The following is a 57,180-nucleotide window of genomic DNA, read 5'->3' as shown; positions in this document are numbered from 1 at the left end:
CCGGCATCGTCGGCATGACGCTGGTGGCCGCACGCGACCTGGCGCAACGCGCCATTCGCGTCTGCACGATCGCCCCGGGCCTGTTCGACACGCCGCTGCTGGCCAAGCTGCCGGAGAACGTGCGTGCCTCGCTGGGCGCCATGGTGCCGCACCCTGCGCGTCTCGGCGCACCGGACGAGTACGCCTCGACCGCCCTGCACATCCTCGAGAACATCATGCTCAATGGCGAAACCATCCGCCTGGATGGCGCCATCCGCATGGCCCCGCGCTGAGCCGCAAGTCTTTCCTCAATCGATCGCTAGGAACACAAGGACAAGCATGAGCGAAACGCTGCAAGTCGAAACACGCGGCAATATCCTGCTGATTACCCTGAACCGGCCCGAGGCGCGCAACGCCATGGACTTCGAAACCGCGACGGCGATGGCCGCCGCGCTCGACCAGTTCGAGTCGCGCGGCGACCTGAGCGTGGCCATCCTGACCGGCGCGGGCGGCACCTTCTGTTCCGGCATGGACCTGAAGGGCTTCCTGGCCGGCAAGCGCCCTAGCCTGCCGGGCCGCGGCTTCGGCGGCCTGACCGAGGCGCCGCCGCGCAAGGTGCTGATCGCCGCCGTGGAAGGCTATGCACTCGCCGGCGGTTTTGAAATGGCACTGGCCTGCGACCTGATCGTGGCCTCGAAGGCGGCCAAGTTCGGCCTGCCCGAAGTCAAGCGCGGCCTGGTGGCCGGCGCCGGCGGCCTGATGCGCCTGCCGCGCCGCATGCCGTACCACATCGCCATGGAGTTCGCGCTGACCGGCAATATGCTCGGCGCCGAGCAGGCGCATGCCTACGGCCTGGTCAACCGCCTGACGGAGCCGGGCCAGGCGCTCGAATCCGCGCTGGCGCTGGCCGAAGAAGTCGGCGCCAATGGCCCGATGGCCGTGGCGGTCAGCAAGCAGATCGTCAGCGAGTCGGCCGACTGGCCGGCGGCCGAGATGTTCGAACGCCAGCGCCCGATCGTCGCGCCGGTGTTCTCGTCGGCCGATGCCCGCGAAGGCGCCGCCGCCTTCGCCGAGAAGCGCAAGCCGGTGTGGACCGGCAGATAAGCGCCATGAAGCGGTAATCCCTTGCCTGTGCGGCCGGCCTTCGCGCCGGCCGCATTGCCATCCACGCCTCGCAGCACCCGCAGCACATGCGAGCGGCGCCTGCGCGAGCCTGACCGATATCCGCACAGGACATTTGCCGCGAACCGCCGGACGGGTGCCAGGCACATTGACACCCGTCCGGCCAGCCCCTACGCTGGCTTCACCCGATGAATTCAGCGCCTGCTTAATCCCCATGCGGAACGGCGCGGGTCCATCGGGACAACAATAGCGACCTGAGACGACGCCCCCGTGCCATCCCGCTTCGACGCGCTCCGCCCGGCGCTCCCCATCCTCCTGGGCGCCTCTGTCATGTTGAGCCTGGCCATGGGGCTGCGCCAGAGCCTGGGCATCTTCATGCCGCCGCTGACCAGGGACATCGGCATCTCAGTCTCCGATTTCACTGTGGCCATTGCCGTGCAGAACCTGGCCTGGGGCCTGCTGCAACCGCTCGCGGGCGCGTGGGCCACACGCGTCGGGTTCCGGCCGCTGATGATGGGCGGCTCGCTGCTCTATGTGATCGGCCTGGTGCTGCTGTGCACGTCACACGGCATGGTCGGCGTGACGCTGGGTGCGGGCGTGGCCATTGGTGCGTCGATGGCCTGCACGGGCAGCGCGATCTCCATGGCCGTGGCGGCGCGCCCGGTGCCTGCGGCATTGCGCAGCACGGTGCTAGGGCTGGTATCGGGCGCGGGATCGCTGGGTGCGCTGATCGCCGCGCCGATCGGCCAGGTGGTTGCGCAGTCGTTCGGCTGGCGCACCGGCGTGGCGGCCTTCGTCGTGCTGGCGCTGGTGATGCTCCCCGCCGCGTGGTTCGCCGGCCGCGTGGACCGCCTGCCCATCGCCACGCCGCAAGGCTCGGATCAGCACAACGCGCGCCAGGCGCTGGGCTCGGCGTTGCGCCACGTACCGTTCCTGGTCATGGCAATGGCCTACTTCGTGTGCGGCATGCAACTGGTCTTCCTGACCACTCACCTGCCCTCCTATCTCGATATCTGCGGCATGGACCCGATGCTGAGCGCGAAGGCGCTCGGTGTCATCGGCGGCTTCAATGTGCTGGGCAGCATCTTCTTCGGCTGGGCCGGCGGGCGCGTCAACAAGCTGATGCTGCTGGGCTGCATCTACACCATCCGTTCGCTGGCGCTGACGTGGTATTTCTCCTCGGCACCCACGCCGTCGAGCACGCTGGTGTTTGCAGCGGTGATGGGCTTCCTGTGGCTTGGCGTGGCGCCGCTGGTGGCGGGCTGGATCGGCGAGACCTTCGGCCTGCGCTGGCAGGCCATGCTCGGCGGCATGGCCTTCTTCAGCCACCAGATCGGCAGCTTTGTCGGTGCCTTCGGCGGCGGCCTTGTGTATGACGCGCTGGGGTCGTACACGCTGGCCTGGCAGGTCGGCGTGGGCCTTGGCCTGACCGCGGGCCTGGCCCAGATTGCCTTTGCCGTGGCGACGCAGCGCCGCCCGCCGGCGCTGGCCACGCCATGACACCTGCGCAGTGATTTCCGAGGTGTCCTGAACTAGTCTTCGTTGGGAGGCCCCCGACGGAGATACCCATGTCACGTGCGCGAACCGGCATCCGGCGCGCTGCCCTGCTGCTGGTCGCCTGCATCCTGGCGGCCGCCTGCGGCGGCAGCGTGCAGGTGTCGATCAATAGCGGCACGCCGCCTGCCGGCGCCCTGGCAGTCGTCATCGGCGGGCTGCCGGCTGGCACCAGCGGCGATGTGACCGTGAACGGGCCGTCCGGCTTCCGCCAGCGCCTGGGCAGCAGCGCCACGCTGTCCGGCCTGGCGTCCGGCATCTACACCGTGGTGGCAGCCAGCGTGCTGTCCGGCACGGCCGCGTTCTTTCCCCAGCCTGCCACGCAACAGGTGACTGTGGGCAACGGCACGGCAAGCGCCACCGTGACATACGGATCGTCGCAGCCCTTCGCGCTGGCGCTGCAGGCAGTTGCAAGCGGCCTGGCGGAGCCGGTCTTCCTGACGTCACCCGCCAATGACACGAGGCTGTTCATTGTCGAGCGCGCGGGGCGCATCCGCGTGATGCAGGGCGGCACGCTGCTGGCCACGCCTTTCCTCGATATTGCATCGCTGACGACCACGGACGGCGAGCGCGGCCTGCTGTCGATGGCATTCGATCCCGCGTACGCGGCAAACGGCCGCTTTTATGTCTACTACACCAACTCGGCGGGCAATATCACCATTGCACGCTATCAGGTCTCGGCGTCGAACCCCAATGTCGCGGACCCGGCCGCCACGATCCTGCTCACCATCCCTCACCCGAGCTTCAGCAACCACAACGGCGGGCTGCTGGCCTTCGGGCCCGACGGCATGCTCTACCTGGGCACGGGCGATGGCGGCAGCGAAGGTGACCCGTCAGGCAACGCGCAGAACCTCAATTCGCTGCTGGGCAAACTGCTGCGTATCGATGTCAGCGGTGCCCAGGCGTATGCGATCCCTCCCGGCAATCCGTTTGCGGGCCAGCCCGGGCGCCGCAGTGAGATTTGGGCAAGTGGCCTGCGTAACCCCTGGCGCTTCGCGTTCGACAACACGGACGGCACCCTCTACATTGCCGACGTGGGCCAGGACCAGCACGAGGAGATCGATGTGGTCGCATCTGCCACGGGCGGCCTGAACTATGGCTGGAACCGGACCGAAGGCTCGGCATGCTTCGGGGCGCCGACCTGCGACATGCAGGGCATTGCCCAGCCACAACTTGACTACCGCCATGATGCGAACGGAGGCTGCGCGGTGGTCGGCGGCTATGTCTACCGCGGCAGCGCCATGCCGCCCTTGCGCGGCCGCTACCTGTATTCGGACCTGTGCAGCGGCTGGCTGCGCAGCTTCGATTTTCGCGACGCAGCGGCTGAACAGCTTGACTGGGGCATCACCATCCCCGGCAACGTGCTGTCGTTTGGCACGGATGCGCAGGGCGAGATCTACGTGCTGGCCGACCCGTTCACCTCGTCAGGTAGCGGCAAGGTGTACCGCATCGTCCAACGCAATACGCCGTAAGCCTGGCTGCGCGGCAATTCAATGCCAGGCGCTGCCGACCTGGATGTAGAACGCGTTCTGCCCTTTGCTATGGGCGACGTCGATACCCATGGAGACGCCGAGCTTGCGCGCGATCATGTAGCAGAAGCCGGCACCCACGCTGTAGACGTTGGCGGCATCGGAGAAATCGTTCCAGCGTCCGTAGGCCTTGCCGGTTCCGGTGAAGCCCAGCAGCGACCAGCGCGGCGTGACATCCCAGCGCAACTCCATTTCCGCCATGACGGCATTGCGGTCCTGGTAGCGGCCCTTCTGCACGCCACGCAGGTCCCACGCCACGCAGGTCCACGTAAGGCTGCGCGTAGAACGGCACGTCGCTGGTGGAAAAGTGCGTGTCGGCGCGCAACCCGACAGGCTGCGGGCCGGCTTCGTTTCCGCCGGGGCTGCCGACGCAGCATCCTGTGCCTGCGCCGCCCCCCAGGCCGACAAGCCCGGCACTGCCAGCAGCGTGGCAAGCTGATTCCGTACGGATCGTGGTGGAGTATTCATGCTGGTATGGCGGCCGTCGCATGCACCGTTCTCCAGACGGCAAACATGCGGCCAGTCCGTCGGGTGACCATGCGCTCTCCTTCTGCTTGCCATAGCTGCCGAATGTATCGCGGCAGGCAGGCCCAGGGCCGCAGGCCGTCATGAAACTTTTCGAGGGGGTGAATTCAATCGTGTGCGCCCCGGAACGCGCGCTGGCAGGCGCCGGCGTGCACTACAATGCCGGCTTCCCCAGCTTCGCGAGCCACGACGCCCCATGACCACCATCGGAACCCCTCTCTCCCCTTCGGCCACCAAGGTCATGCTGCTCGGCTCCGGCGAGCTCGGCAAGGAAGTGCTGATTGCGCTGCAGCGGCTCGGTGTCGAGACCATTGCCGTCGACCGCTACGAGAACGCACCCGGCCAGCAGGTCGCCCACCATGCCCGCACCATCGCCATGAGCGATCCGGACCAGCTCAAGGCGCTGATCGAAGCGGAACAGCCGCAGCTCGTGGTGCCCGAGATCGAGGCCATTGCGACGCCCATGCTCGAAACACTGGAGGCTGCCGGCGTGGTGCGCGTGATTCCCACCGCAAGGGCCGCGCGCCTCACCATGGACCGCGAGGGCATCCGCCGTCTCGCGGCCGAAACGCTGGGCCTGCCGACCAGTCCGTACAAGTTCTGCGATTCGCTCGAAGAACTGCAGGCCGCGATCGATGGCGGCATCGGCTACCCGTGCGTGGTCAAGCCGGTCATGAGCAGTTCGGGCAAGGGCCAGAGCAAGATCGACGGGCCTGAAGGCGTCAAGGCGGCGTGGGACTACGCCATGGCCGGCGGCCGTGTAAGCCACGGCCGCGTGATCGTGGAGGGCTTCATCGATTTCGACTACGAGATCACCCTGCTGACCGTGCGCGCGCTTGGCGCCGACGGCCAGGTCGAAACCCAGTTCTGCGCGCCCATCGGCCACGTGCAGGTCAGCGGCGACTATGTCGAAAGCTGGCAGCCGCACCCGATGCACCCGGCGGCGCTGGAAAAAGCCCAGCACATTGCGCGCGCGGTGACCTCGGACCTCGGCGGCCAGGGCCTGTTCGGCGTGGAGCTGTTCGTCAAGGGCGAGCAGGTCTGGTTCAGCGAAGTCAGCCCGCGCCCGCACGACACCGGCATGGTGACGATGGCCACGCAGTGGCAGAACGAGTTCGAGCTGCACGCGCGCGCCATCCTGGGCCTGCCGGTCAGCACGGCACTGAAGAGCCCTGGCGCCAGCGCCGTCATCTACGGCGGCGTGGAGGCCCAGGGCGTGGTGTTCGACGGCGTGGACGAGGCCCTGCGCGTGCCGCAGACCGAGGTGCGCCTGTTCGGCAAGCCCGAGAGCTTCGCCAGGCGCCGCATGGGCGTAGCGCTGGCCTATGCCGACAATGTCGACACCGCACGCGAGCGCGCCAAGGAAGCCGCCGGGCGCGTCAGGCCGCGCGTGGCAGGCTGAGGACTAACGCGTCGGCGATGCCGTCTCGGGTGTCGCCGCTTGCACCGCGGCGACCTGCGCCGCGGCCAGTACCGGGTTGGCGCGCACCCCTGTCAGGTCCGCGCCCGACGGCGCCTGGTAGAGGCGCAGGCTCAGCTCGGGCAGGATCGCCAGCAGGTGGTCGAACAGGTCGCCCTGGATGCGCTCGTAGTCCATCCACCCGGTCAGCCGCGTGAAGCAGTAGACCTCGACCGGAATGCCGTGCGAATCGGGCTCCATCATGCGCACGTTGAGCAGCAGGTTCTGGTGGATATCGGGGTGCGCCTTGAGGTAGGCAATGCCATAGGCGCGGAACGTGCCGATATTGGTCAGGCGCCGGCGGTTGACCGGATCGCCGCCGCCCTCGACCAGCAGCCGGTTGGCCTCGTCGACCTCGGCCTGCTTCTGCTCGAGGTAGTCGTGCAGCAGCCGGAAGCGCATCAGCGCATGCACTTCGTCGTCGCTCAGGAAACGCACGCTGCCGGCGTCCAGGCGCAGCGTGCGCTTGATGCGGCGCGCGCCCGATTCGAACATCTGGCGGTAGTTGCGGTAGCTCTCCGAGAACAGCTTGTAGGTCGGCACCGTGGTCACGGTGTTGTCCCAGTTCTGCACCTTCACCGTATGCAGGGCGATGTCCTTGACGTAGCCGTCGGCATTGCATTGCGGCATCTCGATCCAGTCGCCGATGCGCAGCATGTCGTTCGATGTCAGCTGGGTGCTGGCCACCAGTGACAGCAGCGTGTCCTTGAACACCAGCAGCAGCACCGCTGACAGCGCGCCGATGCCCGACAGCATCCACAGCGGCGAGCGGTCGATCAGGATCGACAGCACCAGCACGCCGCACACCAGCCAGAGGCCCAGGCGCCCCACCTGCACATAGCCCTTGATCGAGCGCGTCTGCGCACGCGTGCTGCCGGCATACACGTCCTGCCAGGCGCCCAGCGCGCCGACCATCATCATGAAGATGCAGACCCAGGTGCCCGCGTGCGTGATCCGCTCGACGGCCAGCGCGTAGCGGCCGATGTTCGGTACCTCGCCGGCGCCCACCGTGATCACGGCGAACCACACGGCATAGCCGAAGCGCCGGTACACCCGGTGACGCATGAGCGCCTTGCTCCAGCGGCCGTTGCCGGCGATGACCAGCAGCCGGTGCGCCATGCGCGAGACCACCTTGGCTACCAGCCACTGGGCCACCGTGGCGCCCAGGATCAGGAGCGCCATGTAGGTGAGGTTCTGCGCCCACGGACGCGTGGGCATGTAATGCTGGATCAGGTCCGGCAGGGCATCGAAGTCCATGAAAGGCGGAAAAAGTCAGCTCGCTCAGCCGCACAGTGTACAAAAAGGCGGCGAGCCCGCCCCCGCCCGTCATGAGGGCAGCAGTTTCAGCCCGCCTATGCCGACGAAAATGAGTGCGATCAGCGCAAGCCGCGCCGGCGCCGCGCTTTCGCCCAGGAAGACAATGCCGGCGAGCGTCACGCCGATGGCGCCGATGCCGGTCCACACCGCGTAGGCGGTCCCCACCGGCAGCTGGCGCAACGCCCCGCTGAGCAGGAAGATGCTGGCCAGCGCGGCGCCGATGCCCAGCGCGGTCGGCCAGGGACGCGTCCATCCGTCGGTATGTTTGAGCGCCAGCGCCATCACGATCTCGATCAGGCCGGCAAGGATCAGCAGGGTCCAGGACATGGTAAGGGTCAGTCAGTACGGGAGCGGGCTGCCCGCGTTTGCAGGCAGCGCCATGCCAATGTAGGCTGTGCGCCTGAGCACGGCAATTCGCCAATCTTGCGCGGGAGTTATGCAAAGATGCACGACGCGGACTGGGACGACCTGAGGTACTTCCTGGCGGTGAGCCGCGCCGGATCGCTGGCTGGGGCGGCTCGGGCGCTGCAGGTCAACCACTCCACGGTGCTGCGCCGGCTGGCCAGCCTGGAGGATGACCTCGGCACCCGCCTGTTCGACCGGCACCAGGGCGGCTACGCGCTGACCTCGGCGGGCGAGACGCTGGCGGCGCAGCTCGCCATGGTGGATGAGCTGATCGATGCCGCGCAGCGCCAGCTGGGCGGGCTCGACGCCCAGCTCAGCGGCCCGCTGCGCGTCACCACCACGGACACCCTGCTTGGCCCCCTGCTGATGCCGATGCTGGCGGAATTCCGCGACCTGCACCCGCGCATCCAGCTGCAGGTCGTGGTCAACAACACGTTCCTGAACCTGAACCGGCGCGAAGCGGATATTGCCGTGCGGCCGGCCACCGCGCCTCCGGAACACCTGGTCGGCCGCCAGGCCGGTCTGCTGCAGACGGCGCCTTACGCCGCCCGCGGCTACCTGCGGCAGTTTGGCCGCGGGCGGGCGCCGCGCGATGGCGAGCCGTGGGACAACTATGACTGGGTGGTACCGGACGATACCTTGTCACACCTGGCCCAGGCGCGCTGGGTCGCCGCCAATGTGCCGCAGGACCGCCGCTCAGTCTGCGCGGACAGCCTGGTGGCGATGGCCGAGGCCGTGCGCCAGGGCATGGGCGCGGGCATGCTGCTCTGCCTGCTTGCCGATCCGGACCGCGAACTGGTCAGGCTGGCGCCGCCCGACCCGGCATTGGACACGCCGCTCTGGATCCTGACGCATCCGGACTTGCGCGGCAGCGCGCGCGTCCGGGCCTTCAGCGACTTCCTGCTGGCTAAGCTCCAGGCATCGCCGTGGCTGTTGCCGCCTCCACCGCGCCAGGCTGCCCCTTCCCGGCGTAGATAGCCAGCAGCTGCTCGTCGGTATAGCCCCAGTCCGCCGGGTCTTCAAAGGCCACCACGGTATCGCTGCTGTGGCGCAAATCGATGACCTGCGGCGTCAGCGGGCTCGAATCCTCTACCGAGTAGAACGCCATCACGCGCGGACGCAGCGGTTCGGACTCATGCTGGGCGCACACCACCGCCAGCCGGTTCGAGCGCAACCGCAGCACCGTACCGAGCGGATAGATGCCCACGGTGCGCGTAAAAGCCTTGAACACGCGGCGGTCGAACAGCGTGTCGACGCGCACCGCCATGTATTCCATGGCCCGCGCCGGCGACCATTCCTGGTGCCCCGGGCGGCTGGAAGTCAGCGAATCGTAGGTATCGCAGATGGCCGCGATCTTGGCGTGGACGCTGAGTTCGCGCCCCATCAGGCCAAACGGATAGCCGCGCCCGTCCACGCGCTCATGGTGGTGCACGCAGACGTCCAGCACGATGTTCGCATTCACGCGCGCCTCGTTGAGGATGCGATAGCCTGTCGACGGATGGCGACGGATCTCCTCGTCCTCGCCGGGCTTGCGCGAAGTGGGCTTGTGCAGCACGGCCTCGGGCAGCGTCAGCTTGCCGATGTCGTGCACCAGGCCGGCCAGGCCCAGATCGCGCACCTCTTCGGGCGGCAGCTCCATCGTGCGCCCGACGGCGACCATCAGCGCGCACATGGCGAACGCGTGCATATAGCTGTAGTCGTCGCGCGCCTTGAGCCGCGCCAGCGCGATCAGCGCCTGCGAATGCCGCGACAGCGACTGCGACGCCGAGTCCACCAGCAGCAAGGCGCCGTCGATCTCCAGCGCGCGTCCCATGCGCACGTCGGCAAACATGGAGCCGATCACCGACTTGCCCGACTGGAGCAATTCGCGCGCGAGGCCGAATTCGGCTTCCAGGCTCGCGGCGGCTACCGGCGCCGGCGCCGGTTCCGGTTCCGGCGTCTCCCATGGGCTCAGCGCCGCCTGCGGGGTCGGCGCGTTGCGGCCCTTGAGGATGTCGATCCAGACTTCCTGCACGCCCGAAGACCGGAGCTGGCTGACCTGGTCCTCGCTGGCCACCAGGAATTTCGACCGCGAGAACGCCCGCGCGTGCCAGGGCCCGCCCAGCTTGGCCACGAACATGCCGACCTGCAGTTGCTCCGTCCTGATTCGTCTCAACATGCAATGCCCCCGTGTGAAGTGATGCCACGTTCTCGGCCGCATATCGGCAGCTGCGGCCAATACTTTAGAAAAAGTGCGTCAGGAACCGACGCGGGCGCGGCTGTCAAGCCATCGAAAAATGTCCAGACAGGCTCCTCGGGCATTCCGGGCCAGCCGCCGGGCCCGGCTACAATGGCCCGCCAAACGCTTACCTGACGCCCGCAGACGCTCGCCGGTCATCCCATGTCCAGAACGTACACGCTAGTCGGCATTGCCCGCGCCAAGACCAATCGCCGCGAAGCCCTGGTGACCCAGCTCGATTCGCTGCGCACGCGCGGGCTGACGGAGCCAGGCTGCCTGAACTACCACGTCGGGCAGGACGCCGAAGACGCCGAAGTCTTCGTGGTCTACATGGTCTGGGATTCCAAGGGCGCGCTGGAGTCCCACCTGAACCGCGAATATATGCGTGACTTTCACGCCACCCGCCAGGAGCTGGTCGAAGGCGACTTCCGCTTCCGCTGGCTGAATGCCGCATAAAGGCACCGCATAGAGGCGTTGCATAAGAGTCCGGCGCGCTGCGCCGCCCGTCTTGTCAATCTCCGATGCCCGGTCTATCACTCTGGGTGACGCCCCATACCTCATGGGGCGTGGCAGGAGTGCGCCATGGACATCAGGGATGGTTTCGTCGGCACTGTCGGACACACGCCGCTGATCCGGCTCGGCGGGCTGAGCGCCGAGACCGGTTGCGACATCTATGGCAAGGCGGAATTCCTGAATCCCGGCGGCTCGGTCAAGGACCGCGCGGCGCTCTACATCATCCGCGACGCCGAACGCCGCGGCACCCTCAGGCCGGGCGGCACGGTCGTCGAGGGCACCGCCGGCAATACCGGCATCGGCCTTGCGCATATCTGCGCCGCGCGCGGCTATCGCTGCATCGTGGTCATCCCCGATACCCAGTCCCCCGAAAAGATGGAGCGCCTGCGCATGCTCGGCGCCGAGGTACGCGCGGTTCCGGCCAAGCCGTACGCCGACCCGGACAACTACCAGAAGATTGCCGGCCGGCTGGCGGACCAGACCGAGAACGCCATCTGGGCCAACCAGTTCGACAACTTGGCCAACCGCCAGGCCCACTATGAAACCACCGGGCCGGAGATCTGGCATGACACGGCAGGACGGGTCGACGCCTTCGTGTGCGCCACTGGTACCGGCGGCTCGCTGGCAGGGATCTCGCGCTGCCTGAAGGAACATACGCCGCACGTGCGCATCGTGCTCGCCGATCCTTGCGGCAGCAGCCTGTATAACTTCGTCAAGCACCGCGAACTGAAGTCCGAAGGCAGTTCGATCACCGAGGGCATCGGTTCCAGCCGCGTCACCGCCAACCTGCAGGACACCGTGATCGACGACGCCGTGCGGGTCGATGACCAGGCCTGCGTCGACATGGTCTATCGCCTGCTGCGCGAAGAAGGACTGTTCCTGGGCGGGTCCACGGGCATCAACGTTGCGGCGGCCGTCGCGCTGGCGCGCGAAATGGGACCGGGGCATAGCATCGTCACCCTGCTCTGCGACCGCGGCGATCTTTACTTCGGACGGCTCTTCAATCAGGATTGGCTGGCCGGAAAAGGGCTGGTGCCGGCGCCGTTCACCCACGCAGCGCCGCGAGCGGGCTAGCCAGGCGCCCGGTTCCGGCGGCGGCCCTGCCCGGGCCGTTGCCCATACCCAGCGCAAACCACCTTCAAGCCAGAACCGATGGATGTCCACCTTACGATCCACGGCCGCCAGGGCCTGGCCGGCCAGATCTATCGCCAGCTGCGCGCCGGCGTCATGGATGGCCGGCTCGCGCCGGGCCAGCGGCTGCCTTCCACGCGGCAACTGGCACTGCAGCTCGGCGTCTCGCGCAAGACCACGCTCGATGTGTTCGAGCGGCTGATCGCCGAGGGCTACCTGCGCTCGCGCACCGGCGACGGCACCTTCGTGGCCGACGCCATGACGCGGCTGGCGCCGCCGCCGCCCGTGCCGGCAACCTCGCCAGCCACAGGCTCGATCTGGTCGCAGATGGAGGACGCGCTGCCGATGACGCCCACGGACACGCCGCCAGCCTACGACTTCGTCGGCGGCGTGACTGACAAGGGCCTGTTTCCGTTCGACCAGTGGCGCCGCTGTGTCGGCCATGCACTGCGGGTGCAGGCGCGCGGGCGCGGCACCTACCACGACCCGGCCGGCGAGCAGGCGTTGCGCCAGGCCGTGGCGAGCTACCTGGCCTTCAGCCGCGCCGTGGTCAGCCACTGGCACGACGTGATCATCACGCAAGGTGCGCAGCAGGCGCTGGACTTGCTGACCAAGGTCTCCGTCCGCCCCGGCGAAGTGGTTGCCATGGAAGATCCTGGCTATCCACCGGCGCGCATCATCTTCGCTGCGCTGGGTGCGCAGGTGGTACCGGTGCCCGTGGATGAGGAAGGGCTGGTGGTCGACGCGCTGCCGGCGAACGCCAGGATGGTCTATGTCACGCCGTCCCACCAGTTCCCGCTGGGCATGCCCATGAGCCTCGAGCGCCGGCTGGCCCTGCTGGAATGGGCGCAACGCCACGGCGCGCTCGTCGTGGAAGATGACTACGACGGCGAGTTCCGCTTCGAAGGCCGCCCCATGGAATCGCTCAAGAGCCTGGACACGGCCGGCGTGGTGGCCTATGTGGGGACCTTTTCCAAAACCATCTTCCCGGAATTGCGCGTCGGCTATGTCATTCCGCCCGCATCGCTCGGCGCGGCACTGCGCCGGGCCAAGCAGGTGGGCGACTGGCATAGCTGCACCATGACGCAGATAGCGCTGGCGAAGTTCATGCTCGACGGCTATTTCGCCAAACACCTGCGACGCATGCACAAGGAATACGCCGCGCGCCGCACCGCCCTGCTGGAACATCTGCGCGGCGACCTGGCGCCGTGGCTCACGCCGCTGCCGTGCGCGGTGGGCATCCACCTGGTGGCAGCCATCCGGGCGCCCCAGGACGAAAGCGAGGTGATCCGCCTCGCGGCGGCCGAATCGGTCGGGATTTACGGCCTGGCCGGCATGTTTGCCAGCCAGGCGCCACGGCCGGGGCTGCTGTTCGGCTATGGCGGCATCGGCGTCGACGCGATCCATGCGGGGCTTGCCCGGCTGGCCAGCGCCCTTGCCAGCCGGCGCCAGGGCACCGCCTGAGCTGGCCCCATTGGTTACCTCGAATTTGTCAGGATCGGCCATTTCGCATAGCCACTCCGCGTCCTACGCTTGTTCTCACGGCGGCGCCCGGCGGCGCCGCGCAACCCACACACCGAACCGGAGCACGCGATGCAACATCGTCTGGATTTCTACAAGGCCAGTCCGGCTGCCATCAAGGCCGTCATGGCACTGGAAGAGCAGATCGGCAAGAGTGGACTGGAACAGTCGCTGGTGGAACTGGTGCGGCTGCGTGCCTCGCAGATCAACGGCTGCGCCTACTGCATCGACATGCACACGCGCGACGCGCGCAAGCACGGCGAGGATGACCGGCGGCTGGCTACGCTGTCGGTATGGCATGAAACGCCGTTCTTCACGGAGCGCGAGCGGGCCGCGCTGGCGTGGACCGAAGCCGTGACGCTGGTGTCGCAGGACCATGTGCCGGACGCCGTCTGGGAAGCCGTGCGCCCGCACTTCGAGGATGCGGAGCTGGTCAACCTGACGCTGTTGGTCAACGCCATCAACACGTGGAACCGCTTCGCGATTGCGTTCCGCAAAATGCCCGCTTGAAGAAGGTGCCCGGCGCCCTCAGTCGGCCCGGAGCCGCCGCCACAGCGTGGTCGGGCTGATCCCAAGGATGTGGCACGCCGCGTTGCGATCGCCGCCGCATTCGGCCAGTACACGCCGGATATACTCGGTCTCGCTGGCCTGCGCGACACCAGCCAGCGAACGGCCGACGCGGCGCTGCCGGTTACCGCGCGCGTGATCCTGCGCCGGCAGGTCGGCAGCCATCCGCTCTTCTTGCGTTTCGCCCCCGTCATTGCCGAACAATTCCGGCACGGCGGCATGCAGTTCGCGCAGCAGTTCCGCGGGCTCCAGCGGACGGCCCGCCACGAGCACGGCAATGCGCTCGGTCACATTCTCCAGTTCCCTGATATTGCCGGGCCAATGGTAGCCGGCCAGCCGGACACGGGCTGCCTCCGGCAGGCCCTCCTGATGCTCCAGCCCCAACCGTTCGAGCGCACGCTGGTAAAGCAGGTTCGCGAGTTCCGGCAGGTCCCCGGCACGCTCGCGCAGCGGCGGCACCTCGATGCGCAGGATGTTCAGGCGGTAGTAAAGGTCCTGGCGGAAGCTGCCCTCGCGCACGCGCTGCGCGAGGTCGCGGTGCGTGGCGGCGATCACGCGCACATTGACCGGCACGGCCTCCAGCCCGCCGATCGGCAACACCTGCTTTTCCTGCAGCACGCGCAGCAGGCGCGTCTGCAGTGCGGGAGGCATGTCGCCAACCTCGTCCAGGAACAGCGTGCCGTTGTGGGCCGACTCGAACAGGCCAGCCTTGCCGCCGCGCCGCGCGCCGGTGAAGGCGCCCTCCTCGTAGCCGAACAGTTCGCTTTCAAGGAGTGTCTCGGGAAATGCCGCGCAGTTGACGGCAACGAACGGGAACGCGCGGCGTGGGCTGGCATCGTGCATGCCTTGCGCCAGCACCTCCTTGCCGGTGCCGCTCTCGCCGCCGATCAGCACGGTCGAATCGACCACCGCATAGCGCCGCGCCAGGTCACGCAGGTGCGTCATGGCGGCCGAGGTACCTGCCAGGTCATCCAGGCTGTAGCGCACGCCCGGCAGCCGCGTGCGGCTGCGCGAACGCAGATTGCGGTCCACGCGCTGGATGGCGGTGGCATCCTGCAGGGTCAGCAGCGCGCCGGTGGTGCCGGACTCACTGACGAGGGGGATGCGGTTGACCACGACCATGCGATCGCCCACCTTCTGGATGGCTTCGAGTTCCTTGGTGCCGCTCTGGATCACGTCGTCCAGCGAGAGGCCCGGCGACAGCGCCTGCAGCTTGCGCCCGACCGCATTCGCCGCCGGCGTGCCAAGGAACCGTTCCATCGCCGGATTGAACGACTGGATGCGGCCTTCGCCGTCGACGGCTGCCACGCCTTCATTGAGGTGCGCGAGGATGGTGTTGACGTAGTCGCGCCGGCCGGATTCGATGCGCCGCAGGCGCGCGGCCTCGATCGCGTCTTCGAGCGCCATGCGCACGGAGTTGCCCGAGTACAGGAACACGCCGATCAGGCCGAGCCGGTCCGCCAGGTCCGTCACCAGGCCTGGGCCGACTACGACCTTCACGCCTTCCTGCTTGAGCGTCTGGACGCGCGCGGTGGCATCGTCCTCGGTCAGGTACGTGTAGGCGGGAATCGACAGCGAAAAGGCGCGGGTGAATTCGTCCACCTCCGCATAGGTGGAAGCGTGCGTCACGAGCGCCACATTGGGTGAAATGCGGCGCGCGGTCGCCAGCGCGCTCATCACATCGAAGCCGGTCACCTTGACCAGCACCACGGGGACGTCGACGTGCTGGCGCAGGTAGGCGCCGTTAGAGCCGCCCGATACCACCACATCGAGCTTGCCTTCGCGCGCCTCGCGCCGGATGGCGTCGGCCGCCGAATCGTAGGCCCGGCCGACGATGCGGAACTCCGCACGGTGGGAATAGGCGGGGATCAGTTCCGCAAAGGCGCGCTGCAGGCGGCTGATGCCGAGCGCCCAGATGCGCGGCAGGCCGGGAGAAGAGACGGGAGGTGCCATGGTGCTTCATGCGTAGAGTGACGCCATTGTGCCCGCGATGAATTTGAATTTCAATCGTGAAATCCGAATTCCACTCATGCAATGCAATAGTGACGTGAATTGATGCTCGGCGCGTCCAACTGCGTACCGCCCGCAGGGAAATATCCCGACAAATCAAGGCATTACACCTATTTCACCGCCCTGCTCCAGCGCCTGGCACACCCCTTGCAGTATTGGGCCCGTTCTTCATTGCCTGAAACGAGACACTGCAACCATGACCTATTCCGCTTCCGACCTGGCCCGTTCGGCCGGCGCCCGCTTCCGCCAGGCCCTGGCTGAAGAGCATCCGCTGCAGGTGGTGGGCACCATCAACGCCAACCACGCCCTGCTGGCCAAGCGCGCCGGCTATCGCGCCATCTACCTGTCGGGCGGCGGCGTGGCCGCCGGCTCGCTTGGCCTGCCCGACCTGGGCATCTCCGGTCTGGAAGACGTTCTGATCGACGTGCGCCGCATCAGCGACGTGTGCGATGTGCCGCTGCTGGTCGACGTCGACACCGGCTTCGGCTCGTCGGCCTTCAACGTGGCCCGCACCACGCGCTCGCTGATCAAGGCCGGCGCCGGTGCCATGCACATCGAAGACCAGGTTGGCGCCAAGCGCTGCGGCCATCGCCCGAACAAGGAAATCGTCACGCAGACCGAGATGGTGGACCGCATCAAGGCCGCCGTGGATGCCCGTACCGACGAGAACTTCGTGATCATGGCGCGTACCGACGCGCTGGCCGTCGAAGGCCTGGAAAGCGCCATCGAGCGCGCCGTGGCATGCGTCGAGGCTGGCGCCGACGCGATCTTCCCGGAAGCCATGACCGACCTGGCCATGTACCGCAAGTTCGTCGACGCGGTGAAGGTGCCGGTGCTGGCCAACATTACCGAATTCGGCGCCACGCCGCTGTTCACCACCGACGAACTGGCCGGCTCCGGCGTGTCGATGGTGCTGTACCCGCTGTCGGCCTTCCGCGCGATGAACAAGGCCGCCGAGAACGTCTACACCGCCATCCGCCGCGACGGCACCCAGAAGAACGTGGTCGAGACCATGCAGACTCGCGCCGAACTCTACGAGAGCATCGGCTACCACGCCTACGAACAGAAACTCGACGCCCTGTTTGCCCAGGGCAAGGCCAAGTAAGGCCAGCCGAACCGTACCTCACAAGGAGACCCTGATGTCCGAAGCACAACCGATCGCCACCCCGAAGCCCAAGAAGTCCGTTGCCCTGTCGGGCGTGACCGCCGGTAACACCGCCCTGTGCACTGTCGGCCGTACCGGCAACGACCTGCACTACCGCGGCTATGACATCCTGGATGTGGCCGACGCCTGCGAGTTCGAGGAAATCGCCCACCTGCTGGTCCACGGCAAGCTGCCGAACAAGGCCGAACTGGCCGCCTACAAGACCAAGCTGAAGTCGCTGCGCGGCCTGCCCGCCAACGTCAAGGCCGCCCTGGAATGGGTGCCCGCCTCGGCCCACCCGATGGACGTGATGCGCACCGGCGTGTCCGTGCTCGGTACAGTGCTGCCCGAGAAGGACGACCACAACACGCCGGGCGCGCGCGACATCGCCGACCAGCTGATGGCCAGCCTGGGCTCGATGCTGCTGTACTGGTACCACTACAGCCACAATGGCCGCCGCATCGAAGTCGAGACCGACGACGACTCGATCGGCGCCCACTTCCTGCACCTGCTGCACGGCAAGAAGCCGTCGGCGCTGTGGGAGCGCGCCATGCACACCTCGATGATCCTGTACGCGGAGCACGAGTTCAACGCCTCGACCTTCACCGGCCGCGTCATCGCCGGCACGGGCTCGGACATGCACTCGGCCATCTGCGGCGCGATCGGCGCGCTGCGCGGCCCCAAGCACGGCGGCGCCAATGAAGTGGCCTTCGAGATCCAGAAGCGCTACGACAGCCCCGACGAAGCCCAGGCCGACATCACCCGCCGCGTCGAGAACAAGGAAGTCGTGATCGGCTTCGGCCACCCGGTGTACACCATTGCCGACCCGCGCAACCAGGTGATCAAGGAAACCGCGCGCCAGCTGTCCAAGGACGCCGGCTCGATGAAGATGTTCGACATCGCCGAGCGCCTGGAAACGGTGATGTGGGACATCAAGAAGATGTTCCCGAACCTGGATTGGTTCAGCGCCGTGAGCTATCACATGATGGGCGTGCCGACCGCGATGTTCACGCCGCTGTTCGTGATCGCGCGTACCTCCGGCTGGGCTGCGCACATCATCGAGCAGCGCATCGACAACAAGATCATCCGCCCGAGCGCCAACTACACTGGTCCTGAGAACCTGGAGTTCGTGCCGATCGAGAAGCGCTGATCACACCGCGCTGACTGGGGAACGTGGAACGGGGCGCATTGCGCCCTGTTCCACAGTTCCTGTGCTTGACCCCGTATTCCTCCCCACGCCATGAACACTGCACACCGCAAACCACTGCCGGGCACCAAGCTGGATTTCTTCGATGCGCGCGAAGCCGTCGAGGCAATCCAGCCGGGTGCCTATGACAAGCTGCCCTACACGTCGCGCGTGCTGGCCGAGAACCTCGTGCGCCGCTGCGACCCGGCCACGCTGACCGATTCGCTGAAACAGCTCATCGAGCGCAAGCGCGAGCTGGATTTCCCGTGGTTCCCGGCGCGCGTGGTATGCCATGACATCCTGGGCCAGACCGCGCTGGTGGACCTGGCCGGCCTGCGCGACGCGATTGCCGACCAGGGCGGCGACCCCGCCAAGGTCAACCCCGTGGTGCCGGTGCAGCTGATCGTCGACCACTCGCTGGCCGTGGAATGTGGCGGCTTCGACCCCGACGCCTTCGCCAAGAACCGCGCCATCGAGGACCGTCGCAACGAAGACCGCTTCGACTTCATCAACTGGACCAAGAAGGCCTTCCAGAACGTCGACGTGATCCCCCCGGGCAACGGCATCATGCACCAGATCAACCTGGAGAAGATGTCGCCCGTGATCCACGCTGACAAGGGCGTGGCTTATCCCGATACCTGCGTGGGCACCGACAGCCACACGCCGCACGTCGACGCGCTGGGCGTGATCGCCATCGGCGTGGGCGGCCTGGAAGCCGAGAACGTCATGCTGGGCCGCGCCTCGTGGATGCGCCTGCCCGATATCGTCGGCGTCGAGCTGACCGGCAAGCGCCAGCCCGGCATCACCGCCACCGACATCGTGCTGGCCCTGACTGAATTTCTGCGCAAGGAAAAGGTCGTCGGCGCCTACCTGGAATTCCGCGGCGAAGGTGCCTCTAGCCTGACGCTCGGCGACCGCGCAACGATTTCCAACATGGCCCCGGAATATGGCGCCACGGCCGCGATGTTCTTCATCGACGACCAGACGCTGGACTACCTGCGCCTGACCGGCCGCGAGGACGAGCAGGTCAAGCTGGTCGAGACCTATGCGAAGACCGCCGGCCTGTGGGCCGACTCGCTCAAGAACGCCGAATATGAGCGCGTGCTGAAGTTCGACCTGTCGAGCGTGGTGCGCAACATGGCCGGCCCGTCCAACCCGCACAAGCGCCTGCCGACCTCGGCGCTGGCCGAGCGCGGCATCGCCGTCGACCTGGACAAGGCACTGGCGCAGGAAGCCGAAGGCCTGATGCCTGACGGCGCCGTGATCATCGCCGCCATCACCAGCTGCACCAACACCAGCAACCCGCGCAACGTGATTGCCGCCGCCCTGCTGGCACGCAATGCCAATGCGAAGGGCCTGACCCGCAAGCCGTGGGTCAAGTCGTCGCTGGCCCCGGGATCGAAGGCCGTTGAGCTGTACCTCGAGGAATCGAAGCTGCTGCCGGACCTGGAAGCGCTCGGCTTCGGCATCGTCGCCTTCGCCTGCACGACCTGCAACGGCATGTCGGGTGCGCTCGATCCGAAGATCCAGCAGGAAATCATCGACCGCGACCTGTACGCCACCGCCGTGCTGTCGGGCAACCGCAACTTCGATGGCCGCATCCACCCATATGCCAAGCAGGCCTTCCTGGCTTCGCCGCCGCTGGTCGTCGCCTACGCCATCGCCGGCACCATGCGCTTCGACATCGAGCGCGATGTGCTTGGCACCGACAAGGACGGCAAGCCGGTCTACCTGAAGGACATCTGGCCGACCGACGAAGAGATCGACGCGATCGTTGCCAAGGCGGTGAAGCCCGAGCAGTTCCGCAAGGTCTACGAGCCGATGTTCGCGATTACCGCGGCCAGCGGCGAGCAGATCAGCCCGCTGTACGACTGGCGCGCGCAGAGCACCTACATCCGCCGTCCGCCGTACTGGGAAGGCGCTCTGGCCGGCGAGCGCATGCTAAAGGGCCTGCGTCCGCTGGCGGTGCTCGGCGACAACATCACCACCGACCACCTGTCGCCGTCGAACGCGATCCTGGCCAACAGTGCCGCGGGTGAGTACCTGGCCAAGATGGGCCTGCCGGAAGAGGACTTCAACTCCTACGCAACCCACCGCGGCGATCACCTGACCGCGCAGCGCGCCACCTTCGCCAACCCGACGCTGATCAACGAGATGGCCGTGGTCGATGGCCAGGTCAAGAAGGGTTCGCTGGCGCGCGTCGAGCCGGAAGGCAAGGTCGTGCGCATGTGGGAAGCGATCGAGACCTACATGGACCGCAAGCAGCCGCTGATCATCGTCGCGGGTGCCGACTACGGCCAGGGCTCGTCGCGTGACTGGGCAGCCAAGGGCGTGCGCCTGGCGGGCGTGGAAGTGATCGTCGCCGAAGGCTTCGAGCGCATCCACCGCACCAACCTGATCGGCATGGGCGTGCTGCCGCTGGAGTTCAAGCCGGGCGTGAACCGCCTGACGCTGGGCCTGGACGGCACCGAGACCTACGACGTGAGCGGCGAGCGCAAGCCGCGCGCCGACCTGACGCTGGTGATCCACCGCAAGAACGGCGAACGCGTCGAAGTGCCCGTGACCTGCCGCCTGGACAGCGACGAGGAAGTGTCGATCTACGAAGCCGGCGGCGTGCTGCAGCGCTTCGCGCAGGACTTCCTTGAATCCGCGAAAGCGGCTGCCTAAGGTAGCGAGATGAGCGGGCGGTGCGGCAACGTACCGCCCGCTGCAGTTTGACCAGGACAAAGACTTCCATGGCCCACGTACCCCAGATCAAGATTCCCGCCACCTATATCCGCGGTGGCACCAGCAAGGGCGTGTTCTTCCGCCTGCAGGACCTGCCCGAGACCGCCCAGGTCCCGGGCAAGGCACGCGATGCGCTGCTGATGCGCGTGATCGGCAGCCCCGACCCATACGGCAAGCAGATCGACGGCATGGGTGCCGCCACGTCGAGCACGAGCAAGACCGTGATCGTCGCGAAGAGCAGCCGCCCCGACCACGACGTCGACTATTTGTTCGGTCAGGTCTCGATCGACCAGCCCTTCGTCGACTGGAGCGGCAACTGCGGCAACCTGTCGGCAGCGGTCGGCCCGTTCGCGATCAGCGGCGGCCTCGTCGATGCGTCGCGCATCCCGCAGAACGGCACGGCTGTCGTGCGCATCTGGCAGGCGAATATCGGCAAGACCATCATCGCCCACGTGCCCATTACCAACGGTGAAGTGCAGGAGACCGGCGACTTCGAACTCGACGGCGTGACCTTCCCCGCCGCCGAAGTGCAGCTCGAGTTCATGGACCCTGCCGCCGAGGAGGAAGGCGACGGCGGCGGCGCGATGTTCCCGACTGGCAACCTGGTCGACGACCTCGAAGTGCCGGGCGTCGGCACGTTCAAGGCGACCATGATCAATGCCGGCATCCCGACCATCTTCGTCAACGCGGAAGCCATCGGCTATACCGGCACCGAACTGCAGGAAGCCATCAACGGCGACCCGAAGGCGCTGGCGATGTTCGAGACCATCCGTGCCTACGGCGCCGTGCGCATGGGCCTGATCAAGAACGTCGACGAGGCCGCCAAGCGCCAGCACACGCCCAAGGTCGCGTTTGTCGCGAAGCCGAAGGACTATGTCGCGTCCAGTGGCAAGCCGGTCGGCGCCGGTGACGTGGACCTGCTGGTGCGCGCGCTGTCGATGGGCAAGCTGCACCATGCGATGATGGGCACGGCAGCCGTGGCCATCGGCACGGCCGCCGCCATTCCGGGCACCCTGGTCAACCTGGCCGCGGGCGGTGGCGAACGCAATGCGGTTCGCTTCGGCCATCCGTCGGGCACCCTGCGCGTTGGCGCCGAAGCCAGCCAGTCCAATGGCGACTGGACCGTCACCAAGGCCATCATGAGCCGCAGCGCACGTGTGCTGATGGAAGGCTGGGTGCGCGTGCCGGGCGACGCGTTCTGACGTCTGGAGACCGGGCCCGGTCCCGGTCTCGCCCCTGTTTCGCCGGAGGGCCAACATGGAGTCCACCGCACGTCCCGACCCGGACCAGGTCCTGGTCGATATTGCCGACTACGTGACGCAATACAAGGTCAGGAGCCCGCTGGCCTATGACACCGCCCGGCTGTGCCTGATCGACACGCTGGGCTGCGGGCTGGAGGCCCTCTCCTATCCGGCCTGCACCAAGTTGCTAGGCCCGGTCGTGCCCGGCACCATCGTTCCCAACGGAGCCAGGGTACCGGGCACGCAGTTCCAGCTCGACCCCGTCCAGGCCGCCTTCAATATCGGCGCGATGATCCGGTGGCTGGACTTCAACGACACCTGGCTCGCCGCGGAATGGGGACACCCTTCCGACAACCTCGGCGGCATCCTCGCCACGGCCGACTGGCTCTCCCGCACTAACCTGGCCGCTGGCCGCAAGCCGCTGTTCATGAAGGACGTGCTCACGGCCATGATCAAGGCCCATGAGATCCAGGGCTGCATCGCGCTGGAGAACGCGTTCAACAAGGTCGGGCTGGACCATGTAGTGCTGGTCAAGGTAGCGTCCACGGCCGTGGTCGCGCAGATGCTCGGCCTGTCGTATGACGAGATCATCAACGCCCTGTCGCTCGCGTGGGTGGATGGACAAAGCCTGCGCACCTATCGCCATGCGCCCAATACCGGCAGCCGCAAGAGCTGGGCCGCGGGCGATGCCACCAGCCGCGCCGTGCGCCTGGCGCTGATGGCCAGGACCGGCGAGATGGGCTATCCCTCGGCGCTGACGGCGAAGACCTGGGGCTTCTACGACGTGCTCTTCAGGGGGCAGCCGTTCCGTTTCCAGCGACCCTATGGCTCGTACGTGATGGAAAACGTGCTGTTCAAGGTCGCCTATCCGGCGGAATTCCATGCGCAGACAGCGGTGGAAGCGGCCATGTCACTGCATCATCAGCTTGCCGCGATGGGCAAGTCGGCGGCCGAGATCCGGGCCGTGACCATCCGCACGCATGAAGCCTGCGTGCGCATCATCGACAAGAAGGGGCCGCTGCACAACCCCGCCGACCGCGACCACTGCGTCCAGTACATGGTGGCGGTGCCCCTGCTGCTCGGCCGACTGAGCGCCGAGGACTACGAGGACAATGTGGCAGTGGACCCGCGCATCGACGCCTTGCGCGCCCGGATCACCTGTGTGGAGGACCCTGCGCTGACCGCGGACTATCACGATCCGGACAAGCGCGCGATCGCCAACGGGCTGACCGTGGAACTGGACGACGGCACGGTGCTGCCGGAAGTACTGGTGGAATATCCGCTTGGCCACAGGCGTCGCCGCGACGAAGGCACGCCCTTGCTGGTCGAGAAATTCAGGACCAACCTGGCCCGCCGGTTTCCGCCGCGCCAACAGCAGGAGATCCTGCGCGTGTCCCTGGACCAGGCACGGCTCGAACAAATGCCCGTGCATGAGTATCTCGATCTATATGTCATTTGAGTTATCAATTGGGCAGGGTCATGCCGATTTGGCATAACCCTGCCAAGCCCACTCCCGCGGCAATTTCTCCTCCCTTATAGTTGCAGCCGCTGTCGGCACCGGCCCTGAAATCCAGGTCCTGCCCGGCAGCCACCGACCGAATATGGACGGCGGCGTCCTGCCCAAAAGGCGCGCCAAGCCGATCCGCCACCGAGGAGAATCATGAAACGTCTTGCCCGCACCACGAAGCTGGCCGCCGCGCTGTTCGCTGCCAGCCTGATCACCGGCACCGCCCACGCCCAACTCGCTCCGTCCGCACAGCCTTCGGCTGCGCCCGCCGCGGCCCAGGCAGAGGCCCGCAAGGCCAATATCGTCATCATCGGGACGGGCGGCACCATTGCCGGCGCCGGCGCGTCGGCCACCAACACGGCGGCCTACCAATCCGCGGTGGTGCCGGTCGACAAGATCATCGCCTCGGTGCCCGAGATCTCGAAGGTCGCCAACGTCAAGGGCGAGCAGATCTTCCAGATCGGCTCGGAGAGCTTCAACAACGAGCGGCTGCTGAAGCTGGGCAAGCGTGTCTCCGAACTGCTCAAGCAGCCTGACGTGGACGGTATCGTCATCACCCACGGCACCGACACCATCGAGGAAACGGCCTATTTCCTGAACCTGACGCTCAAGAGCGACAAGCCCGTGGTGGTGGTCGGCTCGATGCGTCCGGGTACGGCGCTGGGCGCGGACGGCGCGCTGAACCTGTATGACGCCGTGCTGGTGGCATCCAACCCCGCGTCGCGGGGCAAAGGCACGCTGGCGGTGCTGAATGACGAGATCCACACCGGCCGCGACGTGACCAAGAGCAACACCTTCAAGACCGAGACGTTCCGCTCGCCGTTCGGCCCGCTTGGCTATGTGGTGGAAGGCCGCACGCTGTTCTACCGGCTCCCTGCCCGCCCGCACACCATGCAGACCGAGTTCGACATCGACAAGATCGACAAGCTGCCTGAAGTGGCCGTGGTCTATGCCTACGGCAACGTGAACCCGGGCAGCATCGATGCCGCCGTGAAGAATGGCGCCAAGGCCATCGTCTATGCCGCCACCGGCAATGGCAGTGTCGGCGACTACATGGTCGAGCCGCTGAAGGCCGCTCGCGCCAAGGGCGTGCAGATCGTGCGCGCCTCGCGCACCGGCAGCGGCATCGTGGTCCGCAACGCCGAGCAGCCGGACGACAAGTACGACTGGGTCGTCACCGACGACCAGTTGCCGCAGAAGGCGCGCATCCTGACGGCCCTGGCGCTGACCAAGACCAACGACAGCAAGCAACTGCAGCAAATTATGTGGAAGTACTGAAACCTGGGGACGCAGGTCCCCCAAGTTTCAGAAGGTTGCCGGCGCTACAGCCATGGCAGCAAACGGGCGCGCCGGAAATTCCGGCGCGCTTTTTTTTTCGGTGCTATTGCCTGTCGGTTAATTGCGTTAATGGAGGCAGATCAGGCGAGCCCCCGCCCTGGCTTCACAACCCAACGGTCGAGGGAGATGCCGCCTAGACTTGCGTGCGCAACTCCTGCAATAGCGTCGGTACCAGCTCGGACACGGTCGGATGGATGTGCATCGCGCGGCTGATGGTCGTATAGGGGGCCCGGGCATACATGATGTCGAGCAGCGAATGAATCACCTCGTCGCCGGTCAGGCCGAGGATCGCGGCGCCCAGGATCATCCGGGTGTCGGCGTCGACCACCACCTTCATGAAGCCCTGGCTCTCGCCTCTTTCCACGGCCCGCCCGACTCGGCTCATCGGGCGAGTGCCGACCAGTACCCGGCGTCCGGATTGCCGCGCCTCCAGTTCGGTCATGCCGGCGCGGCCGAGCGGCGGGTCGATAAACATGGCATAGGCTGCGACACGGTCGGCCACCGTGCGCGGGTCGTTATCGAGAAGGTTGCCTGCGACGATCTCGTAGTCGTTGTACGAGGTATGCGTGAAGGCGCCGCGGCCGTTGCAATCGCCTAGCGCCCAGATGCCGGGGACATTGGTGCGCAACTGCTCGTCCACCTTGATATAGCCGCGCGCATCGGTTTCGACCCCCGCCTTGTCGAGCCCCAGATCGTCCGTGTTGGGCACGCGCCCGACCGCCAGCAGCAGGTGCGAGCCATGGACCTCCGGCGCGCCGGCGGCGCAATCCAGACCCACGGCAATATGGTCGCCAGCCCTGCGCGCGCTCAGGCAGTTGGCATCGAGCCGGATTTCCATGCCCTCGCCTTCCAGGATCTCCCGCACGGCTTGCGACACATCCTCGTCTTCGCGCTGGATCAGGCGCGGGCCTTTTTCGACGATGGTCACCCTGCTCCCGAAGCGCCGGTACATCTGGCCAAACTCCAGGCCGATGTAGCTGCCGCCGATCACGATCAGGTGTTCCGGCAGGAAATCCACGTCCATCATGCCCGAGTTGGTCAGGTACGGTACCTGATCGAGCCCGGGCATCGGCGGGACCAGGGCCCGGCCACCGACGTTCACAAAGATCTGGTCGCCTTCCAGCAGCTCGCCGTTGACCCTCACGGCGTGCGCGCTCTCGAAGCGGGCGTGCCCCTGATAGACCGTAGCGTTTTCCAGCCCACGCATCCACTGCTCCACACCGCTTCTGGACCGGCCGGAGATTTCGTCCATGCGTGCCTTAACCCGCTTCATGTCGACCGCGACCGCCCCGCCAATCGTCACACCGTACTCGGCAGCCCGCCGCGCCAGTTGGGCGGCGTACGCGCTCGCGATGAGGGTTTTGGTGGGAATGCAACCGGTGTTCACGCAGGTGCCGCCAAAGCGCGCGCGCTCGATGACGGCCAGTTTCATGCCCGCGCCGGCCAGCCGCGCGGCCAGTGCGGGGCCGGCTTGCCCGGTGCCGATGATGATCGCGTCGAATCTTTGAGCCATCACGATTCTCCTTGCCGGGTACCGCGTTCACAGCAGTTAGGGATGACAGGATCCTGCTACCGCCTAACTTTACAACCTGCTCGATTTTTTGCTTCCGCGACTCCAGCACACTTGCGCATGGCACCGCCTTCTGGCCGGATAAGCGCCGGCCGCCAAGTGGCGGCACGCCTTTTGCACAGGTACTGGATCATCGCCAATTTGAATGCCCGAAGCATCGGCTCTCGCTGCAGTCATGCGCAGATCCGGCAATCCGTTGCAAGAACCGGGCGGCGACCCACATGCCTGATAGTGCGCCGTGCCCAAGGAGCAACACCATGGAGAAGGAACTGAAATTCGAACTGGCGGCAGGTCAGGACTTCGCCATGCGCAACCTGCCCGCTCTTCCGGACGTGGAGCAGGATTCGCAACCGCAGCAGGCACTTGAAAGCGAATACTTCGACACCCCGGACTTCCTCTTGTGGCGAAACGGAGCCGCCTTGCGTGTCCGCAGGAACGGCGACCAGCTCGTCCAGACCCTCAAGTCGTCCGGCGAGCAGCGCGGCGGACGCTTCGAGCGCGAAGAATACGAGTCCGTGCTGAAAGAGGCGCGGCCAGATCTCGGGGCCTTGCGTGCTGCGGTGCCAAAGTCTTCTCCACTCTATTGTGTCCTCAAGCAAGGTTCGCTATCAGATCATCTGGTCCCGGTTTTCCGAAGCATGGTCACACGGAAGCTGTGGACGCTGAAACTGGCGAGCGGCGAGGAAATAGAGGTCGCACTGGACAGCGGGCAAGTCACAGCGGCAGAGCAGGCAAGCTCCTTCTCAGAGCTTGAACTGGAACTCAAGCACGGCGATCCGCGGCGCCTTACCGAAATCGGGCTGCAATTTATCGACAAGATACCGATGTCCCTGAGCATGCAGAGCAAGAGCGACCGCGGCTACGACTTGCTGGCATCGGACACTCGCCCGGCAGTCAAGGCCCAACCCATTGCGTTGAGAACGAAAGACACTGTGGAAGCAGCCGTCTGCAAAATTTTGCAGAACTGCCTGGATCAGGTACATGCCAACGCACCCCTCGTAGCCACCGGGCATTTGCCCGAGGGCGTGCATCAGATGCGGGTGGGCCTGCGCCGCCTGCGTTCCGCGCTCGATATGTTCGACGATGTGGTCACAATGCCGGAGGCGCTCGCCGATGAAGTGAAGTGGATTGCCGGCGAACTCGGTGAATCCCGGGACTGGCATGTGCTGGCGCATTCAACGCTGCCGCAGGTTGACGCGGGCAAGGACAAGCGCGGCAAGATGGCGGAAGCCCAGGCGGCTGCGGCGGAGGTCGCGAAGGCCCGCCTCGCCAAGGCAACGGCCGCGGTGCAATCGCCCCGCTATGCACACGTCGCCCTTGCACTGGATCACTGGGTCACGACGCCTCCCTGGCGCGATGCGTCCGGCGAGACACGCAGACGGCTTGGGCGACATGTCGGCGGCTTCGCCGATCGGATCCTGCACAAGCGTCATCGCAAGCTCGTGCGCCGAGGACGAGGCCTTCACAAGCTGGATGCGCATCAGCGCCACCGCGCCCGGATCGCAGCAAAGAAACTTCACTACGCGGCCGAGTTCTTTGCTGATCTCTTCAAACCCAAGCGTCTGGAGCCATATCGGCGCGTGCTGGCGACATTGCAGGATGACCTGGGATGGGGAAACGACATGGCGGTGGCGGATCGCTTGCTGGACCATCTGCAGCAGCATCATCGCAAGGCTTCGGATGGGGCGAGCTACGCACGCGGCTTCCTGGCAGCCCGCGTGGCCGACGATCGGGACCATCAACGCAAGCTGTGGAAGCGGTTCCGGAGCACATGCCGACCTGCCAGTCGCCGATGACGGGTTCCACCAGCCCTGGCTTTCCGCCCTGCCTCACGGCCGTCACCCGAACAGCGTGCTGCTCATCAGCGCCTTCGCCACCAGGGTGCCCGCGTCCGATTCCTCGGCGTACACCTCGACATCGCTGATCACCTGCCGGCGGCTACGCCGCACCACGCTTGCAACCGCGCGCAGGCTGGCGCCATTTGCCGGGGCCAGGTACTGGACGGTGAGTGAGCCGGTCGCCCCGCCCTTGACCTGCTCCGGGTCGGCGCCGGAGGCCGCGGCGGCGGCTCCCGCAATATCGATCAGCGTCGCGATCACGCCGCCATGGACGGTGTTGCCGAGGGTGACGTTTTCCGGGCTGTATGGCAACACCAGCTCGACATGCTCCGGCTTCAGCACATCGAGCTGCACGCCCAGTGCCCGCGCGACAGGAGAGCCCATCAGGACCTCCTCCACCATCTGCCGCATGCGCGGGTGTGTCATGGCGGGAACTGCAACGGCTTGGTTGATGGCTTCACGCATCGCTGGCTCCTATCGAAGGTCGACGCAATGCAGCGTACCGGGCACTGCGCGGCGGCTCAACGACCTCCGAGGTAATCGGCACGATTCCATGCTCGCTCGGCGGCAATCACCGCCACTCGGGCCGTTCACGAAACCCGGGACGCCGGGGCAGCCCGTTTATAATGCCCCACTGCGAGCCCTTTCCACTTCTGCATGTCGTCTTCCCCCTCAGATTCCGCCCTGTCCGCCGTCCAGTCCGACGCCACCGGACTGGCTGACCGTCCCGACAGCCCCTGCATCGGCATCTGCTCGACGCTGTTCGACGAAATCTGCCAGGGTTGCGGACGCACCGCGGCGGAAGTCAGCAACTGGGTGTTCCTGAGCGACGAGGAAAAACAGGTGATCTGGGAGCGCATCACCCGCGAGGGCACAGCCCGGCGCTTCCGCCAGGGCTGAGCCCGGCGGGCCGCTTCAGCCGCCGGCCAGGCGCTTTTCCATGTCTTCGACTTCGTATTTCGCCACGCGCTGGCGGGCCAGCTTGCGCCAGCTCTCGGCCAGCGGCGGCAGTTCGGGCATCTCGGCCAGCGCCGCGTAGTCCAGGCGATCCACATAGAGCACGCGCAGCAAACGCGCCAGGCTCCACGCCGGATACGGACGGCTGGCCAGCGTCAGCCCATCGCCCGCGCGCACTTCGCCCTCCTCCAGCACGCGGTAGTACCAGCCCGTGCGCAGGCTCTGCTGCACGGCGCGCGACATGCCCGCGTAGCCGAAGCGATGGTTCAGCTTCCAGCACGGCTGGCGCGCCTGCGACACCTCCACCAGCGCGGAGCCAAGACGGAAGCGGTCGCCAACGCAGACATCCGCCTCGATCAGCCCGGTGGTGCTCAGGTTCTCGCCAAAGGCGCCCGGCGCCGACAGAACCGAACCGGCCTGCGCGGCCACGCCCGCAAGCTCGGCCCGCCAGGCGGGGTAATGGTCATACGCGTAGTGATGGAGCGCCTTTTCCGGGCCGCCATGACGCTTGGGGTCGCCCTGGCCATCCCCAGACAGGCCGAGTACCGTCACCGGCACCGATCCGGCCAGCGGCCGCTTGTCGATGCCGCTTGGCACGCCCTTCGGGCCGAACGGGCGAACCTGGCCGACCAGGACCGTATCGACCGAGACGCCGCGCAACGCGGGCGCGTTCATCCCCCTCACAAGCCGGCCTCATCCAGCCAGCGGGCAAACATGCGCCGGCCGGCCGCCGCGACGGACTCGCCGACTTCCGCGGTACGCGCACGGATGGTGCGCGGATCGATGCCCGACTTGCCCAGTTCCACCGTGTGCCCGATCAGCCAGGCCTCGATATCGCGCGGCAGCACCTCGGGATGGAACTGCAGGGCCAGGACCTGCTTGCCGATGGCGTACGCCTGGTGAGGTACCGCGGCCGTCGAGGCCAGCAACTCCGCACCGTCCGGCAGATCGAAGGTGTCGCCGTGCCAGTGCAGGACTTCCCAGTTGGCCGCGGCCAGCTCCGCCAGCGCCGAATCGCGGCCGCGCGCCGTCGGAACGATCGGCGCCCAGCCGATTTCGCGGGTCCCCGGATAAACGCGCGCGCCGCAGGCCCGTGCAATCAGTTGCGCCCCGAGGCAAACCCCGATCACCTTGCCGCCAGCGGCAAGGCGCGTGCGAATCAGCGCGATTTCCTGCTCGAGCCACGGATAGGCTTCGGTCTCGTAAACGCCGATCGGGCCGCCCAGCACCAGCAGCAGGTCGGGCGGATTGTCGGCGATGGGCCGCAGGTCATCCACGCCCGCCTGGAACACCTGCAGGGCGTGGCCGCGCGCGCGCAGCGCTTCGGCAACCACGCCGCCGTGTTCAAAGGCGACGTGCTGGATGATGTGGGTGGTACGCGAAGGGGTGGACGTTGCCATGCACGGCTCCTGCCGATGGGATGGCCCGCCATGGTACCGCCATTCGCTTGAGGACGTCCGATCACCCGGCTGCTTGCCGCGACTGGCCTCTTACCCCTTACCTCGCCGTTGCAGGCTCGAGCACCAGCGTGTCGAACGGCTCGCGCGCAGGCTCGCGTCGCCGCGCGAGCGTAATGTACTCGACGGCCGCCCACTTGCCCGTCCAGTCGCGGTAGTTCGGCGACACCGGGTTGCCCGACTGCCCGGTCGAGTCCATGAAGCGCGACGCCTCCAGCTCGGCCAGGTCATAGAGCGCGCGCAGGCTTGCGGCGTGCGTGCTTTCGAACGGGGCCTGTTCGTCGCGCGGGTTGTTGCGCCCGGCATTGACCGTGTAGGTGTCCCCCCCGGTCGGCACGCGCAGGTTGAACAGACCCGACAGGTACGGCTGCTTGCCGAACGGCTTGTGCTCGGAGCGGGCCGTATGCGCCTTGCCCCAGCGCCATTTGCCAGGATTGTCGCCATAGCGCCGCGACAGGTCGACAAGCGCCAGCGTCCACGCGTCGGCCACGGCATCGTCACAGGACTCATGCTCCGTCGTACCGGACTTGTCGCACCAGAAGCTGCCCAGCGAACCGGGCCCGGCGGCATTGCGCAGGATATTCAGCATGGGCTGCTGCACATTGCGCTGCTCCCACATGCGCACGAACAGCGCCTCGCCGACCTTGTCCTCGAACAGCCGGCGCGACAGCTCGCGCAGCCAGGCGGAGACCACGAGCGGCTCCGGTGCCGCGGCGTCCATGGTGCCGTCCCACTTGCGCAGCGCATCGAACAGCTCGCGTTCGCGCTGTGGCCGGTTGGCGTCATTCGCAACCGGCGAGGCCAGCAGCAGCGGCAGAAAATCGCGCATCGACAGCGACACCACGTCTTTCTGGATCGCGCCGAATGACTCGAACGTGTGGCGCGGCACGGCATCAAGCAGCGCGCGGATGCGCTGGTAGCGATACGGCACGGTCCATTCGCTCGTGATGAAGTAGGGATAGTCGGGCCCCACGATACGCTGGTTCGCGGTGACGATAATGCCGTTGGGCGGGTTGTAGGCGCGCGGCAGGTGCTCGAACGGGATGAAGCCGTTCCAGTCATAGCGCGCATCCCAGCCCGGGGCCGGCGCCAGGCCCTTGAGATCGTTGTCGGCGCGGCGCAGAGGAATACGCCCGGGCGCGATGAATCCGATATTGCCGTCCACGTCCGCATAGACGATGTTCTGCTGCGGCGCGTGGAAATCGCGCAGCGCCTGCGTGAAACTTGCCCAGTCGGTGGCCAGGTTGATCTTCAGCCCGGCCTGGAACGTGCGGTCATCTGGACGCAGCGCCGTCCACTGGAACGCCACGACGTAGCGGGCACCTAGCGGCGCCGCGGCATTGGCGACGGGCTCGGACACATCGGAGATGACCGGACCATGGCGCGTTTCGCGCACGGTCAGCGTGACATCGGCCGCGCCCTTGACATGGATGGTCTCGGCACGCGTCACGAATGCCGCCCAGCCGTCCGGCGTCTGGTAGTTATCGGTGCTGCCCGGCTGCAGGCGTTCGAGGAACAGGTCCTGCACATCCGGCGCGGTATTGGTGAAACCCCAGGCGATGCGCGCGTTATGGCCCAGCACGACCACGGGCGCGCCCGGCAGCGTGGCGCCGGCCACGTCCAGTCCCGGTGCCTGCAGACGGGCCAGGTACCAAAGCGCGGGCGCCTGCAAACCCAGGTGCGGGTCATTGGCCAGCATGGGCTTGCCCGACTGCGTGTGCGCACCGGACACGACCCAGTTGTTCGACCCCATTCCTTCCACATAGCTGGCCGGCGCCATCTCGCCGACGCGGGCCAGCGCAGAGGCCAGCGGGGCCAGGTGGCGGTACAGGTTGCCGTAATCGAGCGTCCGCACGGGCCGCTCTCCCGGATACGGTGCCAGCAGCTCGCTGATGCGCGCGGTGGGCAAGACCTGCGACAGCGCCATGCGCAGGGTCTCCTGGGTCCAGTTGCCACCCAGGTCCCAGGCCATCATGGTCTGCCAGCCAAGGGTATCGGCGGGCTCCCAGTGTTCGGGGCGCGTCTGCAGGATCACGAACTCCGGCGGCAGCGGGCCCTTGCGCTGGTCGATATAGGCATTCACGCCGGCCGCGTACGCCTGCAAGGCGGCGCGCGTGCCGGGTTCGAGCTGCGCGAAGATGGCCTCGGCATTGCGGCGCACGCCCAGCGTGCGCAGGAAACGGTCGGTATCGAGCGCCTTGGGCCCGAGGATCTCGGCGAGCCGGCCGGCCACGACGCGCTTGTTCATCTGCATCTGCCACAGGCGGTCCTGCGCATGCACGAAGCCCAGCGCGTAGTATGCGTCCAGCCGCGAGGCGGCCTGGATGTGCGGCACCGAGTTGCGGTCGCGCACGATGGTGACGCGCCCCTTCAGCCCCGGCAGCGCCAGGGTGCCCGCGGACTGCGGCTGCGACGCCTGTCGATACCAGATATAGCCGCCCGCCAGCGCTGCCACGGAAACCAGTAACAGCACCGCCACCAGCCAGGCCAGCCGTCCGAACCAGCGCATCTGTCATCTCCCCCTGAAGATTTTTGTCTGGCGGCAATTATCGCCACGAATGGGCTCAAATAAAAAGCCAAAAAGCCCCGCATGCTGCCATGCGGGGCCTTGTGCCGGAACGCCCGCAGGGGGCACTCAGGCCGGCTTCTTGAATTGCAGGGACTTGTACTCGAGGAATTCCTCAAGCCCATATTTGCCGGCCTCGCGCCCGTTGCCGGATTGCTTGTAGCCGCCAAACGGCGCCTGCATATTGAACGGGCCGCCGTTGATATCGACCTGGCCGGTACGGATGCGCCGCGCCACGCGGATCGCACGCGCCTCGTCACCGCCCCATACACCGCCACCGAGGCCGTAGATGCTGTCGTTGGCGATACGCACGGCCTCTTCCTCCGTGTCGTAGCAGATGATGGAAAGCACCGGTCCGAAGATCTCTTCCTGCGCCACGGTCGCGCGCGGCTCGACATTGCCCAGCACCGTCGGCTTGACGAAGAAGCCCTTGCCGAGTCCGGCCGGGGTCTCCGGCCCGCCCGCCACCAGCTCTGCCCCTTCTTCCAGGCCGCGGCGGATATAGCCGGTCACGCGGTCCTTCTGCACGGCGGAAATCAGCGGCCCGAGCCTGGTGGTTTCCTGCAGCGGGTCGCCGACGGTAAAGCCTTCGACCACCTTCGCGGCAATCGCCTTCACTTCGTCATAGCGGTTGCGCGGCACCAGCATGCGGGTATGCGCCGAGCAGGTCTGCCCGGAGTTCAGGAAGCACGCATTGATGGTGCCCTTGACCGCCGCGGCCAGGTCCGCATCGTCCAGGACCACCGAGGCGGACTTGCCGCCCAGTTCCAGCGCCACGCGCTTGACGGTCTGCGAAGCCAGTTCCGACACGCGCTTGCCGGCCCGGGTGGAGCCCGTGAACGACACCATGTCGACCTCGGGATGGCTGGCCAGTACCTCGCCGACCACCGGGCCATAACCCGTCACCAGGTTGAACACGCCCGGCGGCAGGCCGGCTGCCTCGATCACCTCTGCCAGCACGAATGCATTCAGCGGCGCCACTTCCGACGGCTTGAGCACGACCGTGCAACCGGCCGCCAGCGCGGGCGCCACCTTCAGCGTGATCTGGTTGAGCGGGTAGTTCCACGGCGTGATCGCCGCCACCACGCCGACCGGCTCGCGCACGACCAGCGAATTGCCCACCTCCTCCTCGAAATCAAAGTCCTCCAGCAGCTTCGCGGCCTGGCCCCAGTTGTAGACAGGGCCGCCTACCTGGATCGCGCGCGCCAGCTTGATCGGCATGCCGACCTCGCCCGCGATCAGCTGGGCCAGTTCCTCGGTCCGTGCCTTCATGCCTTCGGCGATCTTGCGGATATAGTCGGCGCGTACTGCCGGGGGCGTGCTGGCCCAGCCGTCAAACGCGGCACGGGCAGCCTGGATCGCGTCTTCCGCGTCGCGTGCGCTGCCTTCGGGGATGCGGCCCATGACCGCTTCGGTGGTGGAGTGGATCACGTCGATCAGCCCGGTGCCGTGCGGGCTGACCCACTTGCCGTTAATGAAGAGTTTGTCTCGTTGTTGCATGGCCACAGTTGTCAGATTGGTCAATCAGCGGTTGCAAATTTTTTGTTACTTTTATGGTGCACGCACATTGTAGAGCGGATTGCGGCGGGCGTTTTTTTGCGCCGCGCAAACGCCAGGACACAAATGGCGATAATCGGCCGGCCCCGAGGGTTCTCGCGAGGGCGGCCGATACATAACAGGGAGCGAGACGTGGTCAACCCCATTTACCGCAAGACCGAAGCCGGCCTTGACGAGATCAAGACGCGCGCGCGCAAGCTCGATCACAAGCTGCGCGCCCTGCTGCTGATCGTCAATGGCGAGCGGCGCGAAGAGGAACTGCTCTCGCAGCTTGACGGCATGGGCGTGGGGCAGGCGTCGCTAAACCAGCTGGTGCAAATGGCCCTGGTCGAGACCGTGCAGGAAGTCGCCCGGACGCTGCCCACCCCGCCACAGGCGGCACCGGCCACCGAGGACAGCAATCTCTTCTCGCTGTATGCGATGCGCCGCGTGGATGCGCCACGGTCCGGGAGCCAGGCGCCGGTGACAGCGCAGGCCCCAGCGTCCGCCGACACGCCCCACTCCGAGGCAGATATCCGGGCCTACCAGCGTCTGTACCACTTCTATACCGACATTGTCAGCCAGCACCTTGGCCTGCGCGGCTACGTCATGCAGGTCAAGGTGGAAAAGGCCACGGACCTTCCGTCGTTGATCGCCCTGCGCGAGCCGTTGCATGCGGCACTTCTCAAGGCCAAGGGGGAGATCACCGCGCAAGCCATCACCGGGCAGCTCGATGAGCTCGTCAAGATGATCGGGATGGACAAAGGCGGCTGAAGCAAAACCTTCCGCAATCAACGCAAAGGCCGCCCGAAGGCGGCCTTTGCGTTGTCATGGTTTCGGGCGCTTAGGGGGCGCTTCGGGGCGCTTAGCCATCGATCCCCTGCGACTGCAGGTACTCGTCATACGTGCCCAGGTAATCCGTCAGCGTGCCGTCGGTACGCACTTCGATCACCCGCGTGGCCAGGCCGCTCACGAACTCGCGGTCGTGCGACACGAAGATCAGCGTGCCCTGGAACTTGTCCAGCGCGATCTGCATCGATTCGATCGACTCCATGTCCATGTGGTTGGTCGGCTCGTCCAGCGCCAGCACGTTATGGCGGCCCAGCATCAGCTTGCCCCAGATCATGCGGCCCTTCTCGCCGCCGGACAGCACCTTGACGTTCTTCTTGATGTCGTCCGCCGAGAACAGCAGGCGGCCCAGCGTGCCGCGCAGCGAGGTCTCGTCATCGCCGGCCTGCGTCCACTGGCTCATCCAGTCCATCACGTCGCGGTCCGTGGGGAACTCCTCGTAGGTGTCCTGCGGCATGTAGCCCACGTTGGCGTTCTCGGCCCACTTGACCGTGCCGCGATCCACCTCCACGCCGCGCTGCACGCCGGTCTGCACCGCGCCGTTCAGCAGGCTGCGCAGCAGCGTGGTCTTGCCCGCGCCGTTCTCGCCGATGATCGCCACGCGCTCGCCAGCCTGGATCGCCATCGACAGGTTGTTGATGATCTTGCGGTCGTAGGTCTTGGTGATGCCTTCCACCTCGACGGCCAGGTTGTGCAGCTTCTTCTCGAACTCGAAGCGGATGAACGGGTTCTGGCGCGACGACGGCTTGATGTCCTCGACCTTGATCTTCTCGATCTGCTTGGCGCGCGAGGTGGCCTGGCGTGCCTTGGACTTGTTGGCCGAGAAGCGGCGCACGAAGTCCTGCAGTTCGCTGATGCGCTCCTTGGCGCGCGCGTTGGCGGCCATCTGGCGCTCGCGGGCCTGCATCGACGCTTCCATGTATTCGTCGTAGTTGCCCGGGTAGACCTTGAGCGTGCCGTAATCCATATCGGCCATGTGCGTGCACACGGAGTTCAGGAAGTGGCGATCGTGCGAGATGATGATCATGGTGGAGTTGCGCTCGTTGAGCACGGTCTCCAGCCAGCGGATCGTGTTGATGTCCAGGTTGTTGGTCGGTTCGTCCAGCAGCAGCACGTCCGGGTTCGAGAACAGTGCCTGCGCCAGCAGCACGCGCAGCTTCCAGCCCGGCGCGACGTCGCTCATCGGGCCCTGGTGCTGGCTGGTGGGAATGCCCACGCCCAGCAGCAGTTCGCCGGCGCGTGCCTCGGCGGTGTAGCCGTCGTACTCGGCGTACTTGGCCTCCAGCTCGGCGGCCTTCATGTAGTCTTCGTCGGTCGCTTCCGGATTCGCGTAGATCGCGTCACGCTCCTGCGCCGCGGCCCACATTTCGGTGTGGCCCATCATCACCACGTCCAGCACGCGCATGTCTTCATAGGCGAACTGGTCCTGGCGCAGCTTGCCCAGGCGAATGCCCGGCTCCAGCATGACGTTGCCAGACGACGACTCGAGGTCGCCACCCAGGATCTTCATGAAGGTGGACTTGCCGCAGCCGTTCGCGCCGATCAGGCCGTAGCGGTTGCCCTCGCCGAACTTGACCGAGATATTCTCGAACAACGGCTTGGGGCCGAACTGCATGGTGATGTTTGCGGTAGAAAGCACGTCTGGAACCTTGTCTGGAAACGGGGTATGGCGCCAATGCGCCAGGCTTGCCGGAACGGGGCAGCGCCGCCGAATGCGATGCGCCCCCGGTTCATGGGAGAACCCGGCAGCAAATGGGGAAATAACCGGTTATTTTACCATCCACACGCCTTTCCGGCGACCGGGTGGCGTGAGTCGAAGCGTTCTCAGGGTCGCGCGGAAAGCACGGGGTAACCCGACATGCCCAGCGTGAAGCCTTCCGCACTTGCGCTGAGCTGCGCCCGGGCGCCTACCGGCAGGGTCAGCTTGCGCGCGCAATGGCCGAACGGCAGGCCGGTCAGTACCGGCACCTGCAACCGGTCGCGCAGATAGGCGACCACCGCATCCATGTCGTAGCCGTTGTCGTAGTCCGTCACGCGGTAGTTGGAGAAATCGCCGAGGATGATGGCGCGCTGCGCGCCCAGCACGCCGGCCTGCTGAAGTTGCAACAGCATGCGCTCCACGCGGTACGGCGGCTCGTTGATGTCTTCCAGGAACAGGATGCCGCCTTCTACCTGCGGCATGAACGGCGTGCCCAGCAGGCTGCACAGCATGGCCAGGTTGCCGCCCCACAGCGTGCCCGCGACCGAGCCCGAGAACGGCTGCCCGCCGTCCTGCGGGGCCAGCACCGTCGCCGTGTACGCCGGATTGCGCAGGATGCCTTCGAAGTGCTCCCACATGAACGCATCGACGGTATCGACCCCGAAATCCGCCAGCAGCATCGGGCCCGCAAACGTCACGCCGCCGGTGGCAGCCAGGTAGGCGAGCTGGAATGCCGTGAAGTCGCTGTGGCCGACGATGGGGGTACCGCTGGCGCGCGCCTGCTCGGCGATCCGCGCGAAATCGAGCCGCTCCAGCAGCCGCGCGATGCCGTAGCCGCCACGCACCGCCAGTGTCAGCTCATGCGCAGCGCCGGCACCGATCGCATGCAGGTCCGCCAGCCGCTCGGCATCCGTGCCGCCAAAGCGCAGGTAGCGCCGGGCCAGCACGTCGGGGTTGGTCATGTGGTAGCCGTGCGCCTTGAGCCAGGCACAGCCGCGCGCCGCAATGGCGACATCGTGCGGGTAGCCGGACGACGCGATGAGGCGGACTTCGGTATGCGGCTGGATGCTCGGCGTGCTCATGCGGGCTGGGCTTGGTCAGGGTTGATCGGAATCGGATAGGGTTCGTGCGGCGAGCTGCGCCGCCTTCTGCGCGCGGCGGCGGGCACCGAAGAAGTCCTTGAGCATCTGCCCGCAATCGGCCGCGAGCACGCCGCCCGTGATGGTGGTCTGGTGATTGAGTTGCGCCTGCTCGAACAGGTTCACCACGCTGCCGGCCGCGCCGGTCTTCGGGTCCGCCGCGCCGAACACCACGTGGCGCAGGCGCGCGTGGAGGATGGCGCCGCTGCACATCGCGCACGGTTCCAGCGTCACGTAGAGTTCGCACTCGGGCATGCGGTAATTGCCGAGCACCTGCGCGGCCGCTCGCATGGCCTGCATCTCGGCATGGGCCGACGGATCCATCGACGTGATCGGCAGGTTGTGCCCGCGTGCGATGATGGCATCGTTCCATACCACCACCGCGCCGACCGGCACCTCGCCGGCGGCCTCGGCCAGGCGCGCCTCGTCCATGGCGGCGCGCATGTAGCGCTCGTCGCGCGCCATTTCCTGCGCCGTGCGGGGGTCCGTCATGGCTGCATCAGTCCTGCGCCGGCAGCGCTGCCGTGGCGGTGACCTCGGCCCAGCAGTTGGGGGTTTCGAACAGGACCAGGCGAGTCAGCTGCAGATGGTGGCCGAAGCAGTCCTTGAACACGGGCGCCAGCATGTCGAAGGCGATCTGCGCCAGGTTTTCGACGGTCGGGATCGCGTCCAGCACCACGGTCTTGTGCTCTTCCATCGATTGCAGGAAGTTCAGCAGCGCCGTGTCGCCGCGATAGATCAGGAATGCATGGTCCCACCTGGACACCAGATGCTCCTGCGCCAGCGACTTGATATCGCCGAAATCGAGGATCATGCCGTCGTCCGACGCGCCTTCACGATGCAGCACCTCGCCCGACAGCGTCAGGTCCAGGCGATAGCGGTGGCCGTGGATGTTGCGGCACTGGCCGCAGTGGTTCGGGATGCGGTGGCCGGAATCGAATTCCAGCCGGCGGGTAATGGAAACTTGTTTGCTCATGAGTACGGGCGCTTGCAAGGCGGCCAGCATAGGGTGGACATCGCGCCGGGGTCCGCAGGCTCTATTGTGGCCCACTGTGCGGCCACGCGACAGCCATCCGCGACCATCAGCGGATGCCCAGCAGCTTGTGGGTCTGCAGCGACAGGCGCCAGCGCGGATGCTGCTGGCAGAACGCCACGGCGGCGGCGGTATTTTCGCGGGCCAGCGGGCCGTCCATGGCCTGCACCAGGAAATACTGGAAATCCAGCTGCTCGTATGCGGCGAAGTCCTGCCCGGCCTGTGGAATGACGACCTTCAGCTCGTTGCCCTTCCTGACCACCAGCTCGGAGCCCATCTTGGGGCTCACGCAAACCCAGTCGATGCCCTGCGGAACCTCGATCGTGCCATTGGTTTCGATCGCGATCTCGAAGCCCTGCGCGTGCAATGCGTCGATCAGCGGCGCATTGAGCTGCAGCAGCGGCTCGCCGCCCGTGCATACCACCAGCGGCTTGCCGCCGGCGCCCTGCGGCCATTCGGAAGCGACCGTGGCGGCCAGTTCCCCGGCCGTGCGGTACTTGCCGCCGAGCGTGCCGTCGGTGCCGACGAAATCCGTGTCGCAGAACTGGCATACCGCCGTGGCCCGGTCCTCTTCCCGCCCGCTCCACAGGTTACAGCCGGCAAAGCGGCAGAACACCGCGGCACGGCCGGCGTTGGCGCCTTCGCCCTGCAGCGTATAGAAGATTTCCTTGACGGCGTAAGTCATGCTTTGCGGCGCGCTCCGGTCAGGAACGCAATGGTTTCAGCGGCCAATGGCGGCCGGTCTTTCATGGGTCGGGAGAGCGAGGCCAGGACTCCGTATCAGAGATGGCTTGAGGCAAGGCGCCCTCCGGCAGTGCATCGGAGCGGTGGTCCGCATGGCCTCTCGCAGGCTGTATCCGGCAGCGGCCAGACAACATGGAAGTATACCAGACGCGTCAGGGTTTTCGCTGATATGGCGACCAGACGGCACGTGACGCAAGGGCAGGCATCTTCACCCCGACGTCCCCCGGGACACCGGACTGCTTCATAACGGCCGGCCCCGATATTCTTGCATTTATTTCAAATATCTTCTGTCGATCACCACGTTAATCCGCAAAGGTAATGCAGGCACACTGCCGCCATCCCATCTTCTGGAGGCAGACCATGCCCATTGCCCTGTTAGCGCTGACCATCAGCGCATTCGCCATCGGCACGACGGAATTCGTGATCGTCGGGCTGATCCCGACCATCGCCACCGACCTGCATATCAGCGTGCCGTCGGCCGGCATGCTGGTCAGCCTGTACGCCCTCGGCGTGGCGGTCGGCGCACCCGTGCTCACGGCACTGACCGGCCGCCTGCCGCGCAAGGCGCTGTTGCTGTCGCTGATGGCGCTCTTCACGCTTGGCAACCTGCTCGCCTGGAAGGCGCCGGGCTATGAATCGCTGGTCGTGGCGCGCATCCTGACCGGCCTGGCCCACGGCGTGTTCTTCTCGATCGGCTCGACCATCGCTACCGGCCTGGTGCCGAAGGAAAAGGCGGCCAGCGCCATCGCCATCATGTTCACCGGCCTGACGGTTGCACTGGTGACGGGCGTGCCGCTGGGGACGTTCATCGGCCAGCATTTCGGCTGGCGCGAGACTTTCCTGGCCGTGTCGGGGCTTGGCATGATTGCCTTTCTGGGCAGCCTGCTTTTCGTGCCGTCTTCGATCCGGCACACGCCGCCCGCGTCGCTGCTGCAGCAGGCGCGTGTGCTGGCGGAGCCCCGCTTGTTGCTGGTGTACGCCAAGACTGCGATCGGCTACGGCGGCTCGTTCATCCCGTTTACCTTCCTCGCGCCGATCCTGCAGGATGTGTCGGGCTTCAGCGCCAACGCCGTCGGACTGGTGATGCTGGTCTATGGCGTGTCCGTGGCCGTGGGCAATATCTGGGGCGGCCGCCTGGCCGATCGCCATGGCCCGATTCCCGCCCTGCGGGTGGTCTTCCTGCTGCTCGCGGCCGTGCTGTTCGTGCTGACGTTCACCGCGCCGCACCCGTGGCTGGTCGTGGCCACCGTGCTGGCCTGGGGCGCCGTCGCCTTCGGCAATGTGCCGGGCCTGCAGGTCTATGTGGTCAAGCAGGCAGAGCGCCATACGCCGAACGCGGTCGACGTGGCCTCCGGCCTGAATATCGCGGCCTTCAACCTTGGCATTGCCGGGGCGGCCTGGGCCGGCGGCCTGATCGTCACGCACCTGGGCCTGATGCATACGCCCTGGATCGGTGCGCTCGTCGTGCTGGTGGCGCTGGCCCTGACGGAACTGAGCGGCCGGCTGGACCGCGCCGCCGGCTTCGATGCACGTGGCACGCTGCCCGCCGGCGCCGCGATGCACTGAGCCCCTGCCCCGGCCGGGGCAGGGATAGCGCCTCAGCGCGTGCCGAGGTAATCCATCTTGCCGATCTGCACCCCCTTGTGGCGCAGGATGTCGTAGGCGGTGGTGATGTGGAAGTAGAAGTTCGGCAGCGCAAAGCCCAGCAGGTAGCTCTTGCCGTCGAAGGTCACCGTGCCCTGCCGCAGTTTCAGCTCGATGACCCTCGATTCGCTGCCGTCGAGCTGTTCGGGGCGGATCGACTTCAGGAAGCCCACTGTCTTCGCGATACGCTCTTGCAGTTCAGGAAACGTCGCCTCCGTATCGGCATAGGACGGCACGTCGATACCCGCGAGCCGCGCCGCGCAGCCCTTCGCGGCATCGCTGGCACGCTGCACCTGGGCCGACAGCGGGTCCATGTCGGCGATCAGGCGCGTCTGGATCAGGTCGGCCGGGTCCAGGCCTTGCGCCTGCGCATGCGCCGCCCCTTTTTCCAGGATGGCGGACAGATTGGTCAGGGCGCGGATGAACGCGGGAATCGATACGTCATACATCGAGAGGGCCATATGGTCTCCTGGCATGGGTCGTGTCTGGTTTCGGTATGCGGCGGTCCTGCACCGCCTGCGGCAGCATAAATCGAATCGGCACGTCATGCAGGCGGTCCAATGCGCCGGCCCACCGCGTCGTGCTTTAAGATATCCGGCTACCGCCCCCGCACGGGACCTCCCTCCGCCGCCGATGAACGCGCCCTTCCCGATCCGCACCGAGTGCCCGCCCGGCGCCTGCACCTGCCGCAGGGAAGCATTGCTGGCCGATCCGAACGCCGATATCCGCGTCCTGCGCCTGACTCGCGACGAAGAAAAACGGCTCGTGGCCCGCCTGGAAAGCGTGACGAGCCTGGCGGACCTGCGGCATGTGGGTGACCGCCTGCGGGCGCAACTGGGCATCGTCCTGACCATCACGCCGAGCGCGAACGGCGTGCGCACGCTGCGGGGCATCAACATCCAGCTGGAAGACCAGCCCGGACTATGCCGCAAGACGAAGCAGGCGATTCCCGCAGCAGTCCGGCGGGCAATGGAAGCTACGCCGGAGATTGCCTATGCGCTGCTGGATGAGCAGGACTTGTTGGGTGGAGGCGGACTGGCGGGTTGAAGGGGAAAGCTCGCGCGATTTCCCGTCAGGCCACCCTGGCGCCTGCGCCGGCACCCTCGAATCATCCGGCTTGAACCGCTCGCAACGGCGCTTCAGCCAGGTTCAGTTCATGGACCAGGCTGATGAGAGCGCGCAACCGCGCAGGCACGAAACGATGACCTGAGTAGTAGAGCCTCAGCCCGCCAAACGACGGGCACCACGGCGTCAGCACGGGCACCAGGGCGCCGGTCTTCAACTCTTCCTCGATGAACCATTCGGAGATGAAGCCGATGCCCAGCCCGAGCAGTACCGCCTGCTTGATGGCCGGCATCTCATTGAGCGCGAAGCGCACCGGCACATCCATCCGCAGCTTCTGGCCCTTGCGCTCCAGTTCCCACTGATAGATGCCGCCGTGGGCCATGCGCATGCCGATGCTCTGGTGCCTGAGCAGGTCGCGCGGGTGCCTGGGCGTGCCGCGGCGCTTCAGGTACTCGGGGGTTGCCACCACGAGCATGCGGACGTCGCGCGAGAGCGGCACGGCGATCATGTCCTGGGGCACGGACTCGGCCAGGCGGATACCGGCGTCGAATCCCTCGGCCACCACATCGATCATGCGCGATTCGCTCACGATATCGATCTGCACCTCGGGATAGCGCTGCGCATACACGTTGAAAAGCGGCTCCAGCAGAAGGTATGCCACGCCCTGCGGTGCGTTGATGCGCAGCGTGCCGCTGGGCACGTCGGGGCCCGTAGCGGCCTCTTCGCCCGCGCTCTTGATTTCCGCCAATGCGGGACCGATGCGCTCCACATAGCGTTGGCCCGCGTCAGTGAGGGCAACGCTGCGCGTCGATCGATTGAAGAGACGCACCCTCAGGCGTGCCTCCAGTCCGGCCACTGCGCTGCTCACGGCCGTGGTGGACATGCCCAGTTCCTGCGCCGCGCCACGAAAGCTGTTGCGGCGCGCGATGGCCAGAACGACTTCCAGTTCGGTCATTCCTGTTCGGTGCATGGATTGTCCTGAAATCAGGGATACATCATCAGCAACAAGACGGCTTATCAGAACAATAAACCATACCTAGACTTCGTTGCATCCCTTCCTGGCAGGAGCCGCCATGCAACGCATTGAACACATCTATATCAACGGCGAATTCGTCACGCCACACGGCGACGAATGGTTCGATCTCCACGACCCGAGCACCGAGGAAGTCATCGGTCAGGTGCGGCTGGGCGATGCGCAGGACGCGCGGCGCGCCATCGCGGCGGCCCAGGCTGCGTTCCCCACCTGGTCACGCACCACACGCGAGGAGCGCATTGCGGCCCTGCAGCGCATGCACAGGGCCGTCGCGGCGCGCGAGGATGAACTGATGGAAGCCATCCTTAGGGAGTACGGCGCGCCGTTAGTGCGCGGGCGCTGGATGGCGACGTATCCGGCCGATGTCATTGCCCAGGCGATCGATGCACTGGAGTCCTTCGTGTTCGAGGAACAAGCCGGCGCGGCCAGGGTGATCCAGACGCCGGTGGGGGTCGCGGGTCTGATTACGCCCTGGAACAGCAATGCGGGCTTTATCTGCAACAAGCTGGCTACCGCGCTGGCGGCGGGTTGCACCGCCGTCATCAAGCCCAGCGAGATGAGCGCAATGCAGACGCAGATCGTTGCCCAGGCGCTGCACGAAGCCGGTCTTCCACCCGGGGTGTTCAACATCGTCAATGGCCGCGGCGATGTCGTCGGCGAAGAGATCGCCCACAACCCCGGCGTCGCCAAGATCTCGTTCACGGGCTCGTCCGCAGTGGGTCAGCATCTGGTCACCACTGGAGCAGCCACGATGAAGCGCGTGACGCTGGAGCTGGGCGGCAAGTCGCCCACGGTGGTACTGGAGGACGCGGACTTTGCCGCCATCATGCCGCTGGTACTGCAGGCCGGCTTCCTCAACAGCGGCCAGGCCTGCATTGCGGGCACGCGCATCCTCGTGCCGCGCAGTCGCCTGGCCGAATTCGAGCAAATCGCGAAAGCGGCAGTCTCGCATATTCGATCCGGCGACCCGCGCAATGCCGACACCGATATCGGCCCGATGGTGAGCCGGAAGCAATGGGAGCGGGTGCAGAACTACATCCGCATCGGACAGGAGGAAGGCGCGACGCTGCTGGCGGGAGGTGAAGGCCGGCCCGATGGCTTGCGCGCCGGCTGGTTCGTGAAGCCCACCCTCTTCACCCATGCCAACAACCAGATGCGCATTGCGCGCGAGGAAATCTTCGGCCCCGTGCTGACCATCATCCCCTACGAGGATGAAGCCGACGCGATCGCCATTGCCAACGACACGCGCTACGGCCTGAGCGCCCTGGTGCTGGGCAAGAACCCGGAGCGCTGCGAACGTGTGGCACGCCAGATCGATTCGGGCCGCGTGCTCGTCAACACCTTGGCCCACGAGCCGCGCGCACCATTCGGAGGCTTCAAGCATTCGGGGCTCGGGCGCGAAATGGGTCGCTGGGGCATGAGCGCGTACCTGGAGCCCAAGACCTTGTTGACGAGCGCAAGCTGAGCTTCATGACGGTCTTCGCCTGATGCGTTCGCATGCCGTCGCGTATGTCTTGCCGACGGCCTGACAACGAGGCTTTTTGGGGCCTTTACACCGGGCGCAGGCAGTGCCGCGCCCGGATTTTCCTCTTCATCGGCCCATGGGGGCTACACCCATCCGTGACGACACGCGCCCCCTTCCCCCTTTCTCGGGGACAAGGCCCCGAGGACCGTCCATTGTTGTGTGGCTAGCCCCCTCGCCCCACGACCCACCCCTCTGTTTCTGCGCAACATATTTGCACATCTAAAAAATGAAAAAATCCCATGTGCAAGCACGGCCTCAATTGATGACTCCATAACTAGGGGTATTCCATAGTATTGCCCAGAGACGCCTCCACTTGCGCTTGGATGCCACCCTGCTAATATACGTCAATATATTTACTCATATGAGATGTCATTGAGACGTATGTTGCCCAAACCAGGGCCATCACAAGCAATAGGAGGCACGATGCAGCGATTCGAAGGCAAAACGGTAGTCATCACGGGCGGTGGCGGCGGAATTGGCGGGGCGACTTGCCGCCGCTTCGGCAAGGAAGGCGCGCGCGTCGCGGTGTTCGACCTGAATCTGGAGGCGGCGGAAAAAGTGGCCGCCGAGATCCGGGCCGACGGCGGCCTGGCCGAGGCGTTCCCCTGCGACATCACGGACCGTGCCGCCGTGGATGCCGCCGTCTCCGCGGCCGAGTCGAAGCTCGGGCCGATCGACGTGCTGGTCAACAACGCCGGCTGGGATGTGTTCAAGCCATTCACCAAGACCGAGCCGGCGCAATGGGACAAGCTCATTGCGATCAACCTGACCGGGGCACTGCATATGCATCATGCCGTACTGCCCGGCATGTCGGCACGCAAACAGGGCCGCATCATCAATGTTGCCTCGGACGCCGCACGGGTCGGCTCTTCTGGCGAGGCAGTCTATGCCGCCTGCAAGGGCGGTCTGGTGTCGTTCTCCAAGACCATCGCCCGTGAGCATGCCCGCCACGGGATCACCGTCAACGTGGTCTGCCCGGGCCCGACCGATACGGCGCTGTTTGCCGAATACAAGGAAGGCGCAGGCAACCCCGAGAAATTGATGGAAGCGTTCACCCGTTCCATTCCTCTGGGCCGTATCGGCCAGCCGGATGACCTGCCTGGGGCCGTGCTGTTCTTCGCGAGCGATGACGCCGCCTATGTGACAGGCCAGGTACTGAGCGTGTCGGGCGGCCTGACGATGAACGGCTGATCCCGGCAAACCCAAGAGGAGACTGAGAAATGACCTTCGAAGACATTCTGTACGAGAACCGCAACGGCGTGGCCTGGATCACCATCAACCGCCCGGACAAGATGAACTCGTTCCGCGGCCAGACCTGCGATGAGCTGATCAAGGCCCTGAACAAGGCCGGCTACGACAAGAGCGTAGGCGCCATCGTGCTGGCCGGTGCCGGCGACCGCGCCTTCTGCACGGGTGGCGACCAGTCGGCGCATGACGGCAACTACGACGGCCGCGGCACCATCGGCCTGCCGATGGAAGAACTGCACGACGCCATCCGCAACGTGCCCAAGCCCGTGATTGCGCGCGTGCAAGGCTTCGCGATCGGCGGCGGCAATGTGCTGTGCACGATCTGCGACCTGACCATCTGTTCGGAGAAGGCGATCTTCGGCCAGGTGGGCCCCAAGATGGGATCGGTCGATCCTGGCTATGGCACCGCGTTCCTCGCACGGGTCGTCGGCGAGAAGAAGGCCCGCGAAATCTGGTACATGTGCCGACGCTATTCGGGGCAGGAAGCCGTGGCGATGGGCCTGGCCAATGCATGCGTGCCGCACGACCAGCTGGACGCGGAAGTACAGAAGTGGGGCGAAGAACTCTGCGAGCGCAGCCCCACGGCACTGGCCATCGCCAAGCGCAGCTTCAACATGGACACGGCACACCAGAGCGGCATCGCCGGCATGGGCATGTACGCGCTGAAGCTGTACTACGACACCGAAGAGTCGCGCGAAGGCGTGGCCGCGCTCAAGGAAAAGCGCAAGCCGGAGTTCCGCAAGTACGCGAAGTAAGCGCGGCCACCGATCGATTCTCCTTATGTTGCATGGCGCGCACGCCGGGCGCGCCAGCCCACCCCTTTGCCCTGCTCCCCCCAGGAGACAAGCCATGAACCCCTATCTCAATGAAGACCTCGTAACCCTTGGCGACCACGCCAGGCGCTTCGCAACCGACCGCATCGCGCCGGGTTTCCAGGAGCGCGACGACACTCGCGTGCTCGACCGTACCCTCATGCGCGAGATGGGCGAGATGGGGTTCATCGCCCCGGAATTGCCGGAGGCGTACGGCGGCCAGGGCTTGGGATGCCTTGCCGCCGGCGTTATCCACGAGGAGGTGGCCCGGGCCGACCTGAGCCTCTCCTATATCAACCTGCTGGCTTCGCTCAACGGACAGATCCTTGCGCACCACGGCAAGCCGGACGTCGTACGCCCCTGGCTGACCCGTCTCACGCGCGGCGAAGCCTTGCTGGCCATCGCGCTGACCGAACCGCGCGGCGGCTCGGATGCCGCCAACCTGCGCCTGCGGGTCGAGCGCGTCGGCGACGAATACGTGATCAACGGAGAGAAGACCTCGATCTCCGCGGCCGACCAGGCCGATGCGACAGTGGTCTTCGGACGTACCGGGTCCGTCGAGTCCGCGGCGCACGGCGTCACGGCACTGCTCGTCCCCATGGACCTGCCCGGCATCACGACCAATCGCTTCAACTGCCATGGGCAACGGGCAATCGGCCGTGGCTCTATCTTCTTCGAGAACGTGCGCGTCCCGGTGGACCACCGGCTCGGCGAAGAGAACAAGGGCTTTGTGCAGGTGATGCAGGGCTTCGATTTCTCGCGGGCGCTGATCGGGCTCCAGGTGCTCGCCGTGGCCCGCGTGGCGCTCGAGGAAACCTGGGCCTATGCCGCGGAACGGCAGGCGTTCGGCAAACCCCTGTCCGCCTTCCAGGGCGTCTCCCATCCGCTGGCTGATTTCGACACGCAGGTCGTGGCCGCCCGGCTGCTGTGCCTGCAGGCGCTGTGGCTGAAGGATAAGGGCGCGCCGCACAGCGCCGAGGCCGCCATGTGCAAGTGGTGGGCCCCCAAACTGGCCTACGACGTCGTCCATCAGTGCCTGCTTATGCACGGGCATGGCGGCTATGACCGCGGCCTGATGGAACAGCGCCTGCGCGATGTACTGGGCTTCCAGATCGGCGACGGCACCGCCCAGATCATGAAGACCATCATCGCCCGCGACCGCGCCGGCCGTGGCGCGGTACCGGCCTGATCACGCCTGTTCCTGCTTGCTTCCCATAACGAAAAAAGGAGACATGCCATGGAATTCGACGCCGTCCTGCTGGCGCCGCGCCGCGCCACAAGCATCGCCAGGGGCTACTGGCACGATCGCACGATCAACGGCGATCTGGACGCTTGCATTGCCGCCTGCCCCGACAAGCTCGCCCTGACAGCCGTTCGGGTCGAAACGGGGGAAACCCGGCGCTTCACCTACCGCGAGCTGGGGGCGATGGCCGATCGGATCGCCGTGGGCCTGGCCCGCCTGGGCGTTGGCCGCAATGACGTCGTGGCGATGCAACTGCCGAACTGGTGGCAGTTCAGCCTGCTCTACCTGGCTTGTTCGCGCATCGGTGCGGTGCTCAATCCGCTGATGCATATCTTCCGGGAGCGCGAACTCTCGTTCATGCTCAAGCATTCGGAGGCGAAAGTCCTGGTCGTGCCGAAGGTGTTCCGAGGCTTCGATCACGAGGCAATGGCTCGCTCGCTGCAACCGGGCTTGCCATCCCTGCGGCGCATCATCGTCGTGGGCGGCGGCGGTGCCGATGACTTCGATACCTTGCTCACGAGTCCCGAGTGGGAGCGCGAGCCAGACGCCAAAGCCATCCTGACAAGCCACCGGCCAGGCCCCGACGACATCACGCAGCTGATCTACACCTCGGGCACGACCGGCGAGCCCAAGGGCGTGATGCACTCGGCCAACACCTTGATGGCCAACATCCTGCCGTACGCCGATCGCCTGAGGCTGAGCCGGGACGACGTCATCCTGATGGCGTCGCCCATGGCGCACCAGACCGGCTTCATGTACGGCCTGATGATGCCCATCATGCTGCGGGCCGGCGTGGTCCTGCAGGACACATGGGAGCCGAACAAGGCCATCGAACTCATCCGCGCCGAAGGCGTCAGCTTCACAATGGCCTCGACGCCGTTCCTGACTGACCTCACCAAGACCGTCCAGGAAAGCGGCGGCACGGTGCCAAGCCTGCGCACCTTCCTGTGTGCCGGGGCCCCGATCCCAGGCCCGCTGGTCGAGCAGGCACGGCGGGTACTGGGCACGAAGATCGTCTCGGCGTGGGGCATGACGGAGAACGGCGCGGTCACCCTGATCAGGCTCGATGACGACGACCAGCTCGCTTTCACCACCGATGGCTGCCCGCTCCCCGGCGTGGATTTGCAGGTCATCGATTCCGCCGGGCAGCCGTTGCCGCCCGGCGAGGTTGGCAGGCTTATGGTGCGCTCGTGTTCGAACTTCGGTGGTTACCTGAAGCGGCCGCAACTGAACGGCACGGATGCCGACGGCTGGTTCGACACCGGCGACCTGGCCAGCATGGATGCCAATGGCTACATCCGCATCAGCGGACGCAGCAAGGACGTCATCATCCGAGGTGGCGAGAACATTCCGGTGTTCGAGATCGAGGCGCTGCTCTACAAGCACCCCGCCATCGCGCAAGTCGCAATCGTCGCTTATACCGACCAGCGACTTGGCGAGCGAGCCTGCGCCGTGGTCGTGCCCAAGCCGGGCCAGCATGTCGACTTCGCCGGCATGGTGGAGTTCCTCAAGGCACAGAAGGTGGCGATCCAGTACATCCCTGAGCGGCTGGCGGTGCGCGACGCGATGCCCGCCACCCCCTCAGGAAAGATCCAGAAATTCAGGCTGCGCGAGATGCTGAGCGACGGCACGCTCTGATCAGCCGTCCATCCCGCCGCCAGGAGAGATAAGAAATGGAAGAGCAAGTGGTTCTCGTCGGGCGTACCGGGCGTGTCGGCATCGTCACGCTGAACCGGCCGCAGCAACTCAACGCCCTTAACGACGCCATGATGGACCGGCTCGGCGCAGCATTGCTGGCGCTCGACGCGGACGAAGGCATCGGTGCGATTGTCCTGACCGGCGGTGCGAAGGCCTTCGCCGCCGGCGCCGACATCGCGGCCATGGCCGACTGGTCCTACATGGACGTTTATTGCAGCGACTTCATTACGCGCAACTGGGAGACGATCCGGCGCGTGCGCAAGCCGGTGATCGCCGCGGTCGCGGGCTTCGCGATGGGAGGCGGCTGCGAGCTTGCGCTTGCATGCGACCTGATCGTGGCCGCGCAAAGCGCGAAGTTCGCGCTCCCGGAAATCAAGCTCGCGATGCTGCCTGGCGCCGGCGGCACGCAGCGTCTGCCTCGCGCGATCGGCAAGGCCAAGGCGATGGACATGTGCCTGTCGGCGCGGCAGCTCGATGCGAGCGAGGCCGACCGTTACGGGCTGGTGTCGCGCGTTGTCGCCGACGAGCGGCTGATGGAGGAAACGCTCGCGTTGGCCACCACCATTGCCGGCTATTCCCTGCCGGCTCTGATGGCAATCAAGGAGTCGGTCAACCGGGCCTACGAGGCGTCGCTGAGTGAAGGCATCCTGTTCGAGCGCCGGCACCTGCACGTGCGCTTCGCGAGCGATGACGCGCATGAAGGCATGAATGCCTTCCTCGAAAAGAGAAAGCCGGTGTTTGGCCACCGCTAGACTCAGCCAGCTTGCCAGGTCAAGGCGTCAATGCGTTTGCTCGCCGACTGCATGGCTGGCAATGGCGGGCGCATCCTGCCACCCGCCCCCGAGCGCCAGGAACAGGTTGATCTGGTCCATCGCTACCTGCGCATCCGATGCGGCCAGCGCGGCATCGGCATTGGCCAGGGTACGATCCGCATCCAGGCTTTGCAGGTACGGCGAACGCCCCGCCTGCCACAGCTGCCGGTTCTGCCGGGCAGCCTCGTTGGCCTTGTCACGCGCCGCATGCAGCGATTGATTGCGCTCGAGCTCATGCGTGTAGGCCGACAGCGCGCTCTGCGTTTCGCGCAGCGCCTTCAGCACCACCCCATCGAAGTGCGCGAGCGCGCCTTCGGCGCCAGCCTCCATGCCATGGATACGCGCACGCGTGCCGCTCGTCGGGATGGTCCACGATATCAGCGGCCCCCAACCCCAGTGGGCGGTGGGCGCCTGCCCGAGGTGGTCGAGGATACCGGTGAAGCCTGCCGAAGCGCCGATACGTATCTGCGGGTACAGGTCGGCCGTAGCCACGCCGATCTTCGCCGTCGCCGTGGCCAGTTCTCGTTCAGCCTGGCGGACATCGGGCCGGCGCTTGAGCAATGCGGCGCCATCGCCAACCGGCAATGGCTGGCGCAAGGCCGGCACGCGCTCGCACGCCACGCTGCCGAGATCAAGCGCCCCAGGCGGCTTGCCGAGCATCACGGCAAGCCGGTATGCGGCGGCTTCCCGCTCGGCGCGATATCGCGGTAGTGCCGAGCGCAGCGTATCGGCCTGTGCCTGCGCACGAAGCAAATCCGTTGGCTGGCCGCGGCCTGCATCCACGAGTTTCTGCGCCAGCTGGACGCCGCGCTCCTGCAGCTCAAGCTGGTGTTCCGCGACGTGCAATTCATGCGTGGCCGTGCAACCCTGCACATAAGCGCGGACCGTTTCCGCCACGACGCCCACGCGGGCCTGGTCCAACGCCGCGTGGCTGGCCTGTGCGGCAGCGAGTGCAGCTTCGTCGGCTCGCGCAAGCTTGCCCCAGAAATCGAGCAGGTACGAAACCTCGAACCCGATGTCGCCGAAGTTCATCGCGGGGATCTTCTCTTCATGGAGCAGCGGCTCGCCGGCGATCTGCCCGCGCTGCACGCCGGCCTTGAACCTGGCTTCCGGCAGGTTTTCCGCTTCAACCTCGTGATAGACGGCGATGGCGCGCTTCAGGTTGGCCGCAGCCACGCGCAGGTCGGCGTTGGCGACCAGCGCCTGTTTCACCACCGCGTCGATCTGCGGATCGTCGTACAGACGCCACCAGTTGCCCGGAACCTCACCGATCGAGACCGCGGCATTGTCCGCGCCGGCGAAGAGGCCGTTGGCAGCCTGAGAATTCACGGCTGCGTCGTCGGGCACCTTGTGATCGGGGCCGACAGTCATGCAGGCAGCCAGCGCCAGCGGCAACATCGCCACCAGCGTGGCGCGGGAAATGCGCTTCACTGCACGGCTCCGGTGATCGACATCGACGTCTCCTTGCCGGCCCGCGCGACCTGATCACGCGGGACATCCTTGCCAGCCCCCGCGGCCGCGCCAGGCCGGCCGTCCGCGTTCTCGATCTCCCCCTTCACCGACACCGTGGCGGTACGACCTGCCACCAGCCGCACGGCCTCGGGCATCTCATCGAACTGGATCCGCACCGGGATGCGCTGGGCCAGGCGGACCCAGTTGAACGTCGGGTTCACATTTGGCAGCAGGTTCGAACCATTGCTGCGGTCCCGGTCTTCAATGCCGGCCGCGATGCTCTGCACATGGCCGTGCAGCACGCGCTGCTCGCCCATGATCCGGATATCGACCGGGCTCCCGATATGGATGCCTTGCAACTTGGTTTCCTCGAAATAGCCTTCCACGTGGAAGGACTTCGAATCGACCATCGACAGCACCGGCTTGCCGGTCACGACATAGTCGCCCAGCCGCGGCAGCCGGTCATTGACGTAGCCTTCGACCGGGCTCACCACACGCGTGCGTGCCAGGTTCAGCCTTGCCACGTCGACGGCGGCTTCGGCCTGCGCAAGCTGGGCTTCGCCCTGCTGCACCTTGGCGAGGCCTTCTTCGACAATCTCCTTCGATACCACTTCAGAGAGCGCCTGGCTGCGCGAGGCCTCGCGCCGCGCCTGTGCAAGATTTGCACGTACCGCCGCCGCGGTCGCCTCCGCCTGGCGCAGCGCCAGCGCATAGCGTTCGCGATCGATCTCGAACAGGACATCGCCCGCCTTCACATGCTCGTTGTCCTTGACCGCGATGCGGGTGACGAGTCCCGAAACATCCGGTGCCACCTGCACCACGTCGGCACGGATATGCCCATCGCGGGTCCATGGCGCCACCGTGTAATAGTCCCAAAGGTGCTTGACGACGACAGCGCCCACGGCTGTGACGGCCAGTGTCAGCAGGACCGGCCCAAGAGAAGAAAGTTTGAATTTCATGACTGCAGCCAAGGCACGATGCCAACCACCCCACCGAGGACGATTGCGTAAAGCGCCAGATTGAAGAGGGAACGATGCCAGACGTGCCGGTAGAAGCCCACCCGCACCAGTACGGCACGCGCGGCGCTCGTGAGGAGGAAGGCGGCGAGCATCCAGACCAGCAGGCTGGGAATGAATACGCCATAGATGCTGATTTCACCGGGCATCAAGCTTCTCCGGAAATGGATTCCGGCAGCGCCGGAGGAAACAGGGCCACCTGCATTTCGACAAGCGCGGCCAGCGCGATGCGCGAGTGAACCTTCTGCTGCGCATTGGCCAGGCGCTTGCGCAACGCCAGCGGTGGTGCGTCGAGCGTGCCGTCAAGGCGTGCCTTGTAGTAGGTGGAGATGCTGCGCAGTACACGTCTGACCGCATGCTGCTCCTCTGGCTGCATGTCTGCCATCTCCCGCTGCAGGGCCAGCGTAGTCAGTTCCACACGCACTTCGCTGAAGCCGTCGTCCGAAACCTCGCTTTCAGTTGCCGCCAGACGTGGCACCAGCTGCGCCAGGCGGTCCAGCATGCGGGCGCGCAAACGGGCATGGGATTCGGCCCGCGTGCCCATTGCGTTCTCGGCGATATCGCCCCAGCCGGCACGCACGAGGCGCCGCGTGGCAGCGCGCGTACCGAACGGGCGCACAACGAGCGTCCAGGCCAGCGCAAACGCGATGCCCGCGATGCCGGCCACGTTGCTGTTGAAGAACGACTGGAAGTTGGCACTGTAGGCGCCCTGGATGCCGATGTCGTTGGCCGTGACCACGGCCAGCGGCATGCCGATCATGGCCAGGCGCGGCTGGGCAACCAGGAGCCCGATAATCAGGTACGGCACCGCGAACATCAGCACCAGCATCTCGAAGTCATGGGCGATCGGCAACGCCGCGAACAGCATCACAAGCGAGATCAACAGGCAGACCACGTTCCAGTGGAAGAACGACCGGATCATGGGCGCGGGCTCGTCGAGCGCTGCGAAGAAGCAGCACGAGATCGCGCCAAGCGCCACCGCGCCGGCCCCATCGGCCCAGCCCATCTGGATCCACAACATGCCCATCGCGAAGATCGCAAGCGCCACCGTGACGGTCGAGAACAGCAGCATGCCGTGGTCATAATGGCGTGCGCGGCCTACGTCCCAGCGCACGAACCTGGGCGCCCATTTGCCGGCGATGTGCTTCTCGCCCAGGCGACAGCACAGCGTCATGCAGTCTTCCCAGAGCGCAGCCAACTGGTGCAGCTGGTCTTCCGCGGCTGCGGCGAGCGCAGCATCACGGCCCGGTTCCGGCAGCACCGGACTGTGAGCGAGGGGCGATGCCTCTGCCCTGCCACGCTCGATCCAGTCCTTCAGCGCGCGCATCCGCAAGGCTAGCGGCGCCGGAACGCCGCCGGCACCCCGCATCGCTTCGATGATCGACGCAAGCGACGACAGCACCGGCAGCAGCATCGTCATCCGCCCGCGCAGTTCACGAGCGGCACGCACGTGCGCGGCGCTCTCGGCGTCATAGCTCAGCTGGCTGATCAACTGGTCCAACGCCAGGATGTCCGCGGCCAGGCGATGCCGGCTGTGATGACGGGTCACCTGCGCGCCGGGGCCTGGCGACAGCATGTCGCTGGCCCACAGCGCAGCATCGGCCATCCACTGCCGCGATTTGTTGCGCAACACGCCGGCCACGCTGGCCGGCATGATCACGGCACCCACTACGCTGGCGCAGAGAATTCCGAGACAGATTTCTTCGGAACGGGCCACGGCCAGGTCGAAGATGCCAACGGGATTGTCGACGGAAGGCAACGCCACCAGCGGCAGGGTATAGGCTGCCAGCATGAACAAATAGCTGCGCGGCGTACGGTGCAGCAAGGCCACATAGAGCAGGCAAGCCACCCAGATGGCCACGGCCGCAATCAGCAGCGGCGGGGAACTGACCAGCGGCGGCACCATCGCCACGCCAGCCGCCGCGCCCAGCAGCGTGCCGAGCACGCGGTACAGCGCCTTCGAACGCGTCGCGCCGGTGAGCGGATGCGCCACGATGTAAACGGAGCCCATCGCCCAGTACGGACGCGGCAAACCAAGGTACATCGCAATCCACAACGCCAGCATCGCGGCAATGAAGGCCTTGAAGGAAAAAATCCAGTCTCGTGAGGATGGCCAGCTGCCCATGTTCATCACAACGCCCTACTCCCTGGTAATAAGGGTGCCTTCAACGCCCATATAGCTTGATTGATCACCCAACCTTCGCGTGGGCCGCGGTAATGGCTCGCGCGCACGCAAGCTCTGCGGCGAAACGGAAGCGTCAGCGACAGGAGCGCGTTGCATCGGCGGCAGCGCAGTGTGGCGATGGCATGCAGGGGGTGCTGCACTTTGATGCCTAGGACAGGGCAAACGCCAAGGTGGAAGCTGCTTGGCGAGTGGAGGGGGTGGAACAAGGTTCAGGACATTGGGAAAGATGGCGGAGTCTATCTGAGACTGAGCATGAGAAAAACTTCTCCAGGACGACAAACTGTTCCGCCTGACAGACAATGGCCGGCATCGCAAGCTGGAGACTGTGCCAAGTTCTCTTGTCCGGATTGGCGTCTCGTTCTTGGCAGGCGCCGCCCCCGCCGGGGACCTATCCGGAAATTTGTGTACGAGGCATATCATGAGAGGTAATGACCATGGATATGCCGATGAAGAAGAAACGTACGGTGGCGTCTCAGGCAGCGGCCCGCGGGCCGCTGCCTGCCTTGCCTGACGGCTTGCTTGATGAGTTGGTTAAAGGGCCGATGACGCCCGGCGAGGTCCAGGATCTGATGCTGGCGTTCAACAAGGCCATCATCGAGCGGGCGATGAGCGCCGAGATGAGCATGCATTTGGGCTACAAGCCAGGCGAGCCCAAGCCGGCCGAGCAGTCCAATGCGCGTAACGGTCTGAGCGGCAAGACCGTGATCACCGACCGCGGCCCGGTGCGGGTCGAACTGCCACGCGACCGCGATGGCAGTTTCGATCCGGTTCTGATCCCGAAGCACGAACGGCGCTTTACCGGCTTCGATGAGCGCATTATCGCCATGTACGCGCGCGGCATGAGCGTGCGCGAGATCCAGGCGTTTCTGGCCGAGAGCTACGGCACCGAAGTCTCCCCGGACTTCATCAGCTCGGTCACCGACGAGGTCATGGCCGAGACCATCGCCTGGCAGAACCGTCCGCTTGAGGCCATGTACCCGGTCGTGTTCTTCGACGCGTTGCGGGTCAAGATCCGCAGTGACGGCATCGTCAGCAATAAGGCCGTGTATCTGGCATTGGGAATCCA

The 57,180-nt window shown here is 66.1% G+C and carries 49 protein-coding genes and 1 pseudogene (2 of these 50 only partly in view); 28 read left to right on the top strand and 22 right to left on the bottom strand.

All coding sequences use genetic code 11. The features are described from left to right. The 4 genes from CupriaWKF_RS07905 to CupriaWKF_RS07890 form a co-directional block, all read left to right on the top strand. On the top strand, positions 1-272 hold the 3' end of the coding sequence (locus CupriaWKF_RS07905) for an SDR family NAD(P)-dependent oxidoreductase (RefSeq protein ID WP_276100439.1). Its footprint begins 496 nt before the window's first position; the window shows 272 of its 768 coding nt (coding positions 497-768); its start codon lies off the left edge, out of view; the stop codon is at positions 270-272. Positions 273-318: 46 nt separating this feature from the next. After that, positions 319-1,083, top strand: a complete 765-nt coding sequence (locus CupriaWKF_RS07900) for a crotonase/enoyl-CoA hydratase family protein (protein ID WP_276100438.1) — start codon at positions 319-321, stop codon at positions 1,081-1,083. 348 nt (positions 1,084-1,431) lie between these two features. Continuing rightward, entirely contained in the window at positions 1,432-2,601 is a 1,170-nt protein-coding gene (locus CupriaWKF_RS07895) for an MFS transporter (protein ID WP_276100437.1), read from the top strand. A gap of 68 nt (positions 2,602-2,669) precedes the next feature. Next, complete coding sequence (locus tag CupriaWKF_RS07890; protein ID WP_276100436.1) at positions 2,670-4,127, top strand: PQQ-dependent sugar dehydrogenase; 1,458 nt, start codon at positions 2,670-2,672, stop codon at positions 4,125-4,127. Positions 4,128-4,145: 18 nt separating this feature from the next. Here the strand turns inward: CupriaWKF_RS07890 and CupriaWKF_RS07885 are convergent. After that, a pseudogene (locus CupriaWKF_RS07885) lies at positions 4,146-4,515 on the bottom strand (glyceraldehyde-3-phosphate dehydrogenase); the annotation flags it as partial. 390 nt (positions 4,516-4,905) lie between these two features. On the opposite strand from CupriaWKF_RS07885, the gene purT reads away from it, so the two are divergent. Beyond that, a complete protein-coding gene (gene purT, locus CupriaWKF_RS07880) occupies positions 4,906-6,111 on the top strand; it encodes a formate-dependent phosphoribosylglycinamide formyltransferase (RefSeq protein ID WP_276100434.1) in 1,206 nt (401 codons plus the stop codon). Between the two features lie 3 nt (positions 6,112-6,114). Here purT and CupriaWKF_RS07875 read toward each other — a convergent pair whose 3' ends face one another. Together CupriaWKF_RS07875 and CupriaWKF_RS07870 are read right to left on the bottom strand one after the other, a co-directional pair. After that, entirely contained in the window at positions 6,115-7,425 is a 1,311-nt protein-coding gene (locus CupriaWKF_RS07875; RefSeq protein WP_276100433.1) for a mechanosensitive ion channel domain-containing protein, read from the bottom strand. A 69-nt stretch (positions 7,426-7,494) separates the two neighbouring features. Beyond that, positions 7,495-7,812, bottom strand: coding sequence for a multidrug efflux SMR transporter (locus tag CupriaWKF_RS07870; RefSeq protein ID WP_276100431.1), 318 nt, complete (start codon positions 7,810-7,812; stop codon positions 7,495-7,497). A gap of 117 nt (positions 7,813-7,929) precedes the next feature. Between CupriaWKF_RS07870 and CupriaWKF_RS07865 the strand changes: the two genes are divergently transcribed. Then, positions 7,930-8,868, top strand: coding sequence for a LysR family transcriptional regulator (locus tag CupriaWKF_RS07865; protein WP_276100430.1), 939 nt, complete (start codon positions 7,930-7,932; stop codon positions 8,866-8,868). Here the strand turns inward: CupriaWKF_RS07865 and CupriaWKF_RS07860 are convergent. Next, on the bottom strand, positions 8,798-10,048 hold the full coding sequence (locus CupriaWKF_RS07860) for an HD-GYP domain-containing protein (protein ID WP_276100429.1): 1,251 nt from the start codon (positions 10,046-10,048) through the stop codon (positions 8,798-8,800). The two genes, CupriaWKF_RS07865 and CupriaWKF_RS07860, sit on opposite strands and share 71 nt — an antisense overlap. A gap of 222 nt (positions 10,049-10,270) precedes the next feature. On the opposite strand from CupriaWKF_RS07860, the gene CupriaWKF_RS07855 reads away from it, so the two are divergent. From CupriaWKF_RS07855 to CupriaWKF_RS07840, 4 genes are all read left to right on the top strand, one after another. Further along, positions 10,271-10,564 carry a putative quinol monooxygenase gene (locus CupriaWKF_RS07855; RefSeq protein ID WP_276100428.1) on the top strand — a complete coding sequence of 98 codons (294 nt, stop codon included), beginning with the start codon at positions 10,271-10,273 and terminating at the stop codon, positions 10,562-10,564. Between the two features lie 126 nt (positions 10,565-10,690). Next, the gene (locus tag CupriaWKF_RS07850) at positions 10,691-11,695 is read left to right on the top strand and encodes a cysteine synthase A (protein ID WP_276100427.1); all 1,005 of its coding nucleotides are present in this window, start codon (positions 10,691-10,693) and stop codon (positions 11,693-11,695) included. 78 nt (positions 11,696-11,773) lie between these two features. Continuing rightward, a complete protein-coding gene (locus CupriaWKF_RS07845) occupies positions 11,774-13,216 on the top strand; it encodes a PLP-dependent aminotransferase family protein (protein WP_276100425.1) in 1,443 nt (480 codons plus the stop codon). A 129-nt stretch (positions 13,217-13,345) separates the two neighbouring features. Continuing rightward, entirely contained in the window at positions 13,346-13,783 is a 438-nt protein-coding gene (locus tag CupriaWKF_RS07840; protein ID WP_276100424.1) for a carboxymuconolactone decarboxylase family protein, read from the top strand. Between the two features lie 18 nt (positions 13,784-13,801). Here the strand turns inward: CupriaWKF_RS07840 and prpR are convergent, their stop codons facing one another. Beyond that, the gene (prpR, locus tag CupriaWKF_RS07835) at positions 13,802-15,793 is read right to left on the bottom strand and encodes a propionate catabolism operon regulatory protein PrpR (RefSeq protein ID WP_276100423.1); all 1,992 of its coding nucleotides are present in this window, start codon (positions 15,791-15,793) and stop codon (positions 13,802-13,804) included. Between the two features lie 253 nt (positions 15,794-16,046). Between prpR and prpB the strand changes: the two genes are divergently transcribed. The 6 genes from prpB to CupriaWKF_RS07805 all read left to right on the top strand — a co-directional run bounded on the left by prpB (position 16,047) and on the right by CupriaWKF_RS07805 (position 24,933). After that, positions 16,047-16,955, top strand: coding sequence for a methylisocitrate lyase (gene prpB / locus CupriaWKF_RS07830; protein ID WP_011297971.1), 909 nt, complete (start codon positions 16,047-16,049; stop codon positions 16,953-16,955). Between the two features lie 34 nt (positions 16,956-16,989). Further along, positions 16,990-18,144, top strand: coding sequence for a 2-methylcitrate synthase (prpC, locus tag CupriaWKF_RS07825; protein ID WP_276100422.1), 1,155 nt, complete (start codon positions 16,990-16,992; stop codon positions 18,142-18,144). Positions 18,145-18,234: 90 nt separating this feature from the next. Next, on the top strand, positions 18,235-20,847 hold the full coding sequence (gene acnD / locus CupriaWKF_RS07820) for a Fe/S-dependent 2-methylisocitrate dehydratase AcnD (RefSeq protein ID WP_276100421.1): 2,613 nt from the start codon (positions 18,235-18,237) through the stop codon (positions 20,845-20,847). Positions 20,848-20,915: 68 nt separating this feature from the next. Then, on the top strand, positions 20,916-22,109 hold the full coding sequence (gene prpF / locus CupriaWKF_RS07815; RefSeq protein WP_276100420.1) for a 2-methylaconitate cis-trans isomerase PrpF: 1,194 nt from the start codon (positions 20,916-20,918) through the stop codon (positions 22,107-22,109). A 55-nt stretch (positions 22,110-22,164) separates the two neighbouring features. Further along, positions 22,165-23,607 (top strand): bifunctional 2-methylcitrate dehydratase/aconitate hydratase, encoded by a 1,443-nt coding sequence (locus CupriaWKF_RS07810; RefSeq protein WP_276100419.1) that lies wholly within the window; start codon positions 22,165-22,167, stop codon positions 23,605-23,607. 201 nt (positions 23,608-23,808) lie between these two features. Continuing rightward, complete coding sequence (locus CupriaWKF_RS07805) at positions 23,809-24,933, top strand: asparaginase (protein ID WP_276100418.1); 1,125 nt, start codon at positions 23,809-23,811, stop codon at positions 24,931-24,933. A 193-nt stretch (positions 24,934-25,126) separates the two neighbouring features. Here CupriaWKF_RS07805 and CupriaWKF_RS07800 read toward each other — a convergent pair whose 3' ends face one another. Next, complete coding sequence (locus CupriaWKF_RS07800) at positions 25,127-26,506, bottom strand: FAD-containing oxidoreductase (protein WP_276100416.1); 1,380 nt, start codon at positions 26,504-26,506, stop codon at positions 25,127-25,129. Between the two features lie 314 nt (positions 26,507-26,820). Between CupriaWKF_RS07800 and CupriaWKF_RS07795 the strand changes: the two genes are divergently transcribed. Further along, positions 26,821-28,359, top strand: coding sequence for a CYTH and CHAD domain-containing protein (locus CupriaWKF_RS07795; protein WP_276100415.1), 1,539 nt, complete (start codon positions 26,821-26,823; stop codon positions 28,357-28,359). Between the two features lie 42 nt (positions 28,360-28,401). Here the strand turns inward: CupriaWKF_RS07795 and CupriaWKF_RS07790 are convergent, their stop codons facing one another. Next, positions 28,402-28,866: a PaaI family thioesterase gene (locus CupriaWKF_RS07790; protein ID WP_276100414.1), complete on the bottom strand. Its 465-nt coding sequence runs from the start codon at positions 28,864-28,866 to the stop codon at positions 28,402-28,404. A 192-nt stretch (positions 28,867-29,058) separates the two neighbouring features. On the opposite strand from CupriaWKF_RS07790, the gene CupriaWKF_RS07785 reads away from it, so the two are divergent. Then, positions 29,059-29,301 carry a DUF1289 domain-containing protein gene (locus tag CupriaWKF_RS07785; protein ID WP_276100413.1) on the top strand — a complete coding sequence of 81 codons (243 nt, stop codon included), beginning with the start codon at positions 29,059-29,061 and terminating at the stop codon, positions 29,299-29,301. Between the two features lie 15 nt (positions 29,302-29,316). On the opposite strand, the gene CupriaWKF_RS07780 is transcribed toward CupriaWKF_RS07785, so the two are convergent. From CupriaWKF_RS07780 to CupriaWKF_RS07765, 4 genes are all read right to left on the bottom strand, one after another. Then, complete coding sequence (locus CupriaWKF_RS07780) at positions 29,317-30,033, bottom strand: MOSC domain-containing protein (protein ID WP_276100412.1); 717 nt, start codon at positions 30,031-30,033, stop codon at positions 29,317-29,319. Positions 30,034-30,038: 5 nt separating this feature from the next. Beyond that, positions 30,039-30,758, bottom strand: coding sequence for a glutamine amidotransferase (locus tag CupriaWKF_RS07775; protein ID WP_276100411.1), 720 nt, complete (start codon positions 30,756-30,758; stop codon positions 30,039-30,041). A 97-nt stretch (positions 30,759-30,855) separates the two neighbouring features. Further along, the gene (locus tag CupriaWKF_RS07770; protein ID WP_276100409.1) at positions 30,856-33,324 is read right to left on the bottom strand and encodes a penicillin acylase family protein; all 2,469 of its coding nucleotides are present in this window, start codon (positions 33,322-33,324) and stop codon (positions 30,856-30,858) included. A gap of 126 nt (positions 33,325-33,450) precedes the next feature. After that, the gene (locus CupriaWKF_RS07765) at positions 33,451-34,881 is read right to left on the bottom strand and encodes an aldehyde dehydrogenase family protein (protein ID WP_276100407.1); all 1,431 of its coding nucleotides are present in this window, start codon (positions 34,879-34,881) and stop codon (positions 33,451-33,453) included. Positions 34,882-35,070: 189 nt separating this feature from the next. On the opposite strand from CupriaWKF_RS07765, the gene CupriaWKF_RS07760 reads away from it, so the two are divergent. Next, entirely contained in the window at positions 35,071-35,691 is a 621-nt protein-coding gene (locus tag CupriaWKF_RS07760; RefSeq protein WP_276100406.1) for a hypothetical protein, read from the top strand. A 91-nt stretch (positions 35,692-35,782) separates the two neighbouring features. On the opposite strand, the gene CupriaWKF_RS07755 is transcribed toward CupriaWKF_RS07760, so the two are convergent. The 5 genes from CupriaWKF_RS07755 to queE form a co-directional block, all read right to left on the bottom strand. Next, positions 35,783-37,405: an ABC-F family ATPase gene (locus tag CupriaWKF_RS07755; protein WP_276100405.1), complete on the bottom strand. Its 1,623-nt coding sequence runs from the start codon at positions 37,403-37,405 to the stop codon at positions 35,783-35,785. 185 nt (positions 37,406-37,590) lie between these two features. Next, positions 37,591-38,547 carry a muramoyltetrapeptide carboxypeptidase gene (ldcA, locus tag CupriaWKF_RS07750; RefSeq protein ID WP_276100404.1) on the bottom strand — a complete coding sequence of 319 codons (957 nt, stop codon included), beginning with the start codon at positions 38,545-38,547 and terminating at the stop codon, positions 37,591-37,593. 15 nt (positions 38,548-38,562) lie between these two features. Further along, a complete protein-coding gene (gene tadA / locus CupriaWKF_RS07745; protein ID WP_276100403.1) occupies positions 38,563-39,096 on the bottom strand; it encodes a tRNA adenosine(34) deaminase TadA in 534 nt (177 codons plus the stop codon). Between the two features lie 7 nt (positions 39,097-39,103). Continuing rightward, a complete protein-coding gene (locus CupriaWKF_RS07740) occupies positions 39,104-39,580 on the bottom strand; it encodes a 6-carboxytetrahydropterin synthase (protein ID WP_276100402.1) in 477 nt (158 codons plus the stop codon). Positions 39,581-39,686: 106 nt separating this feature from the next. Then, entirely contained in the window at positions 39,687-40,322 is a 636-nt protein-coding gene (queE, locus tag CupriaWKF_RS07735; RefSeq protein WP_276100401.1) for a 7-carboxy-7-deazaguanine synthase, read from the bottom strand. 419 nt (positions 40,323-40,741) lie between these two features. On the opposite strand from queE, the gene CupriaWKF_RS07730 reads away from it, so the two are divergent. Further along, on the top strand, positions 40,742-41,947 hold the full coding sequence (locus CupriaWKF_RS07730) for an MFS transporter (protein ID WP_276100400.1): 1,206 nt from the start codon (positions 40,742-40,744) through the stop codon (positions 41,945-41,947). Positions 41,948-41,979: 32 nt separating this feature from the next. Here CupriaWKF_RS07730 and CupriaWKF_RS07725 read toward each other — a convergent pair whose 3' ends face one another. Continuing rightward, on the bottom strand, positions 41,980-42,486 hold the full coding sequence (locus tag CupriaWKF_RS07725) for a DUF1993 domain-containing protein (RefSeq protein WP_276100399.1): 507 nt from the start codon (positions 42,484-42,486) through the stop codon (positions 41,980-41,982). Between the two features lie 172 nt (positions 42,487-42,658). On the opposite strand from CupriaWKF_RS07725, the gene CupriaWKF_RS07720 reads away from it, so the two are divergent. Continuing rightward, complete coding sequence (locus CupriaWKF_RS07720) at positions 42,659-43,072, top strand: hypothetical protein (RefSeq protein ID WP_276100398.1); 414 nt, start codon at positions 42,659-42,661, stop codon at positions 43,070-43,072. Positions 43,073-43,133: 61 nt separating this feature from the next. Here CupriaWKF_RS07720 and CupriaWKF_RS07715 read toward each other — a convergent pair whose 3' ends face one another. Continuing rightward, entirely contained in the window at positions 43,134-44,060 is a 927-nt protein-coding gene (locus CupriaWKF_RS07715; RefSeq protein ID WP_276100396.1) for a LysR family transcriptional regulator, read from the bottom strand. 103 nt (positions 44,061-44,163) lie between these two features. On the opposite strand from CupriaWKF_RS07715, the gene CupriaWKF_RS07710 reads away from it, so the two are divergent. From CupriaWKF_RS07710 to CupriaWKF_RS07685, 6 genes are all read left to right on the top strand, one after another. Continuing rightward, positions 44,164-45,588 (top strand): aldehyde dehydrogenase family protein, encoded by a 1,425-nt coding sequence (locus tag CupriaWKF_RS07710; protein WP_276100395.1) that lies wholly within the window; start codon positions 44,164-44,166, stop codon positions 45,586-45,588. 483 nt (positions 45,589-46,071) lie between these two features. Then, the gene (gene badH, locus CupriaWKF_RS07705) at positions 46,072-46,839 is read left to right on the top strand and encodes a 2-hydroxycyclohexanecarboxyl-CoA dehydrogenase (protein ID WP_276100393.1); all 768 of its coding nucleotides are present in this window, start codon (positions 46,072-46,074) and stop codon (positions 46,837-46,839) included. A 29-nt stretch (positions 46,840-46,868) separates the two neighbouring features. Beyond that, on the top strand, positions 46,869-47,651 hold the full coding sequence (gene badI, locus CupriaWKF_RS07700) for a 2-ketocyclohexanecarboxyl-CoA hydrolase (protein WP_276100392.1): 783 nt from the start codon (positions 46,869-46,871) through the stop codon (positions 47,649-47,651). A 94-nt stretch (positions 47,652-47,745) separates the two neighbouring features. Continuing rightward, a complete protein-coding gene (gene aliB / locus CupriaWKF_RS07695) occupies positions 47,746-48,897 on the top strand; it encodes a cyclohexanecarboxyl-CoA dehydrogenase (RefSeq protein ID WP_276100391.1) in 1,152 nt (383 codons plus the stop codon). A 48-nt stretch (positions 48,898-48,945) separates the two neighbouring features. Beyond that, positions 48,946-50,589 carry a cyclohexanecarboxylate-CoA ligase gene (gene aliA / locus CupriaWKF_RS07690; protein ID WP_276100390.1) on the top strand — a complete coding sequence of 548 codons (1,644 nt, stop codon included), beginning with the start codon at positions 48,946-48,948 and terminating at the stop codon, positions 50,587-50,589. Between the two features lie 35 nt (positions 50,590-50,624). After that, on the top strand, positions 50,625-51,401 hold the full coding sequence (locus tag CupriaWKF_RS07685) for an enoyl-CoA hydratase (protein ID WP_276100389.1): 777 nt from the start codon (positions 50,625-50,627) through the stop codon (positions 51,399-51,401). Between the two features lie 27 nt (positions 51,402-51,428). Here the strand turns inward: CupriaWKF_RS07685 and CupriaWKF_RS07680 are convergent, their stop codons facing one another. Genes CupriaWKF_RS07680 through CupriaWKF_RS07665 form a run of 4 tightly spaced genes read right to left on the bottom strand, consistent with a single transcriptional unit; the run spans position 51,429 to position 56,054 of the window. Beyond that, complete coding sequence (locus CupriaWKF_RS07680; protein WP_276100388.1) at positions 51,429-52,892, bottom strand: TolC family protein; 1,464 nt, start codon at positions 52,890-52,892, stop codon at positions 51,429-51,431. Further along, entirely contained in the window at positions 52,889-53,872 is a 984-nt protein-coding gene (locus CupriaWKF_RS07675; protein WP_276100386.1) for an HlyD family secretion protein, read from the bottom strand. The genes CupriaWKF_RS07680 and CupriaWKF_RS07675 overlap by 4 nt, the downstream gene beginning before the upstream one ends. Next, positions 53,869-54,078: a DUF1656 domain-containing protein gene (locus CupriaWKF_RS07670; RefSeq protein ID WP_276100385.1), complete on the bottom strand. Its 210-nt coding sequence runs from the start codon at positions 54,076-54,078 to the stop codon at positions 53,869-53,871. Before CupriaWKF_RS07670 ends, CupriaWKF_RS07675 begins: the two co-directional genes overlap by 4 nt. Then, the gene (locus CupriaWKF_RS07665) at positions 54,078-56,054 is read right to left on the bottom strand and encodes an FUSC family protein (RefSeq protein WP_276100709.1); all 1,977 of its coding nucleotides are present in this window, start codon (positions 56,052-56,054) and stop codon (positions 54,078-54,080) included. Before CupriaWKF_RS07665 ends, CupriaWKF_RS07670 begins: the two co-directional genes overlap by 1 nt. A gap of 506 nt (positions 56,055-56,560) precedes the next feature. Here CupriaWKF_RS07665 and CupriaWKF_RS07660 point away from each other — a divergent pair. Beyond that, a protein-coding gene (locus tag CupriaWKF_RS07660; protein WP_276097757.1) for an IS256 family transposase crosses the window boundary here: on the top strand, positions 56,561-57,180 show its 5' end (the start). It continues 646 nt past the right edge of the window; 620 of the gene's 1,266 nt are visible here — the first part of the coding sequence; the start codon lies at positions 56,561-56,563; the stop codon falls past the right edge of the window.

It is taken from the genome of Cupriavidus sp. WKF15, assembly GCF_029278605.1.
Taxonomy (GTDB): domain Bacteria; phylum Pseudomonadota; class Gammaproteobacteria; order Burkholderiales; family Burkholderiaceae; genus Cupriavidus.
This window is presented reverse-complemented; position numbering and strand designations above follow the sequence as displayed.

Bases quoted from the DNA above. Each gene is read 5' to 3' on its own strand.
- CupriaWKF_RS07875 (WP_276100433.1), bottom strand. From the start codon at position 7,425: ATGGACTTCGATGCCCTGCCGGACCTGATCCAGCATTACATGCCCACG.
- CupriaWKF_RS07730 (WP_276100400.1), top strand. From the start codon at position 40,742: ATGCCCATTGCCCTGTTAGCGCTGACCATCAGCGCATTCGCCATCGGC.
- queE (WP_276100401.1), bottom strand. From the start codon at position 40,322: ATGACTTACGCCGTCAAGGAAATCTTCTATACGCTGCAGGGCGAAGGC.
- CupriaWKF_RS07665 (WP_276100709.1), bottom strand. From the start codon at position 56,054: ATGGGCAGCTGGCCATCCTCACGAGACTGGATTTTTTCCTTCAAGGCC.
- CupriaWKF_RS07865 (WP_276100430.1), top strand. From the start codon at position 7,930: ATGCACGACGCGGACTGGGACGACCTGAGGTACTTCCTGGCGGTGAGC.
- CupriaWKF_RS07675 (WP_276100386.1), bottom strand. From the start codon at position 53,872: ATGAAATTCAAACTTTCTTCTCTTGGGCCGGTCCTGCTGACACTGGCC.
- CupriaWKF_RS07770 (WP_276100409.1), bottom strand. From the start codon at position 33,324: ATGCGCTGGTTCGGACGGCTGGCCTGGCTGGTGGCGGTGCTGTTACTG.
- ldcA (WP_276100404.1), bottom strand. From the start codon at position 38,547: ATGAGCACGCCGAGCATCCAGCCGCATACCGAAGTCCGCCTCATCGCG.
- CupriaWKF_RS07765 (WP_276100407.1), bottom strand. From the start codon at position 34,881: ATGCAACAACGAGACAAACTCTTCATTAACGGCAAGTGGGTCAGCCCG.
- CupriaWKF_RS07715 (WP_276100396.1), bottom strand. From the start codon at position 44,060: ATGCACCGAACAGGAATGACCGAACTGGAAGTCGTTCTGGCCATCGCG.
- CupriaWKF_RS07800 (WP_276100416.1), bottom strand. From the start codon at position 26,506: ATGGCTCAAAGATTCGACGCGATCATCATCGGCACCGGGCAAGCCGGC.
- CupriaWKF_RS07805 (WP_276100418.1), top strand. From the start codon at position 23,809: ATGAAACGTCTTGCCCGCACCACGAAGCTGGCCGCCGCGCTGTTCGCT.
- CupriaWKF_RS07720 (WP_276100398.1), top strand. From the start codon at position 42,659: ATGAACGCGCCCTTCCCGATCCGCACCGAGTGCCCGCCCGGCGCCTGC.
- CupriaWKF_RS07870 (WP_276100431.1), bottom strand. From the start codon at position 7,812: ATGTCCTGGACCCTGCTGATCCTTGCCGGCCTGATCGAGATCGTGATG.
- CupriaWKF_RS07780 (WP_276100412.1), bottom strand. From the start codon at position 30,033: ATGAACGCGCCCGCGTTGCGCGGCGTCTCGGTCGATACGGTCCTGGTC.
- tadA (WP_276100403.1), bottom strand. From the start codon at position 39,096: ATGACGGACCCCCGCACGGCGCAGGAAATGGCGCGCGACGAGCGCTAC.
- CupriaWKF_RS07850 (WP_276100427.1), top strand. From the start codon at position 10,691: ATGGACATCAGGGATGGTTTCGTCGGCACTGTCGGACACACGCCGCTG.
- acnD (WP_276100421.1), top strand. From the start codon at position 18,235: ATGAACACTGCACACCGCAAACCACTGCCGGGCACCAAGCTGGATTTC.
- CupriaWKF_RS07810 (WP_276100419.1), top strand. From the start codon at position 22,165: ATGGAGTCCACCGCACGTCCCGACCCGGACCAGGTCCTGGTCGATATT.
- badH (WP_276100393.1), top strand. From the start codon at position 46,072: ATGCAGCGATTCGAAGGCAAAACGGTAGTCATCACGGGCGGTGGCGGC.
- CupriaWKF_RS07740 (WP_276100402.1), bottom strand. From the start codon at position 39,580: ATGAGCAAACAAGTTTCCATTACCCGCCGGCTGGAATTCGATTCCGGC.
- aliB (WP_276100391.1), top strand. From the start codon at position 47,746: ATGAACCCCTATCTCAATGAAGACCTCGTAACCCTTGGCGACCACGCC.
- CupriaWKF_RS07855 (WP_276100428.1), top strand. From the start codon at position 10,271: ATGTCCAGAACGTACACGCTAGTCGGCATTGCCCGCGCCAAGACCAAT.
- CupriaWKF_RS07890 (WP_276100436.1), top strand. From the start codon at position 2,670: ATGTCACGTGCGCGAACCGGCATCCGGCGCGCTGCCCTGCTGCTGGTC.
- CupriaWKF_RS07845 (WP_276100425.1), top strand. From the start codon at position 11,774: ATGGATGTCCACCTTACGATCCACGGCCGCCAGGGCCTGGCCGGCCAG.
- CupriaWKF_RS07725 (WP_276100399.1), bottom strand. From the start codon at position 42,486: ATGGCCCTCTCGATGTATGACGTATCGATTCCCGCGTTCATCCGCGCC.
- CupriaWKF_RS07860 (WP_276100429.1), bottom strand. From the start codon at position 10,048: ATGTTGAGACGAATCAGGACGGAGCAACTGCAGGTCGGCATGTTCGTG.
- CupriaWKF_RS07895 (WP_276100437.1), top strand. From the start codon at position 1,432: ATGTTGAGCCTGGCCATGGGGCTGCGCCAGAGCCTGGGCATCTTCATG.
- aliA (WP_276100390.1), top strand. From the start codon at position 48,946: ATGGAATTCGACGCCGTCCTGCTGGCGCCGCGCCGCGCCACAAGCATC.
- prpF (WP_276100420.1), top strand. From the start codon at position 20,916: ATGGCCCACGTACCCCAGATCAAGATTCCCGCCACCTATATCCGCGGT.
- CupriaWKF_RS07900 (WP_276100438.1), top strand. From the start codon at position 319: ATGAGCGAAACGCTGCAAGTCGAAACACGCGGCAATATCCTGCTGATT.
- CupriaWKF_RS07795 (WP_276100415.1), top strand. From the start codon at position 26,821: ATGGAGAAGGAACTGAAATTCGAACTGGCGGCAGGTCAGGACTTCGCC.
- CupriaWKF_RS07790 (WP_276100414.1), bottom strand. From the start codon at position 28,866: ATGCGTGAAGCCATCAACCAAGCCGTTGCAGTTCCCGCCATGACACAC.
- CupriaWKF_RS07670 (WP_276100385.1), bottom strand. From the start codon at position 54,078: ATGCCCGGTGAAATCAGCATCTATGGCGTATTCATTCCCAGCCTGCTG.
- CupriaWKF_RS07710 (WP_276100395.1), top strand. From the start codon at position 44,164: ATGCAACGCATTGAACACATCTATATCAACGGCGAATTCGTCACGCCA.
- CupriaWKF_RS07685 (WP_276100389.1), top strand. From the start codon at position 50,625: ATGGAAGAGCAAGTGGTTCTCGTCGGGCGTACCGGGCGTGTCGGCATC.
- purT (WP_276100434.1), top strand. From the start codon at position 4,906: ATGACCACCATCGGAACCCCTCTCTCCCCTTCGGCCACCAAGGTCATG.
- prpC (WP_276100422.1), top strand. From the start codon at position 16,990: ATGTCCGAAGCACAACCGATCGCCACCCCGAAGCCCAAGAAGTCCGTT.
- CupriaWKF_RS07785 (WP_276100413.1), top strand. From the start codon at position 29,059: ATGTCGTCTTCCCCCTCAGATTCCGCCCTGTCCGCCGTCCAGTCCGAC.
- CupriaWKF_RS07840 (WP_276100424.1), top strand. From the start codon at position 13,346: ATGCAACATCGTCTGGATTTCTACAAGGCCAGTCCGGCTGCCATCAAG.
- badI (WP_276100392.1), top strand. From the start codon at position 46,869: ATGACCTTCGAAGACATTCTGTACGAGAACCGCAACGGCGTGGCCTGG.
- prpR (WP_276100423.1), bottom strand. From the start codon at position 15,793: ATGGCACCTCCCGTCTCTTCTCCCGGCCTGCCGCGCATCTGGGCGCTC.
- CupriaWKF_RS07775 (WP_276100411.1), bottom strand. From the start codon at position 30,758: ATGGCAACGTCCACCCCTTCGCGTACCACCCACATCATCCAGCACGTC.
- prpB (WP_011297971.1), top strand. From the start codon at position 16,047: ATGACCTATTCCGCTTCCGACCTGGCCCGTTCGGCCGGCGCCCGCTTC.